The sequence below is a fragment of the Mesorhizobium sp. M0019 genome (assembly GCF_040323975.1).
Lineage (GTDB): Bacteria > Pseudomonadota > Alphaproteobacteria > Rhizobiales > Rhizobiaceae > Mesorhizobium.
In genome coordinates, this window is the sequence record NZ_JAMYVK010000060.1 from 1 (window position 1) to 40,454 (window position 40,454).

The 40,454-nt window shown below is 62.4% G+C and carries 36 protein-coding genes and 1 pseudogene; 16 read left to right on the plus strand and 21 right to left on the minus strand.

Annotated features, from left to right (window positions below):
- On the plus strand, positions 1 to 229 hold a 229-nt coding region (locus NKK47_RS30030), incomplete at its 5' end, for a hypothetical protein (protein WP_352579319.1).
- A 409-nt stretch (positions 230 to 638) separates the two neighbouring features.
- Here NKK47_RS30030 and NKK47_RS30035 read toward each other — a convergent pair.
- On the minus strand, positions 639 to 3,071 hold the full coding sequence (locus NKK47_RS30035) for a PAS domain-containing sensor histidine kinase (RefSeq protein WP_352579320.1): 2,433 nt from the start codon (positions 3,069 to 3,071) through the stop codon (positions 639 to 641).
- Between the two features lie 561 nt (positions 3,072 to 3,632).
- Between NKK47_RS30035 and NKK47_RS30040 the strand changes: the two genes are divergently transcribed.
- Entirely contained in the window at positions 3,633 to 3,995 is a 363-nt protein-coding gene (locus NKK47_RS30040; RefSeq protein ID WP_352579352.1) for a tyrosinase family protein, read from the plus strand.
- Between the two features lie 191 nt (positions 3,996 to 4,186).
- Here NKK47_RS30040 and NKK47_RS30045 read toward each other — a convergent pair whose 3' ends face one another.
- Positions 4,187 to 5,278 (minus strand): Gfo/Idh/MocA family protein, encoded by a 1,092-nt coding sequence (locus NKK47_RS30045; RefSeq protein ID WP_352579321.1) that lies wholly within the window; start codon positions 5,276 to 5,278, stop codon positions 4,187 to 4,189.
- 236 nt (positions 5,279 to 5,514) lie between these two features.
- Here NKK47_RS30045 and NKK47_RS30050 point away from each other — a divergent pair, with 236 nt between their 5' ends.
- Complete coding sequence (locus NKK47_RS30050) at positions 5,515 to 6,432, plus strand: LysR family transcriptional regulator (RefSeq protein ID WP_352579322.1); 918 nt, start codon at positions 5,515 to 5,517, stop codon at positions 6,430 to 6,432.
- Here the strand turns inward: NKK47_RS30050 and NKK47_RS30055 are convergent.
- From NKK47_RS30055 to NKK47_RS30065, 3 genes and pseudogenes are all read right to left on the minus strand, one after another.
- A complete protein-coding gene (locus tag NKK47_RS30055; RefSeq protein ID WP_352579353.1) occupies positions 6,429 to 7,208 on the minus strand; it encodes an alpha/beta fold hydrolase in 780 nt (259 codons plus the stop codon). The genes NKK47_RS30050 and NKK47_RS30055 overlap by 4 nt on opposite strands.
- 584 nt (positions 7,209 to 7,792) lie before the next feature.
- Positions 7,793 to 8,155: pseudogene (locus NKK47_RS30060) on the minus strand (hypothetical protein); the annotation flags it as partial.
- 446 nt (positions 8,156 to 8,601) lie between these two features.
- Positions 8,602 to 9,588 carry an aldo/keto reductase gene (locus tag NKK47_RS30065; protein WP_352579323.1) on the minus strand — a complete coding sequence of 329 codons (987 nt, stop codon included), beginning with the start codon at positions 9,586 to 9,588 and terminating at the stop codon, positions 8,602 to 8,604.
- Between the two features lie 163 nt (positions 9,589 to 9,751).
- Between NKK47_RS30065 and NKK47_RS30070 the strand changes: the two genes are divergently transcribed.
- The 5 genes from NKK47_RS30070 (at position 9,752) to NKK47_RS30090 (ending at position 14,444) form a co-directional block, all read left to right on the plus strand.
- Positions 9,752 to 10,966, plus strand: a complete 1,215-nt coding sequence (locus tag NKK47_RS30070; protein ID WP_352579324.1) for an ABC transporter substrate-binding protein — start codon at positions 9,752 to 9,754, stop codon at positions 10,964 to 10,966.
- A 97-nt stretch (positions 10,967 to 11,063) separates the two neighbouring features.
- Positions 11,064 to 11,945, plus strand: coding sequence for a branched-chain amino acid ABC transporter permease (locus NKK47_RS30075; RefSeq protein WP_352579325.1), 882 nt, complete (start codon positions 11,064 to 11,066; stop codon positions 11,943 to 11,945).
- Entirely contained in the window at positions 11,942 to 12,994 is a 1,053-nt protein-coding gene (locus NKK47_RS30080) for a branched-chain amino acid ABC transporter permease (RefSeq protein WP_352579326.1), read from the plus strand. The genes NKK47_RS30075 and NKK47_RS30080 overlap by 4 nt, the downstream gene beginning before the upstream one ends.
- Positions 12,991 to 13,716 (plus strand): ABC transporter ATP-binding protein, encoded by a 726-nt coding sequence (locus NKK47_RS30085; RefSeq protein ID WP_352579327.1) that lies wholly within the window; start codon positions 12,991 to 12,993, stop codon positions 13,714 to 13,716. Before NKK47_RS30080 ends, NKK47_RS30085 begins: the two co-directional genes overlap by 4 nt.
- The gene (locus NKK47_RS30090; protein ID WP_352579328.1) at positions 13,713 to 14,444 is read left to right on the plus strand and encodes an ABC transporter ATP-binding protein; all 732 of its coding nucleotides are present in this window, start codon (positions 13,713 to 13,715) and stop codon (positions 14,442 to 14,444) included. Before NKK47_RS30085 ends, NKK47_RS30090 begins: the two co-directional genes overlap by 4 nt.
- Before the next feature lie 8 nt (positions 14,445 to 14,452).
- Here NKK47_RS30090 and NKK47_RS30095 read toward each other — a convergent pair whose 3' ends face one another.
- Positions 14,453 to 15,202: a FadR/GntR family transcriptional regulator gene (locus tag NKK47_RS30095; RefSeq protein ID WP_352579329.1), complete on the minus strand. Its 750-nt coding sequence runs from the start codon at positions 15,200 to 15,202 to the stop codon at positions 14,453 to 14,455.
- 114 nt (positions 15,203 to 15,316) lie between these two features.
- On the opposite strand from NKK47_RS30095, the gene NKK47_RS30100 reads away from it, so the two are divergent.
- Positions 15,317 to 16,222 carry an NAD(P)-dependent oxidoreductase gene (locus NKK47_RS30100; protein ID WP_352579330.1) on the plus strand — a complete coding sequence of 302 codons (906 nt, stop codon included), beginning with the start codon at positions 15,317 to 15,319 and terminating at the stop codon, positions 16,220 to 16,222.
- A 16-nt stretch (positions 16,223 to 16,238) separates the two neighbouring features.
- Here NKK47_RS30100 and NKK47_RS30105 read toward each other — a convergent pair whose 3' ends face one another.
- Together NKK47_RS30105 and NKK47_RS30110 are read right to left on the minus strand one after the other, a co-directional pair.
- Positions 16,239 to 17,024, minus strand: coding sequence for a FadR/GntR family transcriptional regulator (locus NKK47_RS30105; RefSeq protein WP_352579331.1), 786 nt, complete (start codon positions 17,022 to 17,024; stop codon positions 16,239 to 16,241).
- 3 nt (positions 17,025 to 17,027) lie between these two features.
- Positions 17,028 to 18,470 carry an FAD-binding oxidoreductase gene (locus NKK47_RS30110; RefSeq protein ID WP_352579332.1) on the minus strand — a complete coding sequence of 481 codons (1,443 nt, stop codon included), beginning with the start codon at positions 18,468 to 18,470 and terminating at the stop codon, positions 17,028 to 17,030.
- 161 nt (positions 18,471 to 18,631) lie between these two features.
- Here NKK47_RS30110 and gloA point away from each other — a divergent pair, with 161 nt between their 5' ends.
- On the plus strand, positions 18,632 to 19,048 hold the full coding sequence (gene gloA, locus NKK47_RS30115) for a lactoylglutathione lyase (protein ID WP_352579333.1): 417 nt from the start codon (positions 18,632 to 18,634) through the stop codon (positions 19,046 to 19,048).
- An 86-nt stretch (positions 19,049 to 19,134) separates the two neighbouring features.
- Here gloA and NKK47_RS30120 read toward each other — a convergent pair whose 3' ends face one another.
- The 4 genes from NKK47_RS30120 to NKK47_RS30135 form a co-directional block, all read right to left on the minus strand.
- A complete protein-coding gene (locus tag NKK47_RS30120) occupies positions 19,135 to 20,103 on the minus strand; it encodes an ABC transporter permease (protein ID WP_352579334.1) in 969 nt (322 codons plus the stop codon).
- 17 nt (positions 20,104 to 20,120) lie between these two features.
- Positions 20,121 to 21,623 (minus strand): sugar ABC transporter ATP-binding protein, encoded by a 1,503-nt coding sequence (locus NKK47_RS30125; RefSeq protein ID WP_352579354.1) that lies wholly within the window; start codon positions 21,621 to 21,623, stop codon positions 20,121 to 20,123.
- A 5-nt stretch (positions 21,624 to 21,628) separates the two neighbouring features.
- A complete protein-coding gene (locus NKK47_RS30130; RefSeq protein ID WP_352579335.1) occupies positions 21,629 to 22,669 on the minus strand; it encodes an ABC transporter permease in 1,041 nt (346 codons plus the stop codon).
- 103 nt (positions 22,670 to 22,772) lie between these two features.
- Complete coding sequence (locus tag NKK47_RS30135) at positions 22,773 to 23,855, minus strand: sugar ABC transporter substrate-binding protein (RefSeq protein ID WP_352579336.1); 1,083 nt, start codon at positions 23,853 to 23,855, stop codon at positions 22,773 to 22,775.
- Positions 23,856 to 24,063: 208 nt separating this feature from the next.
- On the opposite strand from NKK47_RS30135, the gene NKK47_RS30140 reads away from it, so the two are divergent.
- Complete coding sequence (locus NKK47_RS30140; RefSeq protein ID WP_352579337.1) at positions 24,064 to 25,668, plus strand: GMC family oxidoreductase; 1,605 nt, start codon at positions 24,064 to 24,066, stop codon at positions 25,666 to 25,668.
- Here NKK47_RS30140 and NKK47_RS30145 read toward each other — a convergent pair.
- Complete coding sequence (locus NKK47_RS30145) at positions 25,665 to 26,492, minus strand: NAD-dependent epimerase/dehydratase family protein (protein WP_352579338.1); 828 nt, start codon at positions 26,490 to 26,492, stop codon at positions 25,665 to 25,667. The genes NKK47_RS30140 and NKK47_RS30145 overlap by 4 nt on opposite strands.
- A gap of 155 nt (positions 26,493 to 26,647) precedes the next feature.
- On the opposite strand from NKK47_RS30145, the gene NKK47_RS30150 reads away from it, so the two are divergent.
- On the plus strand, positions 26,648 to 27,379 hold the full coding sequence (locus tag NKK47_RS30150; RefSeq protein ID WP_352579339.1) for a FadR/GntR family transcriptional regulator: 732 nt from the start codon (positions 26,648 to 26,650) through the stop codon (positions 27,377 to 27,379).
- A gap of 43 nt (positions 27,380 to 27,422) precedes the next feature.
- Here NKK47_RS30150 and kdgD read toward each other — a convergent pair whose 3' ends face one another.
- The 4 genes from kdgD to NKK47_RS30170 all read right to left on the minus strand — a co-directional run bounded on the left by kdgD (position 27,423) and on the right by NKK47_RS30170 (position 31,580).
- Positions 27,423 to 28,355, minus strand: coding sequence for a 5-dehydro-4-deoxyglucarate dehydratase (gene kdgD / locus NKK47_RS30155; RefSeq protein ID WP_352579340.1), 933 nt, complete (start codon positions 28,353 to 28,355; stop codon positions 27,423 to 27,425).
- Positions 28,356 to 28,446: 91 nt separating this feature from the next.
- Positions 28,447 to 29,274, minus strand: coding sequence for an ATP-binding cassette domain-containing protein (locus NKK47_RS30160; protein ID WP_352579341.1), 828 nt, complete (start codon positions 29,272 to 29,274; stop codon positions 28,447 to 28,449).
- A complete protein-coding gene (locus tag NKK47_RS30165) occupies positions 29,271 to 30,344 on the minus strand; it encodes an ABC transporter permease (RefSeq protein WP_352579342.1) in 1,074 nt (357 codons plus the stop codon). Before NKK47_RS30165 ends, NKK47_RS30160 begins: the two co-directional genes overlap by 4 nt.
- Positions 30,345 to 30,488: 144 nt before the next feature.
- Positions 30,489 to 31,580 carry a sugar ABC transporter substrate-binding protein gene (locus tag NKK47_RS30170; protein ID WP_352579343.1) on the minus strand — a complete coding sequence of 364 codons (1,092 nt, stop codon included), beginning with the start codon at positions 31,578 to 31,580 and terminating at the stop codon, positions 30,489 to 30,491.
- Positions 31,581 to 31,764: 184 nt separating this feature from the next.
- Between NKK47_RS30170 and NKK47_RS30175 the strand changes: the two genes are divergently transcribed.
- Positions 31,765 to 32,799: an aldo/keto reductase gene (locus NKK47_RS30175; RefSeq protein ID WP_352579344.1), complete on the plus strand. Its 1,035-nt coding sequence runs from the start codon at positions 31,765 to 31,767 to the stop codon at positions 32,797 to 32,799.
- 253 nt (positions 32,800 to 33,052) lie between these two features.
- Here the strand turns inward: NKK47_RS30175 and NKK47_RS30185 are convergent, their stop codons facing one another.
- Positions 33,053 to 33,754 (minus strand): alpha/beta hydrolase, encoded by a 702-nt coding sequence (locus NKK47_RS30185; protein WP_352579345.1) that lies wholly within the window; start codon positions 33,752 to 33,754, stop codon positions 33,053 to 33,055.
- Positions 33,755 to 33,942: 188 nt separating this feature from the next.
- On the opposite strand from NKK47_RS30185, the gene NKK47_RS30190 reads away from it, so the two are divergent.
- Both NKK47_RS30190 and NKK47_RS30195 read left to right on the plus strand, forming a co-directional pair.
- Positions 33,943 to 35,487 carry a winged helix-turn-helix domain-containing protein gene (locus NKK47_RS30190; RefSeq protein ID WP_352579346.1) on the plus strand — a complete coding sequence of 515 codons (1,545 nt, stop codon included), beginning with the start codon at positions 33,943 to 33,945 and terminating at the stop codon, positions 35,485 to 35,487.
- A gap of 348 nt (positions 35,488 to 35,835) precedes the next feature.
- Entirely contained in the window at positions 35,836 to 35,994 is a 159-nt protein-coding gene (locus tag NKK47_RS30195; protein WP_352579347.1) for a hypothetical protein, read from the plus strand.
- Positions 35,995 to 36,169: 175 nt separating this feature from the next.
- Here NKK47_RS30195 and NKK47_RS30200 read toward each other — a convergent pair whose 3' ends face one another.
- Together NKK47_RS30200 and NKK47_RS30205 are read right to left on the minus strand one after the other, a co-directional pair.
- Complete coding sequence (locus tag NKK47_RS30200; RefSeq protein ID WP_352579348.1) at positions 36,170 to 37,396, minus strand: pilus assembly protein TadG-related protein; 1,227 nt, start codon at positions 37,394 to 37,396, stop codon at positions 36,170 to 36,172.
- Between the two features lie 1,332 nt (positions 37,397 to 38,728).
- A complete protein-coding gene (locus tag NKK47_RS30205; RefSeq protein WP_352579349.1) occupies positions 38,729 to 38,917 on the minus strand; it encodes a hypothetical protein in 189 nt (62 codons plus the stop codon).
- Between the two features lie 332 nt (positions 38,918 to 39,249).
- On the opposite strand from NKK47_RS30205, the gene NKK47_RS30210 reads away from it, so the two are divergent.
- Positions 39,250 to 39,414, plus strand: a complete 165-nt coding sequence (locus tag NKK47_RS30210; RefSeq protein WP_352579350.1) for a hypothetical protein — start codon at positions 39,250 to 39,252, stop codon at positions 39,412 to 39,414.
- A gap of 41 nt (positions 39,415 to 39,455) precedes the next feature.
- Here NKK47_RS30210 and NKK47_RS30215 read toward each other — a convergent pair whose 3' ends face one another.
- Positions 39,456 to 39,674: a hypothetical protein gene (locus tag NKK47_RS30215; protein ID WP_352579351.1), complete on the minus strand. Its 219-nt coding sequence runs from the start codon at positions 39,672 to 39,674 to the stop codon at positions 39,456 to 39,458.
- Between the last annotated feature and the right edge of the window lie 780 nt (positions 39,675 to 40,454).

A 40,454-nucleotide genomic window follows, 5' to 3' on the forward strand; every position in this document is an offset into this window, starting at 1 on the left:
CCGACCTCTCATGAATCACGCAAAACCGCTCTTGGGAATCCTCGAAACGCTCCCGGAGCTAAAAATCTGCCAAAGTAGTGCTAGGCTAGCTCACCGCCTATGGCGCCACACCGCCGTGATGGTGCCACAGGATTGCCTCTCAATACTGGCCTTCACCGTCGAACCAGAGGGTGTCGATCCGGCAGGCGAAGCGATCACCCAATTACCAGCGCGGCCGTCGATGGGATGACCGCTTAACCCGAGAGAGAAGGACCAGACCACGAACTCCAAAGCCATCAGCCTTGCTGCTGCATTTGCTTTTTCTGCTATTGGCAGCGCCGCACTCGCCGGCGCGCTCGATGAATCTGCCACCACTGCGCCGTTTTACATGATTCGAATCTGAAGACGTTGAGGCCAATGCTTGAATTGAAGGCGGCAAGTCGATGCCCAAGGAAAAGGAGGAGGAAGTGGTCAGGCTTTGCAATGACCCCTCCACGCGTCTCGAAGAGTTCTGCCCGGTCGTGAATGCCCTGCACAAAATGCAATAGTCCTCGATCGGGGCTCAAAGGGGTGGCGGGTTCCAGCCCGCCATCCGATTTTTTGTTTGATATCCCGATGCTTTCTGGGTGCGACCTACCACCCCGAATAAAAGCACGATACTATACGGTGTCCTCGTGCCGCTCTCTTGCCTGCTGAGCTTCCGGAAAAGAATTTGTGACTTCCTGTTCCGCGGTTGGCAAGATGAACTGAAAAACAGCGCCGCGAGGCTCATTCGTATCGGCCCATAGGTGGCCCCTATGGGCATCAATGATCGACCGGCAGATCGACAGCCCCATCCCGACGCCGCTGGACTTCGTGGTGTAGAAAGCCTCGAAAACTCGATCGAGATTATCCGGATCAATGCCCGGACCTGAATCGCGCACAGACACGAGAACGCCACCGGTCTGCGCTTGCTCCGTGCTGATCGACATCTCCCGTGGCCCGGCCTGGAGCGTACTCATGGCTTCGACAGCGTTCAGGATCAGGTTCAGCACGACTTGCTGCAGTTGAACACGATCCCCCTCGACGGGAGACAGCCCCTCCGCGAGGCGGGTTCGGACCGAGACTCCATTCTCGGTGACCGCACTTCCCGCCAACAGAATCAACTCGTTGATCGCTTCATTGAGATCAAAAAGATGCTTTCGCGGAGGCGCTTTCTTGATTTGATCACGGATCCTGTCGACGATGTTTCCCGCTCGATCGGCGTCGCCCACGATAGAGGCGAGCGCTTCCCGGATTTCGCCCAGATCCGGTGGATTTCTGTCCAGAAAGTGCATGGCCGCACGGGCGTTGTTGCGTGCCGCGGCAACCGGCTGCGTGATTTCGTGAGCCAGCGAAGCAGTCAGTTCTCCCATTACGCTCAGGCGGTTCATGTGCGCGAGATCTGACTCCAGCTGACGCAGCCTCTCGCGCTCTGCCTGGGCGCGCATGAGTGCTGTCACGTCGGTGCCGGTGCCGCGATAGCCACGGAATTCTCCCTCGGCGTCAAACACTGGCTTGCCGCTGGCTTTCACATAGATGGGAGAGCCGTTACGGCGAGCGGAGCTATATACGAAGTCGCGGAACGGTTTGCGTGAATCGAGAGTTGCCTGGATAAGCCGCCACTTCTCCGGCTCCGTTTCAAGATCGAGCGCGTGATCCCAGCATCCCGTGCCCATTCGGTCAGCCGCGTACGAACCAAACGCATTCTCGGTCAGCAGCGTGAACTTGTAGTCAGGACCGATTTCCCAAAACCAATCGGAGGCGGTCTCGGCGTAGTCGCGGAACTTCGCCTCGCTCTCCCGCAATCCTTCCTCGGCGCGCATGAGCTCTTCAATATCCAGAGTCGCCCCGACCCAAAGCTGCAGCGTTCCATCGCTGGCCCGAAGGGGTTCGGTGCGAGTGAGCAGCCAGCGGTAGTTTCCTTGAGCGTCGCGGACACGATAGCTGTGCTCATAGCCCTCGCCCGTGCGCAGACTGTTCGACCAATATTTGCGGCCCTTTTCCTGGTCGTCGGGGTGCAAAAACGGGATATGGGCGTCCCACGGTACACCGATGTCGATGCCGAAACGCAAGGGATGATCCTTCGGAAGACCAAGGAAATCCCCTTGTCGTTTACTCACAAAGGTAAGGCCGCCTGATGGAGGCGCGTACCAGGTAAGCGCCGGAAGCACATTTAGGATGGTCCGTAGCTGGGCCTCGAATCTGGGTCGCTCTTCGGCCTTCTTGCCTTCATCGACATCAACCGTCACACCGTACCACTGGACGATGCGGCCTTGCTGATCCCGCAGAGGCTCAATCCTGAATTGATGCCAACGGAACTCGCCGTCCGCTCGGCGTAAGCGCGTCACCCATTGGTTCGGCGTTCCAGCGTGAATGGCTTGATAGAAAGCCCTCGCGGTTTCTGGAAAGTCATCCGGGTGGACAAGCACTTCCCAGCCAAGGCGCTTGAACCCCTCGAACCGCATCCCGCTGTAATCCAGGAGGCGCTGGTTCATGTGCGTCGGTTCGCCGGCGGGATCCGTTGACCAGAGGAAGGCTGGTACCGTTTCGAAGATTTGACGGAGCTTGTATTCGCTCTCCCGCAGTCCATCCTCGGCGCGCTTGAACTCTTCTATATCCAGAGTCGCCCCAAGCCATAGCAGTAGGGCTCCATCGCTTGCCCGGAGCGGTTCGAAGCGAGTGAGGAACCAGCGGTGGTCTCCTTGAGCGCTACGAACTCGATAACTATGCTCACCGCCCTCGCCCGTGTTCAGACAGTTTGACCAGTATTGGCGTGATTCTTCGTGGTCGTCCGGATGCAACAACGGGATCCAGTCGTCCCACTGTGCGCCAGTGTCGATGCCGAAACGTAGGGGATGATCTTGCGGAACACCAAGATAATCCGCAGTTCGTTTGTTCACAAAAGTGAGGGCACCGGACGGAGCCGCGTACCAGGTATATGCCGGAAGCACGTTTAGAATCGCCTGCAGCTGTGCCACGAATCTGGGCCATTCTTCGGCCTTCTTGCCTTCAGCGATGTCAACAGACAGGCCGAAAACTGCCTCCTTAGCTCCGTCACCCTTCTTTGGCATAGATCGCTCCATGGCCGGCCTACAGATTCGGACCTGCCTTTATCGGAGACGCCATGTCGCAGACTATCGCTACGCCTCGGCAAAGGTGGCGGTGATCTTACTCCTTGCGCCAGAGACGGACCATATGATCCTTTCGACCTCGGACGACTGGCGAAGCTTTCCGCGAGACGCGCCTCATAGGCGTTCTGCGGAAAGCAGCCCGCAATGATCGGTCTCCTCCACGATCGGCGGCGTCCATATCGAGGACTTTGGCGCGGGGCAGATCTATATTGTCTGGTGGGATCTCGCGACGAAGACCCCCCAGCTTATGACGGACCATGGGCCATTCGTGCAAATCTAGGCGGAGTTCGATATCCCCTAACGCGCCGGTCGCTGCTGCGGGCTGGTGCTACAGCTGCGGTTCTATCCGGTGTCGCCGGCGCCAAAGCCGCCACGCCCTCGACGAAGGTTCGATACTCCATTCTCGACCGAAATTTTCCAGCAAACATTGTTCAGGCCCTGAAGACGGCAATCACAAAAATGCTGGCTTGGCCACCGTCGGATCCGCAGAACTGGTACCGAATGCCAATTGTTCATGCACTCGATTGCCCCTATGGGAACTGGTGGCTTCTACCTTGGCATTGCGCCTACATCACTTCGTTCGAGGCCATCTGCCGTGAACTGTCGGGACACGCCAATTTGACCCTACCCTGTTGGGATTGGACGACCGATCCGGCCGTCCCTGGGGTCATGTTCGAAGGGGTTTTGAATCCAAACGACAGCTCCTATTTGGAAACGGCTGCGCTGTTCCGTGCGGCGTTCGAGCCAATCGTCAAGGCAACCAACTGGTGGGCGATCAGATGCGGATGGCATGCTCGATGCGGCAAGCCCCTACTATCAGTTGCTGTGACGGGCCGTCGGCGGCAGCCTCCTGCTCTTGGTTGAACAAATCCGAAAGCCCTGGGGTCGCTATATGGCCCGGGCTCAGCATGTTACGGACGATTTCGTCGACGAGCCGCTTGGCGTGCGGTAGTACGCGACGACCGCTGCACGGGCCCCTGGCGATCTCTGCACCGAGGCCTGTGGATGTGGCAGCTCAGGTCACCTCGCGATCCGGCCGGTCAAATCATTCACCGTCATTCCTCCCGATTGGGAATGATTTGCCGCTCGCCCCGGTCGGCGGCGCGCCTTACAGCCTCGATGAGACGGGCGTTGTGAACAGCGTGTCCAAACCCGGGCGTGCTGTAGGTCCCCGCACGCAGATCACGGGCAAGACCAGCGTAGATCTCTCCGACGTTTCCCGCCGCGCCCATCAGCCCACCGGTGACCGTGGCCCGGTCGGGTGCCACGAATGGGATGTTCGAAACGAGCCTGAGGTCCCCCGCCTGGAAGCCATAAGGGTGATCGCTGGTCAGGCTGAGCCATCCCTCCGATCCCCTGATATCGAATGTGAAACGAACTTGCTCCCCCTGGCCCCCGGCGTCGAAATCGGCCGTGAACGCGGTGCCGGAGCGCGTCTTTCCGATAACGCTGACGTAGTCGGCAGTTTCGCGGACGCTCTCTTCGCCGGTGTCTGTCAGTTTGACCATGGGCCAGCGAATCTCGGTCCGGGCGTCAACCTCGACAATCTGTCCTAGGACCGCTTCCACCAAATCGACCGTATGCCCGCCGCAAATGGTTAGCAGGTTGGCGCCAGAAGATGCCTTATTAAAAAAGTCATGCGCCAAGGAGATTTCTGGTCCAAATCCATAGGTTGGCGAGACGATTCTGGCGCTTAGCGGCCGTCCGATTTTTCCAGAGGACACCAACTCGGCTGCGCGTCGTGCGGCGGGATTGTGCCGGCCTTGCAATCCGATCGCCGTGTGGTTTGAACCCACCGCGCGCGCCATCTCCTCAGTCTCTGCGACGCTGCGTCCGAGAGGCGCCTCGCAATAGACCGCCTTGCCGGCATGGAGCGCCGCCAGAACGAGCTCGCGATGGGCGGGCACCTTGACGGCGATCGTGACGAGATCAATTCGGTCATCTCGGATCATCTCGAAGGGATCGGAAAACCAGCGCTCCGCACCGAAGGCCTTAGCCGCCTCGCGTGCACTCTGCTCGTTGCGCGTCGCCACAGCCGCGAGCTTGAGGCCGGGAAGACCATTGATGGCCGGAATGTGCGAGACCTTCGCCCAACTTGATCTGGTGTCCGCACCGATGATTCCGACGCGAATTTCTTCCTGGGTCACTGCTTTACCTTTTCATTCAAGTGATCAATTGAAATGACGTAGCCAGTACTGACGCACTGGGTCTTTCTCGGTTACTCGCGGCCATCCTGGGTGAGGTCGAAAGTGCACATTGCCGAACGCGGACCAGCACCGCTGCCGGTCTTGCATCTCATAACCAAGATATGCGTAGATCATGGCCAGACAATCACGCTCAATCCGAACACGCTGTCCGAAATTTCCTGACAATAGGGAGCCCGATGGACCGATTCGCAAGCATCACGGCATTTGTGCGGGTCGCTGAGAGTGGCGGCTTCTCGGCTGCGGGCCGCCGCCTGAACCGGTCTAAGGCGACGGTCAGCGGACAGGTCCAAGCGCTGGAAAATGCCGTTGGCGTACGGCTGTTGAACCGCACGACCCGGCGGATTAGTCTGACCGAGATTGGCCGTGGCTATTACGAGCGCTGCGTACAGATTCTGCAGGATCTGGAGGAAGCCGACGAAGCGGCTGGCGCACTACAGGCTATCCCACGCGGCCAGCTCCGCGTCTATTGCCACCAGAGCATCGCCCTGTTCGTCGCACCGGTCGTCACCGATTTCCTGACCCGGCATCCTGAGGCGTCGGTGGATATTCGCATCGGCTACGGGATGATCGACCTGGTGCAGGAGGCGTTCGACCTGGGGATCAGCCCGCTCTCGCCGCCTGACTCCACCCTCGTCGGACGACGCCTCGGGAGTTTGAGTCCAATTGTTTGCGGCGCTCCCGCATACCTCGAAAAACATCCGGCACCGCAATCCCCGGCCGATCTGGCCGGCCACAACTGTCTGCGCCACCCATACGCACCACCGTCTCCAGACGAGTGGCATTTCTTGGACGCCGCCGGCAATCCGGTGGTGGCGCGCGTATCGGGAAACCTGATCACCAGCAACCTCGAAACGATGCGCGCCGCCGCTGCGGCCGGGATCGGTCTGGTGTTGACGGTCCCGTATCTGATGGCGGACCTATTGGCCTCGGGAGCGCTAGTGCCGCTGCTACCTGACTACCGAGCGCAAAGTTTTGATATAAAAGCGCTTTACCCCCATCGCCGGCACCTGAGCGCCAAGGTTCGCGTGTTCATCGACATGCTGGTAGACCGGTTCGCCGAGCAAGAGCGCTGGCTCCAGCGAGCCGCCGGCTAACTGAGCTGCCCCGCGGCTTGTGAGATGAGCTGGGTGATCTCGCGCGGGTGAGAGATCAGCGACAAATGGCCTGCCTTGACCTCGATGGTCTTTGCGTTCATGCGCTTTGCCATGAAGCGCTCGAGATCCGGATTGATCGTGCGATCCTCGGTCGAGACGGCATACCAGCTTGGCTTCGAGCGCCAGGCCGCTTGCGTTGTCTTTCCGGTGAAAAGCCTGTCTGAGATCGGCCCCTGGACGGCATAGAGGATGCGCGCCTTCTCGTGAGGAATACCGCCGGCGAAATCCCGCAGGAAAGCCTCCTCGCTGAGCTTGCCATAGCCTTCGGACCAGACAAGGCCGGCGGAGGCGGGCGGCGCCGCAAAAGTCTTGGCGAGCGCCGTGTAGTCTTCTTTCGCATCCGGAGCGCGCGCCGCGACATAGACGAGCGAGGAAACCTTTGGATCCACCCCTGCCTCGCTGACGATCATGCCGGCAAAGGAGTGTCCGACAAGTATCGTCGGTCCATCCTGGAGCGCGATCGCACGGCGTGTTGCCTCGACGCCCGCCTCCAGCGTGGTCAGCGGGTGCTGGACGACGGTTGCCTTGAGGCCGGCCTGCTGCAGGATGCCAATCACCTCTGACCAGCACGAGCCATCCGCATATGCGCCATGGACCAGGACGATATTGCGAGCCTTGGGCCCCGTCTGCGCGCGCGTCTTGTCGGAGCCGGTCAGTATGCTCGTGGCCACCCCGGCGACGAGCGCGGTGGAGAAAGTACGCCGATTTATCATGATCGTGGGTTCCTTGGGAGGTTGGCAGATGGGGATCTAATTCGCGCCGAAACCTCGGCCGAGACGAGCCGCAAGCGCTTTGCGTGGCGCTCACGTCCTGCCTTCGCAGCCCACCCGGCCTTCGTTACGGCCGTCACTGCTTCGTGATCGCGCCTTGGGCCGGAGCGACATGGTCGCGCAGGCAACGGACAACGCGCTGCTACCGGATCACTCCAAGGGAGCGCTACGTCCTTCAGCGTGTGGTTCCCTCGCTCCCATCGCCAGCTTCGCCCGGCTTTTTCGATACCCCCGGCGATCAGTTCGTCCACTCTTGAAAGGAACAGCTTCAGGGTCGGCGATGTGTTTGCCTTGTTGTAGCCGATGACCAGATCGATCGTCGGCGTATCGCCTTCCAGCGGGCGGCTGATCACCGACCATGGCATGAAGTTCTGTGCGTAGACAGGCCGGAATGCCACACCCCAGGTCGAGGCGAACAGCGACATAGCCATGGCAAGATTGTCGACCTCATGATCTGGGCTGATTGCCGAGATTGGATCGCTTCAGATAGTCGTCGATAACGACCCGCAAGGCCGGCGCCGTGTTCGACACCGTAACGGCTTGGGGAAACGGCAGGCCAGCGCTTCGATCAATCGCTTCTCCACCGCGCCGGAGTGAGCGGCGTTGGCGCGAGCAAGCTGGACATGCTCGAAGCAGCGCTTTGTCGCCGCGTTGGCTTCGGCCTCGCCATGTTCCTTCCAGGTCAGATTGTAGAAAGGGCCGGCGGCATAGGCGATGCCCCAATGCACGAAGGCGCAGTCAGGGTCTGTTTCCAGCGCCTTCTCAAAACACTTGATGCCTTCCTCATGGTTGAAGCCGTAGCACCAGTTCAATCCGATATCGAACCAGCGCTGGGTTTCCCCGGAGCGGGTGGAGATGCGGCGCCGATAGACGCCGAGGTTGAAGCGATCCATTCTTGCTTTCTTCTCACACCATGTTTGCGACCCGGCGAGCCAATCCTCGCTTCCGCTTCCGAGGGCCGTCATGCCGTTACGAATGTCGGCGAGAGATTGCATTTACAAGGGCGCGCCTATGTCTGGCCCGAACTATCTCACTCCTGAAGAAGTCGTCGATCGCTACCGCGGACAGCTGAGCGAAGGGACGCTACGCAACTGTGGCGCTATTGATAGCAGGGGTGTGCAACAGCCTGTTGCACATTTCCCTCAGATCAAACTTCGATGAGCCGCACATATAGTAGCCGCTACAGCGCGGCCGAAAAAGCCATTTGTCGATACATGCGGCAAACGGTGGCAACGGCATCCAGCGGCTGTGGGACGTAGCGAAATGTGCACAGTTGCCCAAGGCCGATTGCCAGCCATCGGAGTTCCACGTCCAATCGACTGCGGCCAAGGGTCTTTGATTACCAGCGTTGATGCACGTAGGGCTTGATGTCCTGATCGTAGATATCCCGGATCTTGCCCATCAGTTCGCTGGACAAAGGCGCAAGGTCTGCGGCTTCGGCATTGGACCGAGCCTGCGCCGGATTGCGTGCGCCCGGAATGACCACGGTGACCGCGTCGAACATCAGGATCCAGCGCAAGGCAAATTTCGCCATCGTCGTGTCACCAGAAACCAGTGGTCGGATGCGCTCGACCGCGGCCAGCCCGACCTCATAGGGCACGCCCGAGAAGGTTTCGCCGACGTCGAAGGCCTCGCCGTTGCGGTTGAACAGACGATGATCCGTTGTCTCGAACTTGGTGTCGGCCTTGAACTTGCCCGACAGCAACCCGCTGGCGAGCGGGACGCGGGCGATGATTGCCACATCGTTCTTCTTGGCCAGGTCGAAGAAAAGTTCGGCAGGGCGCTGGCGGAAGGCGTTGAAGATGATCTGCACGCTGATGACACCGGGATATTGCATCGCCTTCAGCGCCTCTTCGACGCGCTCGACGCTGACGCCATAATTGCGGATCTTGCCTTGCTCGACGAGACGGTCGAGCCGCTCGAACGCTTCGGGATGATAGTAGAGGTCGGTCAGCGGGCAATGCAGCTGAACGAGATCGAGCGCGTCGGTCTCGAGATATCTGAGGCTTCGCTCGATCCAGCTAGTCAGGTTCTCCTGGGTAAAGCCTTCGACCGACTGCGACGGCAGCCGCTTTCCGGCCTTGGTGGCGATGAACGGCCGCTCGCCGCCACGCTCCTTCATCACCCTGGCAATGAGTTTTTCGGAGCGGCCATCGCCATAGACATCGGCGGTGTCGATGAAGGTGATGCCGGCATCGAGCGCTGCGTGCAGGGCGGCCACCGCATCGTTGTCATTGACCTCGCCCCAGGCGGCGCCGATCGCCCACGAACCAAATCCGATCTCGCTGAGATCGCGGCCGGTGCGGCCGAATTTCCGTGACTGCATGTCCTGTCCCTCGTTCCGGCTTGCAAGCCGATTCGCATCCTGCTCGCGGAACTTAATCGAATGATGACGCGATTGACATCCGCGTTCGTTGGATTTACCAGATAACAGGGTTGTATGACAACCCGGTAAGACTGCAAAGATTTGGAGTCGGGAGGATCTCAAGTTGAAAACCGTTCTGAAAATGAGCGCGTCGGCGGCACTTTGCCTTACCGCGCTTGCCCATCCTGCGTTCGCCGAGGACAACCTCGTCAAGATTGGCGTCGTCGCGGCGGAATCGGGCTCGTTCGTTTCCGCCGGTCACACTTTGCCCGCGGGCGTCGGGCTTGCCGTCAAGCAGATCAACGACGCCGGCGGCATCAAGGTCGGCGGCAAGACCTACAAGCTGGAAATGGTCAAACGCGATGACCGCACCGATATCGCCACCGCCATCGCCGCCACCCAGGAACTGGTTCGCGACGTGAAGGTGCAGGCGATCTTCGGATCGGAGACGCATGACTTCACGCTGGCGATGGCCAAGATCACGCAGCCGGCCAAGATCATCCATTTCGCCGGCAATTCGACACTGGCGAAAATCCTGACACCCGACTCCGTCAAGCCGGGCGGAGAGGATCACTATCTCTTCCAGTCCGAGCCGCAGGAATTCCAGCGGTCCGGATCGACCGCGCGGGGCGTGTTGACCTTGCTTGAACCACTGCTCGGTTTTAAGCCAAAGAAATCGGTCATGATCGTCGGCAACGACGCCACCGGCCAGTTCCTGTCGTCCTATTACTACAAGGCGCTGAAAGCCGAGGGCCAAGACGTTCCCGACATCATCTTCTATCCGCCAGATACGACCGACTTCTCGCCCTTCCTGACCCGCGCCAAGAGCCTCAATCCGGATATCATCCACTTCTGGTACAATGGCGATTCAACGCTGACGGCACTGCCGCAGGCGCTCGAACTGGGTGCCGCCAAGAGCTATTTCCTGTTCGGCGTCGACCCCGGCATATGGAAGGAAAAGGCGCTGACGGCCGATGTGCCGGTGGCAATGAGCTGCGTGCCGGTCTGCTGGGGCGAGTCGTCCAACCCGAAAGCCAAGGCCTATTTCGACGCTTACTTCGCCGCCGGCGCGCCGCACGGCGTGACCTCGTCGGTGTCGCTGCTCTACCACGACTATGTGCATTTCCTCGCCGAAGCCTGGGAGAAAGCCGGCAGCTTCGATCCGGACAAGACGGTCGAAGCGTTGCTGACGCTGCACCATCAGGGCGTGGTCTCGGATGACCTGACTTTCAATCCAACCCATCAGGTCACCCATGCCACCGAGGTCTGTGCCGCGGCACCTGGCGGCGCCATCTCCTGCTCCATGCAGCAGCCGCCGGCTGAAGCCCCGAAGAGCTGATCTGGGAACTGATCCCTGAGTTGGCGGCGTCACCCGTCACCAACTCATCCTTCTTGAATACAGGCAGGTCTTGATCGCCCGCCTCCATCAACAGCGGATGTCAGCCGTGGATATCTTTATCCAACAGATCCTCAACGGCCTTTCCATCGCCAGCGTGATCACACTCATCGCCATTGGCGTGACCCTGATCTTCGGCCTGACCGGCATCATCAACTTCGCTCATGGCGAATTCCTGATGATCGGCGGCATCGTCACCTGGCTTGCCGTCAGCGCCGGCCTCGGCTTTCCGCTTGCGGTGGTGTTGGCGATCCTGGCGGTCGGGCTGATGGGCTACATTCTCGAGCGCGGCCTTTTCCGCTTCACGCTGGAGCGGCCGACCAATGGCTTCATCGTTTCGCTCGGCCTCATCGTCGTCCTGCAGCACGTCGTCGTGCTGTTCTGGAACCCCAACCAGAAGAGCATCCCGCGCCCGCTGACCACCGTCTGGGACGTCGGCGGCGTGCGCATCGCGTCCGTGCGCGTCATGGTCATCCTGATCACCATCGCCGTGGTGGCGCTCAGCTTCCGGATGATCACGGCAAGCCGCTACGGCCGGGCGTTGCGGGCCAGCGTCGAGGACCGCGACACCGCGGCCCTGATGGGCATTCCGGTGCGCCGCTACATCTCCGGCGTGTTCGTGCTGGGCAGTGCGCTTGCCGGGCTTGGCGGCGCATTGCTGATCGCGCTGTTTCCGATCACGCCGTTCACGGGTGGCGCAATGGTGATGAAGGGGTTCGCCGTTGCGCTGATCGGCGGGCTCGGGAACATCTACGGTGCCGTCGCCGCCGGTCTCATCCTCGGCATCGTCGAAGGCTTCAGCGCCGGCTACGGCTTCTCGCAATGGACCGACGCCTATTCCTTCGCCCTGATGATCCTGGTGCTGATCGTTCGCCCGCACGGCCTGTTCGGCGGCACCAGCGGACCCAGGATGGCATCATGAACGCAGGCCAGGAGTTCCACGGTCGTCGCGCGGCCTCCGCCTTCAAGGCAATGCGGTCCCTGCTTCCGGTGCTGGTCATCCTGGCGCTGATCGCGCTTGTGCCGCTGTTATCGCCGAGCAACCGCTTCCTGTCGCTGGCGATCTCGGCCGGCACCAATGTGATCGCCCTTTACGGGCTGTCGGTGCTGTACGGCCAGACCGGCATCCTGTCGATGGGCCACGCGGCATTGGTCGGCGTCGGCGCCTATGCAGCGGCGATCCTGGCGCGCGATTTCGGCGTCGGCTTTTGGGCAGCGCTGCCGGCGGCCGCCCTTGCGAGCGCCGTATTCGCGATGATTGTCGGCATTCCGTCGCTGCGCGTCGGCGGCCATCACTTCGTCATCATGACTTTCGCCTTCGGGCAGTTGCTCGCCATCGTGCTCACCAATGGCGGCGACTATACGGGTGCGGCGACGGGGCTCGACCTTGCTGGTCCGGTCACCCTGTTCGGCGCCGACATGAGCGACCTGACGCACTACTATTTGATGGTGGTGGCTTTCGTGACTGTCGCGGCGGTGGCGAGCTGGGCGATCATCAACTCGTCCTATGGCCGCACGTTGCGTGCTATCCGGGAGAACGAGAAACTTGCGGCTTCGCTCGGCATCAATGTCGGCCGGCACAAGATCGGCGCTTTCGTCGTCAGCGGTGTCTTTGCCGGCATCTCCGGTGTGCTGCTGGCCTATTTCCTCGGCCACATCTCGCCGACCCAGTTCGCCTCCTTCCCCAGCATCTATCTGGCGCTGATGGTGATGATCGGCGGCGCCCGGCTGATAGCCGGGCCGCTGGCCGGTGGCGTCCTGGTCGCCTTCCTGCCGGAGGTGCTCAATCTCGATCCGGTCCAGTCGCGCATCGTCTACGGCGTCTGCCTGATCGCCGTCATTCTGCTTCTGCCCGACGGACTGATCGCCGGCATCGCCGCGGCCGTGCGCAAAGTCCTTTTGGCGAGGCCGAACGAGCGGCAGGAACTGGAAAACAGTGCCGGCGGCAGTCCCTCCGAGGCGCGGCGATGAGCCCGATCCTGGAGATCTGCGGCTTGAGCAAGCAGTTCGGTGGCGTCACCGCGCTCGCCGGCGTCGATCTCTCTATCGCGGAAGGCGAAATCCTCGGCGTCGTCGGCCCGAACGGCTCGGGCAAGACGACGTTGTTCAACGTCGTCACTGGCGTCCATAAGCCCAGCGCCGGCGGCGTGTCGTTTCGCGGGCGTGATATCACCGGTTTGGCGCCGCACGCCATTTCGAGGGCCGGCATCGGCTACACCTTCCAGCAGGCGATGGCATTCGCCGGCCTCAGCGTGCTGGAGAATGTGCAGATCGCCGGCGAGCATGTGCGAGCCGGAGCAAACGCCAACACCCCTTGGCCGACGCCGCAGGCGCTGCTCGATTTCGTCGGCCTGACGGCGCTCGCGGGCGAGAAGGCCGGCGTGCTGCCGTTCGGCAGCCTGCGCCTGCTCGGCCTGGCGCTGGCACTCGCCACGCAGCCGGCGCTGCTGCTGCTCGACGAGCCGGCCGCCGGTCTCAACGACCGCGAAACCACTGCCCTGGTCGGGCTTGTGCGCCAATTGCCCGGCCACGGCATCACCGTCTGCGTCATCGACCACGACATGAAGCTGATGCAGATGCTGTGCCGGCGCCTTGCTGTGCTCGATTTCGGCTCCAAGATCGCCGACGGGCCGACCGAGGTGGTGCTGGCCGATCCCAAGGTCCTGGAAGTTTATCTGGGAGGCGACCTGTGAGCCTGCTCGCCGTTTCCGATGTCGTCACCGGCTATGGCCCGACCATCGTCAACCGGGGTGTCTCGCTGACTTTGGCCAACGGCGAGATCGTCACCATCCTGGGGCCTAACGGCGCCGGCAAGTCGACACTGCTGAAGGCGATCGCCGGGCTGGTCAGGCCGCGCGCCGGCGGCATCGTTTTCGACGGCGGCGACGTTACCGGCCTGCCCGCCGATATCATGGCAACCCGTGGCGTCGTGCTGGTGCCGGAGGGGCGCAAGATATTCGTCGAGATGACGGTCGAGGAGAATCTTCGGCTCGGCGCCTATTCGCGCAGGGACGAGGCTGCCGTCGAGGCCGATTTTGCGACCATGCTGGCCTTCTTCCCGATCCTCGCCACCAAGCGGCGCGACAAGGGCGGCTCGCTGAGCGGCGGCCAGCAACAGATGCTGGCGATCGCGCGTGGCCTGATGGCGCGACCGCGCGTGCTGTTGCTCGACGAGCCGTCGCTCGGTCTGTCGCCGCTGCTGGTCAAGGAGATCAAGGCAATCATCCTCGACATCGGCGAGCGCTTCGGCGCTTCGGTGCTGCTGGTCGAGCAGAATGCCGGTCTGGCGCTGTCGGTCGCCTCGCGCGGCTACCTGATGCAGAACGGCCGCATCGTCGTCTCGGGGCCGATCGCGGAATTGCGCGACATGTCGCTGATGCGGGATCTCTATCTCGGCGGCGTCGCGGGAGCCGCGTCATGAGCAAGGGCTCAGTCGCCGCATTCGGCCTTGTCGCGCAAGGTCGCGAAACGGGCATAGCTTTTGGTGAGATGGCTGCGCATGGCACGGCGCGCCGCATTGACGTCCCTGGCTTCGATGGCGGCGAGAATGGCGCGATGCTCGCGTTGCATGCGGGCCAGGTATTTTTCCCGTTCGGGAACCGTCATGCGATCGAGCCTGGTCCATTGGCGCGGGATCATGGCGCTGCCGAAAGTGTCGAACAGCCGTGTGAAATTGGCGTTACGCGTCGCCGCGAGAATGGCGCGGTGGAAGCCGAAATCCTCTTCCGAACCCGGCTCGCCGGCGCGCACCGCGGCTTCGAGCGCGTCGAGCCGCGAGCTCATCTGCTCGAGTGCTGCGTCGCTGCGCCGCTCGGCGGCGAGGCCGGTCGCTTCCACCTCGATGCCCATGCGCAGTTCCAGCACGCGCAGCACCTCGTCGATCGATTCGAGATCGTCAGGCAGGATGGAAAAGGTCCGGGGCAGGGGACCCTTGGCGACAAAAGCACCCAGACCCTGGCGGGTGGTGATCAGCCCGCGGGCGCGCAACGCAGCCAGCGCCTCGCGCACGACGGTGCGGCTGACGCCGGTCGCGGCGACGATCTCCTGCTCGGTCGGCAGCCGCTGGCCCGGCGCAAGATCGCCGGATTCGATCTGCGCGATCAGCGTGTTGACGAGCCCGCTTCTGAGATTGGGCGCTTGCGGTATGGCGTCGAAAAGCATGGTCTCGTAATCCGTCATCGGGGGATGCAGCCTCCGGTCCGATTCTCCGGCAAAGGATTGCATCGACACGGGTTCACCGCAAGATGAGGCATTGCAGCTGCTGCCGGGCAGGAGGCGCGATTGGAGAAAAGCATGAAAGAACGCGTAGGCTTCATTGGACTGGGCAGCATGGGCGCCGGTATGGCCGCCAATCTTCTGGCCAAAGGCTGGCCGCTAACGGTCTGGGCGCATCGCAGCCGTGCTGCGGTGGTGCGGCTGGTGGCGGCAGGCGCCACCGAGGCGGACGACCTGCACAAGCTTGCCGCCGCGAGCGACGTTGTTGTGCTTTGCGTTACCGGTTCGCGCGAGGTGGAAGCGCTGGTGATGGGGCCGGGCGGGCTGGCTTCTGCCGGCAAGCCACTGCTGATTATCGACTGCTCGACCTCCAACCCGTCATCGACAACGGCACTGGCGGTCGAACTCGCAACTCAGGGCCTGACGCTGATCGACGCGCCGCTCGCGCGTACACCCAAGGAAGCCGCCGAAGGCAAGCTCGACGTCATGGTGGGTGGCTCGGTTGAAGCCGTTTCGCGGGCGCGGCCGGTACTTGAAGCCTTCGCGGCGCGTGTCGTGCACACCGGACCAACCGGCAGCGGCCACACGATGAAGCTGCTCAACAATTTTATCTCGATGGGGTACTCGGCGATCTACTCGGAGGCGCTGACGCTTGGCGCGAAGGCAGGGCTGACGCCGCAGGTGTTCAACACCGTTATCTCGGGCAGCCGCATGGACTGCGGCTTTTACCAGGCCTTCTTCGACTTCGTGCTGAACCGCAACGAGAACGCGCAGCGTTTTGCCATCGCCAATGCGCTCAAGGACATGACCTATCTCGCTTCTTTTGCGCAGGCTGCGGGCGTCGCCAATCCGATTGGTGCTGCGGTGCGCAACGGCTTCGCCACCGCAGTCACCACCGGTCATGGCGAAAAATTCGTGCCGGCGCTTTCCAATATCATCGCCGGCCTGAACGGCGTCTCGCTGGTTGAGCCCAAAACGAACTGATGTAGAGCGAAGCCCGTTACCCGATGGCTTGCCTGCGAGTGGCCTTCTTTCGCCTCGCCTGTGGCAACTGAAGTGTCACCTCGGCGACCGCATCACTGTCATGCAGCCCGACGCGCAAAGCGGCTCCCGCCAGATGGTCGCGCATGGCCGCTTGTGCCGCCTCGACATCGCCGGCGCGGATGGCCGCAAAAATACGTTCGTGCTCGCCAAGTGTGATGCGGGCCATGTCGTCCGACTTCTGCTGGTTACCGGCGGCGAGAATGCTTTCGCGCACGCGCTCGGAAACGAAGACCAGAAACTGGCCCATATAGGAGTTGCGCGTCGCCTCGGCGACGGTGCGGTGGAACTCAAGGTCGCTGCGCAGCCAGGCGACGCTGCCATAGGGTGCGGCACGCATGCCGGCGAGCGCTTCGCCCATCGCGCCGAGGTCGGCGTCGGTATGGCGTGTTGCGGCGAGGGCCGCCGCCTGCACCTCGAGGATGCCGCGCAGTTCGAACAGGCTGCGGAACGAGTCGGCACGCTGCAGCGCTTCGTAGTCGATGGTCAGCACGGTTGCGTTGCTGGCTTCGACGACGAAGGCACCGCGCCCCTGCTGCGACCAGATGCGGCCTTCCGAGCGCAGCCGCGCGATCGCTTCGCGCACGACGTTGCGGCTGACCCCGAACGTGGTGGCCAGCGCCTGTTCGGTCGGCAGCTGATCGCCGGGCTTCAGCCGTCCCTGCGCGATCTCGCGCGAGATGGAACTCGCGACCAGAGTCGAGAGATGCGGACCACGATTGACCTTGTCGAGTTTCAGCGCCATCGCTCACCTATAGTCGAGGGAGGATTTGGACGCCAGAATGCGGCCGTTGCTCAAGATGCGACGCGGGTCGAACGCTTCCTTGATGCCTGCCGCAAGATCGAGCGCCACGGGATCGATGCGTTCGAGGAACGCCTTTTGCTTGACCCGGCCGATGCCGTGCTCGGCGCTGATCGAACCGCCATAGCGGTCGACAACGGCAAAGATCTGCTCTTCGGCCTCTTCGAACAGTTGCTCGATCGCTTCGGATGCCATTCCTTCCGGCGGAACGACATTGAGGTGAATGTTGCCGTCGCCGACATGGCCATAGGTGACGGCAAGCGCATCCGGGCGAGTTTGCTCCAGCGCGGCCAGCGCTTCAGTGACGAAATCGGCAAGTTTCGAGATCGGCACCGAAACGTCGGTGCGCAGATAGCGGCCGCCACGGCCCTGCCGCTCGACCATGATCTCTCGGTAGCGCCACAGCCGCTCGCCCTGCGCCCGCGTCGATGCCACGACCCCGTCCTCGACGATATCCGAGACGCCGCCGAGAAAACCCAGGAGCATGGCGGACAGGTCGATCAACCCACCGGAGGAAACCTCGATCAGCACATAGGCCGGGTAGGCCCTGGTCAGCGGTTCCGGAAAATCCGCGGCCTCGCGCATGGTGATTTCGATGCCTTGGCGCAGGATCAATTCGAAGGCGGTCAAAAGGTCGCTGCAGTCGCGCCGTGCTCGGGCGTAGAGCGCCATGGCGTCTTCGACCGAGCGCAGCCCGACCAGCGCGGTCTCGACCTGGGTCGGCTTGGGATAGAGTTTCAGCGCCGCGGCGGTGACGATGCCGAGCGTGCCTTCGCTGCCGATGATAACCTGCTTGAGGTCGTAGCCGCGATTGTCCTTGCGCAGCACCTTCAGCCCGTTCCAGATCCGCCCATCGGCCAGCACCACTTCGAGGCCAAGCACCAGATCGCGCGTCATGCCGTAGCGCAGCACGTTGAAGCCGCCGGCATTGGTGGCGACGTTGCCGCCGATGCGGCAGCTTCCCTGCGCCCCGAAGGTGATCGGCAGCAGACAGTCGTGCGCCTCGGCGGCGCGCTTGGCATCCTCGAGGATGCAGCCGGCCTCTACCACCATGGCGAAATCGATCGGACTGACGGAACGGATCGTGTTCAGGCGTTCGAGTGAGATCACCACTTCGCCACTGTCCGCGGCCACCGCCGCGCCGACGAGGCCGGTCAAGCCGCCCTGTGGCACGACGGGAATACGCTCCTCGTGGCAGCGCCGCATCAGCGCCGACATCTCCTCGACCGAGGCCGGGCGCGCCACCGCCAGCGGACGACCGAAGTGATCGCCCGACCAGTCGCGGCTGTAGCGCGCCAGATCAGCATCGGCCGTCAGCAACCCGCCATTCGGCAGCACGCCGGCGAGGGCTGCGATCAGCGATGCGGGGGTGGGCTGCACGACATTCATGACCTGGCTCTGGACCCTCTGCGGAAACGACTGGACAACCACCGTTCTTGTCGTGTTATCATACAACCCTGATTTAGAACATCAAGCGGCGCCGTTTCCCAACCAGCCGTTTGATGTGGATGGTCAGACCAGCAAATCACCGAATTCGGAGGACTTTCCCCATGAGCGACGCCCCAGGCCGCTTCCGCTACATGCATACCATGATCAGGGTGCTCGACCTCGACAGGTCGATTGCCTTCTACACCGAAGTGCTCGGCATGACCTTGCTGCGCCGGGACGACTATCCGGGCGGCAAGTTTACCAACGCCTTCGTCGGCTATGGTCCGGAGGACAAGGAGGCGGTCGTCGAGCTGACGCTGAACTGGGGCCACGAGAAACCCTACGAGATCGGCACCGGCTTCGGCCATCTGGCGCTCGGCGTCAATGACATCTACGCCGTCTGCGCCGAGCTCGAAAAGCGCGGCGCCAAGATTCCGCGCAAGCCCGGGCCGATGCTGCATGGCACCACCCACATTGCTTTCGTCGAGGACCCGGATGGCTACAAGATCGAGTTGATCGGTCTCGACACGATGCAGTGACCTTCTTAGACGGGACCGCATCGGCTTGGTGCCGATGCGGTCCCGTCCGGTCCGCGCTTGCTTGGGAGGCGGTGCGGAGCGATCTGTCACTTGATGACCGCGATCTTGCTGCGGTCGATGGTGATGGCGACAGCGGCGATGAGCACTGCGCCGAACACCATGTTTTCCAGGAAAATGTTGACGCCGACGAAGGTCATGCCGATGCGCACGATCGAGATGATCAGCGCGCCGACCGCCGTGCGCGCCACACCGCCCAGCCCGCCGGTGATGGCGGTGCCGCCGACGATGACGGCGGCAACGGCCGGCAGCAGCAGCTGGTTGGCGAGAACCGGCGAGCCGCTCGATAGCCGCGCCGCCAATACCACGCCGGCGACAGCGGCCAGCATGCCGGAGGCGGCGAAGGCGATGATCTTGGTGCGGTCGACATTGATGCCCGCCGCCCATGCGGCAGGCTCGCCGGCGCCGACGGCGATCGCCTGGCGGCCAAAGCGCGTGTAGCGCAGCGCGAGAAAGCTGGCGATGCCGATGACCGCCGAAATCAGCACCACCACCGGCAGGCCGGCGACCGTGGCGTTGATCCAGGCGGTGTTTTCGCGCCCCGCTTCCTCGATGGTGATGGCGCGGCCGTCGGAAACCCAGAGCGCAATGCCGGTCACCACGCCGCCGGTGGCGAGCGTCGCCACGAAGGACGGGACGCGCAGCTTGACATGGACGATGCCGCTCAACATGCCGAAGGCGAGCCCGGACAGGATCGCCACCGGAAAGGCTGCGAGGCCGAGCGAAGGCAGCAACTGCGCCAGGATCACGCTGCCCAGCGAGGCGACCGCCTGGATCGACAGGTCGATGCCGCCGAGCAGGATGGCGAAGGTGACGCCGGTCGCCAGGATGAACAGCACGGCGGTGTTGGCGAACAAAAGCGCCACGGTCTCGCCGGTCAGAAAGCCGGGCGCCGCGATCTCGATGATCAAAAGCAGAGCGACAAGCAGGACCAGCGGAATTGCGCCTTGCGTCCACTTGCCTTCGAAGATGCGCCTCAGCGAAAAAGCTTCATTCATCGGCCTGCCTCAGTCTCTCACACCATTGCCCGCAACAGTTCGACCTGGTTCGGCTTGTTGCCCGGGCTGGCGTCGAAACGCGCGGTGATCTCGCCGTCGCGCATCACCAGCACCTGGTGCGACAGGCCGATGGTTTCCTCCAGCGTGTCGGAAATCAGCAGGATCGCCACGCCCTGTCCGGAAAGATCGCGGATCAGCTCATAGACCTCCTCCTTGGCGCCGACGTCGAGGCCGCGCGTCGGATGGTCGAGCACGAGGATGCGCGAGCCCGCCGTCATCCAGCGCGCCAGCACCACCTTCTGCTGATTGCCGCCGCTGAGCTTGCGGCAGGCGGCATCAGGGCCGGGCGCCTTGATGCGCAGCCGCTTGATCCAGTCGGCGGCGAGGCGGCGCTCCTTGCCGTAGTCGATCGCGCCATGACGCATGACGCTCGACAGGTCGGCGAGCGAGATGTTTTCGGCGATCGACAGGAACATCACCAGGCCTTCGAGCCGCCGCTCGCGCGGTACATAGCCGATGCCCGTGCGCACCGCCGGCTCGGGCGAGGCGAAGTGCACGGCGTCGCCGGCGATTTTCATTTCACCTTCGCTATGCTGAAGGAAGCCGCCGACCGTGCGTGTGACTTCCTCGCGGCCGGAACCGACGACGCCGGCGATGCCGACGATCTCGCCGGCCCTGATCCTGAGGTCGACGCCATGATAGGCGCCGGCGACGCCGAGCCCCCTGGTTTCGACCATTGTCTCCTCGCGCGGCGCGTGCTGGCGGGCCTCGCGGTAGTATTCGGCCTGCAGCCCGCGGCCGACCATGATCTCGTGCAGGTCCGGCGCGGTGACCTCGGCGGCACGGTGTTCGGCAACCACGGCGCCATCCTTCATCGTGTAGACGCGGTCGGAGATCGCTAGCACCTCGTCGAGACGGTGCGAGACGAAGACGAAGCTGGCGCGGGATTTGAGCGAACGAACCCGGGCGAACAGCACTTCGATGTCGGCGGCGTTGAGCACCGAGGTCGGCTCGTCGAGCAGGATGAGCAATGGCCGCTCGACCATTTCCTCCAGCGTCAGCGCCTTGGCCAGCTCGACCATCTGACGTGCGGCGAAAGTGAGCTCGGAGGTGCGCGCTGTGACGTCGATGTCGATGCCGATCTTGGCCAGCTGTCGGCGCGCCGCCGCGTTCATGGCGCGCCAATTGACGATGCCGAAGCGGGTGAAACGATCTTCCTCGCCGAGATAGATGTTTTCGGCGACCGTCAGGTTGAGCACCAACGACTGTTCCTGGAACACCATGCCGATGCCATGCCGGGCCGCATCGCGCGGACTGCGCATGCGGAGCTGCTCGCCGTCGAGGGTGAGCCAGCCGCCATCCGGCCGGTAGCTGCCGGCCAGCACCCGCATCAGCGTCGACTTGCCGGCGCCGTTTTCGCCGATCAGCCCGACCACTTCGTTTGGCCGGACCTCGATCGAGACGTCGCGCAAGGCCTGGACGCCGGGAAAGTTCTTGATGATGCCGGATGCGCTCAGCATGGCGGTCATTTGACTATTCTGAGACGGACGCGGTCGAGCGACAGCGCCACCGCGGCGATGATCATCAGGCCCTGCACCGTCTGCTGGATGTAGGGCGAGATGCCGAGCAGGATCATGCCGTTGGCGAGCACGGTGACGATCAGCACGCCGATCAGCGTGTTGACGACGCCGCCCTCGCCGCCGGTCAAGGCCGTGCCGCCGACGACGACGGCGGTGACCGCGGCAAACAGCCTGCCGTCGCCGATGACGGCGTGCGACTGGCCGAGTTGAGCCGCGGCAAGCACGCCGGCTATGCCGAAGAAGAAGCCAGCCAGCGCGAAGGCCGTGATGCGCACGCGCACCACGTTGACACCGGAGAGCTTGGTCACGTCCTCGTCACCGCCGATCGCCAGGATGTGGCGCCCGAGCTTGGTGTGATACTGGATGACGGCGGCGAGCAGGAACGCTCCGGTGGCGACCCACACCGCCAGCGGCAGCCCAAGGAAACGGGTCAGCGCCAGATCGCGGATCGAGGCGTCGTTGAGGCGGATCGCCGACCCGCCGAGCATATAGACCGACAGGCCAAGGCCGATGAACCACATGCCAAGCGTCGCCATGAAGGAGGGGATGCGCAGCATGGTCTGAACGAGACCGCTGACGAAACCCATGGCGGTACCGGCGACGACCGCGGCCAGCACCGCCCACCAGCCATAATCGTTGCCGTTGCCGTCATTGGCGGCGAGCAGCACGACCACCATCGCCGCCACCGACACCGTGCCCTCGACCGACAGGTCGATGCTGCCCATCAGGATGATGAAGGTCAGCCCCATGGCCAGCGTTAGCGGCACGGCGGCCGAATTGGCGACGCGCACGAGGTTGCGCAATTCGATGAAATTGGGATTGGCAATGGCGATCAGCACGCAGAGCACGATCAGCACCGCCAGCGGCGCCAGGCTGCGCCAGCGCCTGCCGCCGAACAGGCCGGCGATGCGGCCGGGGATCAGTGTCATAAGCGTCGTCCGCTCGATGTCCGAAACGGACTTCAGGGGTTCTGTATCGATTGTCAAGAAACCGCTTCCCGTTTGCTGATAACAGTCGCCGATGCCGATGCAATGCACGACGACCATAAAGGGAGCGGGCCGCCAGGGAGTCAGCAGCCCGCTCGGGCGGTCAGGTACGGATGGCTCCGGTCACCCGACCCCACAGGTCGTTCCAGTCGATCTCGGGCTTCGCATCGACGTTGGTCTTGTAATACTCCTCGACATTGTCGTGCGAGATCAGCACCGCCTTGCCGTAGAATTCGCGGTGCTCCGGTGGCTCCTTGACCGGATCGAACTTGCCGATCTTGGCGTTGTAGCCGATGGCCAGTCCCATGCCGCCCTGCCAGAACGGATCCGAGGTGACAGTGCAGGCAAATTCGCCCGTGCGCACCGCGTCGACCGCCGTTTTGATGCCGTCGACGCCGACGATCGGCACTTTGCCGGCAAGGTTCTCGGCGCGCAGCGCTTCGAGTGCGCCGGAGCCCATGTCGTCATTGGCGGCCCAGATGCCCTTGATGTCGTCGCCGAAGCGGGTGAGGAGATTGCCCATCAGGTCGAAGGCTTCGGTCGATTTCCAGTTGGCGACCTGGAAGTCGAGCAACTTGATGTCGGGATTGGCGGCGAGTGCCGCGTCGAGGCCCTTCTTGCGTTCGATCGCCGCCGTGGTCGAGATCAGGCCGCCGAGCGCGACGATGCCACCCTTGCCGCCGATCGTCTTGAACAGAATCTCGGCGATGATCTTGCCGCTCGAGATGCCGTCGAACTCGATGTGGGAGACGTAGTTCGGGTTGAAGTCCTTGGGGTGCAGATCCGGCGGCTTGTTCCATTGCGTCACCACATAGGCGCCAGCCTTGGCGCAGGCCTCGACGATGGGGCGCGCATCCGGCGTATCGTTGGGGTCGGAATTGAGCACCATGTTGCCGCCGGTCTTGGCAAGCATGGCCTTGATGTCGGCGATGCCCTTCTCGCTGTTGCCTTCCGAAACCAGCGTGACATGCTCGAGCCCGGCCCATTTGGCATAGGCCTCGGCGCCGGTTTTCCACACCGCATGGTAGGGGTTGGATAGCGAGCGGATCGACGTCACCAGCGTCGGCTTTTCCTGCGCGCGCAGGACCCGTGGCATGGCAAGTGCGGCCACTCCGGCCGTGGCGCCCAGCATCAATGTCCGGCGACTGACTGTGCCGGAAAGCGTCAAACTCTTCCTGTCCTTCATTATCAAACCTCCCGATTGAAATCTGTTTCCCGCCCGGCTGCATGCGCGGGGACGCGGCCGGGCCTCCGATCGAGGGGTTGTCAAGCTCCTCTACTTGTACGACAACCCTTCAACACGATAACCATACCCCTTCTCTTGACGCGACACAAGCGACTTGAGATCGTCACGCGCACGAGGAACGGGCGAAGGTTGTGGCATGGGAGGGACAATGCCGGATTATGTCATCGTCGGCGGCGGCTCGGCCGGTTGCATCCTTGCCGCCAGGCTCAGCGAGAATCCCGACCTGTCGGTCGTCCTGCTTGAGGCCGGACCGCCCGACACGCATCGCTACATCCATCTGCCGGTCGGCTTCTTCAAGATGACGTCGGGGCTACTGATCTGGGGTTACGAGACGGCGCCCGGCAAGGCGATCGACGGCCGTGCCATGGTCTATCCGCAAGCACGCGTTCTCGGTGGCGGCTCATCGATCAACGCGCAGGTGTTCACGCGCGGCTGCCCGCAAGACTATGACGACTGGGCGACTGAGGACGGTTGCGCCGGCTGGAGCTATGCCGACGTGCTGCCGTATTTCCAGCGCTCCGAAGGCAACGACACTTTTGCCGGCCCGCATCACGGCACCCAAGGGCCGCTCGGCGTTTCCAGTGGCGCGCCGCATCCGCTGACACGGGTCTTCGTCAGGGCGGCGCAGCAGGCCGGTCTTCCGTTCCGGGCCGACTTCAACGCCGGTCAGCAGGAAGGGGCGGGGTTTTACCAGACGACGACGCGCAACGGCCGCCGCAGCAGCACGGCCGTCGCATACCTCAAGCCCGCGATGAACCGCAAGAACCTGACGCTGCGCACCGATGCCACGGTCAGCCGCGTCGTCATCGAGAACGGACGCGCCATCGGTGTCGAGATCATCGTCAACGGCCGCTCCGAGCTCCTGCGCGCCGAGCGCGAGGTGATCGTCACCGCCGGCGCCATCGGCTCGCCCAAACTGCTGATGCTGTCGGGCATCGGCCCGGCCGCGCATCTTGGCACGCACGGTATCAAGGTGATCCACGATCTGCCTGGCGTTGGCCAGAACCTGCATGACCACATGGATGTCGACGTCGTCGCCGAACTCAGCGGGCCGCATGGAATCGACCGCTACAAGAAGAAGCGCTGGCAGGCCGTCGCCGGCTTGGAATATGCGCTGTTCGGCAAGGGGCCGGTGGCCTCCAACATCGTCGAAGCCGGCGGTTTCTGGTGGGGCGACCGCACGGAGAAGACACCCGACATTCAGTTCCATTTCCTGCCTGGCGCCGGCGTCGAGGAAGGCATCGGCTCGGTGCCCGGCGGCAATGGCTGCACGCTCAATTCGTACCACGTCCGGCCCCGCTCGCGCGGCAGCGTCACGCTCAAATCGGCGGACCTGCGCGATGCGCCGGTCATCGATCCCAACCCCTTCGCCGAGCGCTACGATCTCGAGCGCGCCATCGACGGCATCGAGATCAGCCGCGAAATCCTGTCTCAACCGGCTTTTTCGAAATACATCAGCCGCGAACATCTGCCGGGCGCGGCCATGCAGGGACGCGCAGCAATAGAAGCCTTCGCCCGCGAACACGGGCGCAGCGCCTACCACCCGGTCGGCTCGTGCCGGATGGGCGGCGATGCGCAGAGTGTCGTCGATCCCGAGCTTCGCGTGCGCGGACTTCAAGGCCTGCGCGTCTGCGACAGTTCGGTCATGCCGCGCATCGTGTCCTCAAACACCAACGCCGCCGTCATCATGATCGCCGAGAAGGCTGCGGATTTGATCGCCGGGCGGGGCCAGTTGTCTGCGGTGACGGTCTAGTCGTCCGGGAACATCGAACGTGGTGGAAAGTCGGTGCGGCTGTAGTCAACGACGATGAACTTGCCACCCTGGTATCGCTCGACCACCGGGTTGTCCGTCACCTTGCCGCGGACGCGCTCTGCCTGGCCGTCGGAACTGTCCAGCGGTTTCCAGCCGATCTTGTCCCTGGCATCGTGCCGCCAGAAGCCGCGGCTGTTGTTGGACTGGCCCCAGATGACGGAGCAATCGACCCGCTCCGCCTTGGCGCAGCGTTCGATCAGGCGGACAAAGTCATCGTGCGATATCCAGGTCGACAGGATCCGTTCGTCCGGAACCTCAGGCAGCACCGAGCCGATGCGGATCAGCACGCTTTCCACCGCATGCTTGTCGAAGTAGAGGCGCGCCAGCATCTCGCCATAGGCCTTCGACAGGCCGTAATAGCCGTCCGGGCGCAACAGGCAGTCCTGGTCGAGAATCTCCGTCCGCTCGTACAGGCCGACTGCGTGCACGGAGGACGGAAAAACCACTCGCGCCTTCTGGCCGCGCGCCGCCTCATAGATATGAAAACTGCCGCGCAGATTGGGGCCAAGCACGGTTTCGAAGGATTGCTCCGTGGAGATGCCCCCAAAATGCAGGATCAGCCCGCAGCCTTCGGCGAGATCGTTCACCGCCTGCTGGTCCTCGAGATCGGCGATGGTGAAGCTTGCGTTTGGCGGCAGCGGGATCGGCAACGGCACGACATCGGTGAGCCGTAAGGTCCAGCCCAGCGCCGCCAGCCTGGCTGAGAGCAGGCGCCCGATCGTGCCGGAGGCTCCGGTCAACAGCACCGGTTTTTCGGGGATCATCACACCCTGTCCTTTCGCTGATACCGCGGACATGTTCGCGCGGAGCTGGCAAGGCGAACGAAGACTGGTCGCGGCGGGCGCGCCGCAAATGTCATCATATCACCGTATAAATAAAGGGTTGCCAAGGACAGCGGTTCGTTTATTGCTTGGTGGCGATGAAACGTTCCTTTGGCCTTCCCCCGCAGATCAGCCGCACGGCACAGGTTGCCGACTGGTTTGCGCGCGAAATACGCGCCGGCCATATGACGAGTGGCGAGAAACTGCCGACCGAGCAGGAACTGATCACGCAGTTCGGCGTCAGCCGCACGGTGATCCGCGAAGCCATGGCTTCTCTTCGATCGGAGGGCCTTGTCGTCAGCCGCCAGGGCTCCGGCGTGTTCGTCGCCGACCATCAGGCCAACACCACATTTCGCATCGTCTCCGACGAGCTTCATTCGCTGACCGAAGTCCAGAACGTGCTGCAGCTTCGGCTTGCTGTCGAGCAGGAAGCCGCCGGCATCGCCGCTGAGAAGCGCGGCGACGACGACCTTGCCCGCATGCGCGACTGTCTCGACGCGATCGATGCGTCGATCGCGGCCGGCGAGAGCGCGATCGAGCCGGACTTTGCCTTTCACCGGGCGATCGCATCGGCCACCGGCAATCCCTATTTCGAGCGCTTCATGCATTTTCTCGGACCCGTCGTCATTCCGCGCCAGTCGATCCGCCCGCGGGACGAAACGCCGGAGCAGCGGCGTCATTATCTGGAGCAGGTCCAGATGGAGCACCGCCGTATCTATCAGGCGATCGAGCGGCAGAATGTCGAAGCCGCCCGCTTCACCTTGCGCGAGCATCTCGAAGCCGGTCGGGAACGCTATCGCCGTATGGTCGATGGTCACGCCAGATCGTAGCAAGCCGTCAAACCCAATCTTCGATCCGTTCCCCATCCGATCCTCACACCAACTCCCCGACAGGCATGTTGCAGGACTGCATGAGATCAGCGAGCTGCCGTTGCTCATCCGCCGTCAGGTCGAGCAACGGCGACCGGACCGGGCCGCAGTCGATCCCGGCAATACGCGCGCCGGCCTTGACGATCGACACGGCATAGCCGGCGCGCCGGTTGCGGATGGCGAGGTAGGGCAGGAAGAACGAGCGGATGAGATCGCCGACCTCGGCCGTGCGCCCGGCGTGCAGCGCATTGAAGAAACGCAGCGCGATCTCGGGTGCGAAATTGTAGATCGCCGACGAATAGGTCGTCATGCCTATTGCCGCGGCGGCACTGGCATGGACTTCGGCCGTCGGCATGCCGCCGATGAAGATCAGGCGATCATCCATGCGATAGCGCAGCGCGGTGAGAAGCTCGATGTCGCCGACGCCGTCCTTGAGCCCGATCAGGTTCGGGCAGTCCTGTGCCACGCGCTCGAGGGTCTCGGGCGTCAGCACCGCATTGTCCCTGTTATAGGCGATCACGCCGATGCCGACCGAACGGCAGATAGCGGTCAGATGCCGGCGCAGGCCGTCCTGCTCGGACTTGACCAGATAGGGCGGCAGCACCAGCAAGCCGTCGGCGCCATTGGCCTCGGCGGCCTTGGCGAACTCCACCGCCATATGGGTGCCGTAGCCGACGCCGGCCAGCAGCGGCATGGTATCGGGCACCTCGTCCGAAGCCGCCCGCACGACGCGCTTGTACTCTTCCAACGTCAGCGAGAAGAACTCGCCGGTTCCGCCGGCGGCAAAAAGCCCGCTCGCGCCGGCAGCGCCCTGGCTGGCGACATGGGCACGATAGCCGTCTTCGTTGAAGCCGCCGTCATCATCGAAAAAGGTCAGCGGAAAGGAAAGCAGCCCGCGGCCAAGGGATCTGGTCAGTTCAGTGGGTGAAAACGTCAAAACGAGTACTCCGTGTATGGGGCCGGCAGATCGGGTTGGATGGTCGGGCCGGCAAAGGTTCTTGTGGCTGTGGCGTCCGGGGGCGGAAGGGTCATACGATGCCTGGCCGGACTTTGGCCGCGGCGGCGTCGATCGCCTTGCGGCCAAGGCCCGACTTGACGATGCGGATCAATTCCTCCTCGCTGGTGTCGGCCGTGGACGCGTCCAGCGCGACCTCGCCCGAATGCAGGAAGTTGATGCGGTCGCAGACTTCGAAGATCTGGTTGTAATTATGGACGATAAGGATCACCGACACCTGGCGCTGCTGGCGCAGGTTCTGGATCAGCCCTAGGACATGCGCGCTCTCGCGCACGCCGAGTGCTGCCAGCGGTTCGTCGAGGACCAGGATCTTGGGCGACGAATAGATCGAGCGGGCGACGGCGATACACTGGCGCTGTCCGCCTGACAGAAGGTCGACCGTGCTGTTGACGCTGGGAATCGAGATGCCCAGCGTGTCCAGGTAGACCTGCGCCTGCTCGCGCATTCTCCTGTTGTCCAGAAGGTTCATGCCCAGGATGCGCTTGTGGTATTCGCGACCCAGGAACATGTTATGGAAGACGCTGAGGTCGCCGATCAGCGCGAGGTCCTGATAGACGGTCTCAATGCCTTGGGCGCGCGCATCGCGCGGCGAGGCGAAATGAACCTCCTTGCCTTGCGAGACGATCGTTCCGGTGTCGGGCTGGTGAAAACCGGACAGGATCTTGATCAGCGTCGATTTGCCCGCGCCATTATCGCCGACCAGCGCCAGAACCTCGCCCTGGCGCAGCTTGATCGAGACATCGACCAGCGCGGTGACGGCGCCGAAGCTCTTGGAGATGTTGGACATTTCCAGAACGACCGGTGCATCGGGCGCGAGCGGCGGAATGCGCTGCGTGTTCATAGGCGCCTCCTTGTGCGCAGCCGATCGACCTGGATGCTCAGGATCATCGCCGCGATGATGGCGGCGCCGAGATAAATGTCGGAAACGGTGGCTTGGGCGCCGATCATCACCAGGCCGTTGTTGAGCGACGCGACCACGAACGCACCGATCAGCGCGCCGATGACGGTACCGGAGCCGCCCAGCAGCGAGGTGCCGCCGATGACCGCGGCCGCGATCGCCTGCAAGGTGAGAAACGGGCTGCCGGCCTGCGGGTCGGCTGACGTGAACTGGGCAGTGTTGATGATGCCGGCGAACGCCGCGCAGCCGCCGGCGATCATGAAATTGTAGATCTTCATCCGGTCGGTGCGCACGCCGATCTCGCGGGCGCCGATGATGTTGCTGCCGGTGGCGATCGTGTGCAGGCCGAAGGTGGTGCGGTTCAGCGCCAGCGCCAGCGCCAGCACGATCAGCACCGTCCACAGGAAGGGTGTGAAGGCCGTCACGCCGTGCCAGGACAACAGGCCATCCGACGGCTGGTAGAGGCTTTGTCCAAAGATGGCGTTGAAGGGCTGTTCGACTGGCGCCACGATTGGCTGGCTATTGTAGACCGAGACGACGATGCCTTGCAGGAAGAACAGCATGCCGACGGTGGTGATCAGCGACGGCACGTGGAAACGCACGGTGATGATGCCGTTGATGGCGCCGACCAGCACCCCGATCAAAACGCCGACGACGGCGCCGACGGCCAGCGGCACGCCCCAGGTGACCGACATCAGCGCCATGACATAGGGCGCGATCGAGAAGATCGCGCTCAGCGAAAGATCGATCTCGCCGGTGATCATCAGCATGACCTCGGCGGCGGCGATCAGGCCGAGCCGGCCGGTGTCGCGCAGCACGACGCTCATGAATTGCGGCGACAGGAATCCGCCATCGCTGCCGACCTGGAAATAGATGACCAGCACGATGGCGACGACGGCGATGCTTGCCTCGCGATAGCGGGAAAGCAGGATGAGCAGCCTTTCCGTCATCGTATGCGGGACCTTGACGCCAACGACGTTCTTCCCGGCTTTTGCGGTTTCGATTGGCAGCACTCTTGTCTTCCTGATTTCGAATTCTAGGCGCAAAGGTGGGTCGGCAAAAAGCGCGACGACTGCCTTGCGGCAGCCGGCGGTGCCCTCGCTACGTCATGTGAAGTCGACGCGGCGAGGGCAGGGGTTTTCGCCTGCTGGACAGTGTCAGGTTGGCTCGACGTCGCTGCGACCCTCGAAGCGCGACTTGCCGACATAGGCGTCGACATTGTCCTTGGTCACATAGGCCTGGCTGGTGTCGCTGTTGGCCGGACCGACGAGGCCGCCCGACAGCTTGTAGAGATACATCTGCTGGACTGGCAGGAAACCCTGCAGATAGGCCTGCTGGTCGGTGGTGAAGTTGACGTCGCCCGACTTGATGAAGTCCAGCGTCTGCGGGAACAGGTCGAAGCCGGCCACGGCGCCGCCGGCTTTCACTAGGCCGTATTTGTTGGAGATGAAACCGCAGGCATAGGTGTCGGAACCGCCGGTGCCGAACATGCCCTTCACGTCCTTGTGGCTGAGATAGTAGCTCTCGACGCGCGAGATTTCCGTTGCCGGATCCGGGCCGGTGTTGACGACATCGTAGGTGACGCCGCTGCCGCTGTCCTTGATCGCCTGGATGTAGCCGTCAAGACGCGGCTGCGTGTTGAGCGAGCCGGGAACGCCGATCGACAGCATGACGTGACCGCCCGTGGGGATCAGCTTCAGCCATTTCAGCGCCGAGTTGTAACCCGACTGATAGAGCGGCTGGCCGACATAGGACAGCCGCTTGTTGGGGCTGCCGACCGGCACGTCGGCGTTGAAGGCGACGACTGGAATGCCGGCCTGCGCGGCCATGTCGGTGGCGGCGTCGAAGGCCGTCGGATCGACCAGGCAGACGGCGATACCGTCCGACTTCTGCGCAATCGCGGTCTGCATGGCGCTGACCATTTCGGAGACGACGTTCTTCTGCGAACCCGTCCACTGGTAGCTGCACCCGAAGGCGGCGCAGGCGTCCTGGATGCCATAGACCGTCGGTGTGAAGAACTGGTCCAGCGTCACATGGCAGACGAAGTGGAACTTGTAAGGCTTCTTCGGCAGGCCGGCCGACGAATCCGCCGCGTTTGCCGCGCTGATGCCACCGGCGAGACCCGCACCTGCCAGTCCGCTGGCCAGGCCGGCGGCACCGAGACCGAGTTTCCCGGCCAGTGCGAAAGCACTTCGCCGGCTGATGGCGGCATTCACCATCTCCATCTGATTTTTCGTTTCGTCGTCCACTTGGTTCCTCCCTCTTCGTTTTGCGGGCTCGCCCACATTTGTCGTCTGGTTACATTGTTATATGACAACTTTTGTGTCAATGCTTTTTCGACACCGGTTTCACGACGGGCTTTTTGCGATCGCAAGACGATGCGGGAAGGCCGCCGCTTGATCGGCACGACGGACAGGATCACAGGAAGAGAAAATGGCTGAAATTGAATTCAGGGCTGTCAGCAAGGGCGGTCTGAAGGTGACCACGATCGGGCTCGGCGGCACCGGGCTGGGCAACATGTACCGAGCTGTCGACACCGACGCGGCGGTCAAGACGGTGCACGCGGCCTATGACAACGGCATCCGCTATTTCGACACAGCACCTGTCTATGGTTTTGGCGTCAGCGAGACCCGGCTTGGGCTGGCGGTCAAGTCGCTGCCGCGCGCCGACATCGTCATCTCGTCGAAGATCGGTTACGACCTCGTCCCGATCCCGCCCGAGGACCTGCAGCCAGCGCTGTGGGACCAGCCCGGCTCATTCCGTGCCGAGTTCGACTATTCGCGCGATGCGGTGATGCGCTCGCTCGAAGCAACGCTGAAGCGCCTCGACACCGACTATGTCGACATGGTCTCGATCCATGATCCGGACGAGGCCATTCATTTCGGCCCCGGCGAGGACCCCTATGCCAGAAGCCGCTTCCGGGAAGCCATGGACGGCGCCTATCCGGCGCTCGACGAACTGCGTTCGCAAGGCGTCATCAAGGCTGTCGGCGTGGGCATCAACCAATGGCAGATGCTGTCCGACTTTGTCGTGGCGGGGGAGTTCGACTATTTCCTGCTCGCCGGCCGCTATACGCTGCTCGAGCAGGAACCGCTGGCGACCTTGCTGCCACTGTGCGAGCAGCGCGGCACTAGGATCATCATCGGCGGGCCCTACAATTCGGGCATCCTGGCCACGGGCGCAGTCAAGGGCGCGACATTCAACACCAGGCCGGCGCTGGGGCCGGTGCTTGAGCGCGTTCGCCGCATCGAGGCGATCTGCGCCCGCTATCGTGTGTCGCTGCCGGCCGCGGCCCTTCAGTTTCCGCTCGGCCATCCGCTGGTCGCGAGCGTCATCCCGGGCGCGCGCTCAGCCGAGGAATTGAAGCAGAATCTGGGCTACCTGCGCGAGGATATTCCTCCGGCCCTGTGGGCCGATCTCAAGGACGCCCAACTGATTGAAATCGATGCACCTGTACCTGGAGCGTGACAGACAATCGGAATCTTGGCTGCCCGAGTGACGACTTACAGCGAGGACGCGCTCTCCGCCTCCATTTCCGCAGCATCCTGAAAGCGATGCGCGATCCGTGCGTTCACCCGTCCACCATTGGTGGCTCCGATGGCGACCAGCACTTCGTCGGCGCCTGTGATGAGTTCGGAAGCGTGTGCAGACGGATAGTCCTGGAAGCAAAAAAGCCTGGGCGCCACCAGGCGCCCAGGCTGTCCATGAAGTGGATGCGGGTTCAGTTCTTGACGACGCTGGTGGCCGCCTGTTCGATGAGTTTGGCGACAGCTGCGGGGTTGGAGACATAGACAGCGTGGCTGCCGACAACCTCCACCGTCGTCGCCCCTGCCCGGTTCGCCATGTTGCGCTGCGCCGGCGGCGGGATCATCTTGTCGTCGGTGGCAACGAGGTACCAGCTGGGCTTCACCTTCCAGGCCGGAGCGCTGACCTTGCCTTCGAGCGCCGCCACACCCCACGGCACCTGCGAATCGGCCATGAAGGAGGCGAGCGAGGGACGGACATCGGCGGCGAACGAAGCGGCGAACTTGGCCTTGTCGAGCATCAGGAAGCCGTCGACGGGCGGCAGGATCGGCGGCACCGACGCTCCGGGCGGCGGGTTGGCGATCAGGGTCGAAACCGACTCGCCTGCATCCGGTGCGAAGGCTGCGATATAGACGACACCTGCCACCTTCGGATCGGTGCCGGCTTCCGACACCACGACGCCGCCATAAGAGTGGCCGACCAGGATGACGTTGCCGGGAGCGGCGGCGATGGCGCGCCTGGTGACAGTGACATCATGGGCGAGCGAGGTCGTCGGGTTCTGGACGATGGTCACGTCATAGCCGTCTTTCTTGAGGATCTGGTAGACCCCGTCCCAGCCGGAGCCATCGACGAAGCCGCCATGTACGAGGACGACGGACTTTGCGGCAGTGTTCGACATTTGAGTTCTCCTTTGCAAAGTGTTGTTTGCGTTGGTTGCAGGAGGACTATGCGGCAGGGCCGACGGACGCGCTTTGAGGCGACATTCGGGCCGCCTTGATTTTGCATTCAGATCGCTTTGATTTTGCGCCCACGACGCGGCTACAGTGTTGAGAGTCGCTATTTCCCGCGCGATCTGGAGCCAGCAAGTTGCCGTATCTCTTCGAGGATTTTGCCCTGGACGGCGATCGGCGCGAACTGCGTCGCGGCAACGACCTGATTTCCATCGAGCCGCAGGTGTTCGACCTGCTGCAATATCTGATCCGCAATCGCGAGCGGGTGGTCAGCAAGGACGATTTGATCGATGCGGTCTGGCAGGGCCGCATCGTCTCGGACGCCACGCTCGCCAGCCGCATCAACGCAGCGCGCAATGCGCTGCACGACAGTGGCGAGGAGCAGCGCCTCATCCGCACCATCCTGCGCAGGGGCCTTCGCTTCGTCGGCACCGTGCGCGAGGAGGCCGAGGCTACGGCACCGGTGGAGCAACCGAAGCCTGGCCTGGGCATTCCCGCCCGTCCTTCCATCGCCGTGCTTCCCTTCGTGAACCTGAGCGGCGATCCGGATCAGGACTATTTTGCCGACGGCATGGTCGAGGACATCATCACCGGTCTGTCGCGCATAAGGTGGCTGTTCGTCATCGCGCGAAATTCCTCCTTCACCTACAAGGGCCGCGCGATGGATGTGAAGCAGATCGGACACGAGCTCGGCGTGCGCTACGTGCTGGAAGGCAGCGTGCGCAAGGTGGGAAGTCGCGTGCGCATCACCGGCCAGCTCATCGATGCGGAGAACGGCAGCCATCTGTGGGCCGAACGCTACGACCGCGAACTGACCGATGTGTTCGCGCTGCAGGACGAGATCACCATCAGCGTGGTCGCGGCAATAGAGCCCAATCTGCGCCGGGCCGAGATCGAACGCGTCCGACGCAAGCGCCCCGACAGTCTCGACGCCTACGATCTTCTGCTTCGGGCGCTGCCCGATGTCTACACCTTCATGCCGCAGGGTGCAGCCAAGGGCCTGCCGCTGCTGGAGCAGTCTTTAGCCATCGAGCCGACTTACGCCCTTGCCCATGGCTTTGCCGCCTGGGCGCATCAGTCACTATTCGTGCGCGGCGGCATGAAACCGGACAATCAGGAAAGATCGATCCGCCATGCCCATGCAGCGATCGAGCACGGCTCGGGCGACGCCACGGCGCTCGCTCTGGCCGGGTTCACCATCGGCATCGTGGAGCACGATCGCAGACTGGCCGACGAGGCGTTTGCAGAGGCGCTGGCGCTCAGCGCCTCCTGCGCCTTCATCTTTGCCTTCGGCTGCGTGCCGGTAGCGTATGGCGGCGACGCTGCCCGGGCGATCGCCTGGGGCGAGCAAGCGTTACGGCTGAACCCCCTCGACGCCATGAGCTGCGTGCCGCAAGGCATGATCGGATTCGGCAACTTCCTGTCCGGCCGGCACGAGCAGGCGATCGCGGCCGGCCGGCGCGCGGTAGAACTGAACCCCGGATTCAGCATGCTGCACGGATGGCTGGCCGCACCGCTGGCCAGGCTCGGGCGGCTCGACGAGGCCAAAGTATCGGCCACGCGGCTTTTGTCGCTCGACCCGCACTTCACCATCGGCCGCTGGTCTGCCGCAGTGGGACTTGCACCTGATATCGTCGATGACGTCACCGACGCCATGCGGATAGCCGGCCTGCCGGCATAACCGATAAAGGCGCATGCCGCGTCGCGGGACGAACGCTCCCCATGCAAGCAGCGTAAGCTCAGGCTACCCAAAGCCATCTTCTATCTCGCCGACAATGCGGGGCTAGAAGGGATTGTCTCCAAGCGCGCCGACAGCCCGTATTGAAGTGGCCCGACATCGAATCATCGAATTGGCTGAAGACGAAGAGCTTCACGGTCCAGGAATACGAACTGCTGGGCGTCGAGCGTGAGCCCGGCAAGGCGGCATTCGCCTTACTGGCCGAGCCAGGCACCGGGAAGTATGTCGGTTCGGCGTTCATCAGTCTGGGCCGCGACATGAAGGAACGGCTGTGGAAGCGGGTCAAGGAACATGCCGGCCCGCCTGGGCGGCATCAAGAAGCGACCGGCGACGCAGTGGGTGGAGCCAGGCGTGAAGCTGCGGATCAAGCACCTCCGCGGCGAGCACAAATATATACGCCATGCCTCGCTGCTTGGCTTCGGCGACGATCCGGAGCGTCCCGGAAAATAATGACGAGCCGCTTCGCTGCGGGTCAATCAAGTAACCGATACAATCCGCTGATTGATTTAATTCGTTGTCACGAGAGGCCAAGCGTTGCCTTCGATATCGGCTCTCAGTCCAACACGGAAGCAAGCGAACCTCAAATGCAGTCTGTCTCACAACACTGCGCTGGCTACAGCCAAGTTCAATTCATCAGTCTCGTTGCAGAATTCGTTGTCAATAAGTCACTTGCGCCAGCAAGATAAATTGAGCCATTGCCGTTCATCTCGATGCGGTTGACCACAAAGATGCGAGGCTTAATGTCGGTCGACAATGCACCGCCACCTGTAAGAAAAAGCTTTTGTGACGGCAGATAGACTATACCGCCTAGATCTGTATCGCCACCGCCAATGAGCGTGGAGGTTCTCTCCACGCCTTGGGGTTTTTGAGCTAGCGCGATCCCCATCCACGGGCCGCTGGTCGGCGCCGTCAGGCGTAGCTTGGCGCCGGCCTGCATTGTGATGGTGGCCTGATCGTCGAGTAGAACGATGGTGGTACCGTCAGCGGCATCGAGAACCGCGCCGGAGGAGAGCGAAAGCCCTCCCGTCCTGATAACATACGTTCCCGCGGCAAGATTGACCACCGCTCCGACCGATAGAATCAGCCCTCCACAAAAAGTGCCGGGAACGAGATTTGCGGTGGCGTTTTTGATCACCAGGTTATTGTAGGTGCAGACATTGTCTGTTGGCCAGACCAGTCGAGAGATAATGGGATCTGCCAGCTCTTTCTGATTGAAAAGCGGTTGAGGGTTGAAGCCGGCAGACGGCCCGGAGGGGCCGACGACTGACGTCACCAATGTCCTGATGGACGATGAGCCATTCGTGGCTAGCGCAGTCCCCGATCTTGAATTCACCTGCGCAACGCATTTCTGGCCATTTATCGACGAAGACCCCGAATTCGACCATGCGTTCGAGGCGGACCGATCTAACACGAGAAGACAGACTGGGTATCGCGGATAGGCAATCGCGGTTGCGCTTCGGCTAATATCAAGTTTATCGACGCCAAGGATTGCCGAGAAGGCCAATTCCTGCGGTTGGTGCAATACGACCGTCACGATTGTGGGATTGGTTGATCCAACCGTCTGGTGGGCGTCACCACTATAGGGACTTCGCGTGGCCACAAAGGTGGGGCTGGCGAAAGTATCAACGTTCTCCTGACGCTGTTCCGACGTCATATCGCTGCTGTTCGCGCTTGCCACCGCCAACTGAAGGGCCGTGGAGTCGGCTCCCTCCTGCAACTGTTGGGCAGTTCGGCTCACGCGCGCAAAGTCTATCGCCACTCCGACGCCCAAAAGCACGACCGGCAAGACCAACGCAAACACCACGGCGAGGTTGCCGCGTCCTGAACGCCAAAATCGTTCGGTCACCCGCATGGAAGCCCCCTTCATTTAGGTGGGACTAACCTAGAGGCAGCATGTTGAGGGTCCGTTTCGCGAGCCGGTAAAGTTGTCTCGATCGCAAATCAGCTTGCGGGGAGCAGCTGAATCAGCGTCTCAAATTCACCACGATGACGCCGCCGAGCGCCAGTGCGCCGCCGTCTGGCGCCGGTCTGGCGATCGTCAAGGCCGGCCGGCACGCATCATCGCGCGGGCGCGATGGCGAGCTGCGCTTCGACCTTGGCATTTTCCTTGCGTCATGTTGTCGACTGCGATCAGGCGACGGAGCGACCGCATCACCTCGCCGTGCCGCCAGCCGGCTTCCATGGATGCAGGTCATTTCACGATTTGCTGAAACGCGCTGTTTCCGCCCGGGTGGAGCTAGCCTGTCAGTTTAGTGAAGTCGTGGCGCCGCGCGCGAACATGTGCCAGCAAATTCGTTTCGTTTACGACCCCTGATTGAAAGAGATTCAGCGTGGTCGAGGCCAGAATCTGACCGTCTATCGAAGTGCTGTACCATTTAGCGTCGGCGGTTATCTGGGCGACAACCCGCTGGCAAATCGCCCGATCTTTAGGTCTAAGGAACTGACTTTTCAGCGCTCGTAGCATCTCGATGCCTTTAAAGGGGAGTCACTTGTCTCCCACGCGACACCCATGCGTAGGTCTCCCGAGAATGGATACTAAACGCATCCAGACAGAAAATTGCCATTCGTTTGAGCGGTACCGATCCGGGGTATTGGCATCGGTGACGTGGTTGCGATCACGGCCGCGGTACGGAGGCGGGTCACCAACGACCGCATCAGCGATACACGCACTTCCTTAGCGGGCGGCCCAGCAGCTTGGGTTAGGGGGGAGGCCGCTGGGCCTGACCAGCGAGCCTTCGGGAATGCTCGACTGGCTGGTCAGTATATTAGATAAATCTAATGTGATCGAACCATGCGAACGAAGTACGCGGCGGTAAGAAAGTGGCTGGCACGATTCACTTACCGCGCGCTTTTGCCTTGGGTTCTGGCGAGCTTTCGGACGGGCTTGCAGCCAATTTTGCAGATCGCCGATCTGTTACCCACAGGGACTTTTTCCTCGCCACCAAATCGTCACAATCGCCCTCAGCGGTCGCTCGGCTATGCATGGCAGCTATGGCGTAGTCGGCTCTGTTGGTTCGATAGTCTTCTTTTTGGACAGTCATCGTTTGCTCCCAGTTTCATAGCCCCTCTTTTGCCCTGGCGGGGAGATTAACTGCCGGTGCAGTACGCGAGTCAATCGATTAAACGACCACTCCGCAGTCGCGAGGGGCGGGAAGCAAGCCGACAATTTTAACGTTGAAACGGCTTACAGAGTGCCGGCAACACAGCCGCCCTTTCGTCGGGCTGCGTTGATCGCGTCCATGTTGCCCTTCAACTCGCCGATCTTGGCTTCACCTGCCTTGATGTCTGTGTCGTCCATCATGCTGCCAACCGGCAAGCCAAGCCAAAACACGCCATCCACGTCATGGCGGGCCGTCCTGTGTTGTACGGCCATTATCGGCACCAGGTCGGAACTCGTTCGGAAAAGTTCGGCTTCCAAATGGCTGCAGGACTTGCCCGCGTATACGCTGGACGAAACCAGCGTGGGCTTGATGTCGGAGGGGCGAGTAGCGCAGCCCGACAAAACGCTGATGGCTACAAACGCACATAACTTGATTCATGCTTCCCCCCAAAATGCCCGCGGCGAGCAGGCGCTGAGGGCAGGACGAAGTCTACGTGCCTTGACGGCATGCGGAATATATTCCTATTCTGCGGGATGCCGCACCGTCGCCGCCATGGACGATTTCCGAGTACCATCTTGCCAAGATCGAGCGGCAGGCTTGGCTTTTGACGGTAGAACTGCGTGATGCACAGTTGGCGCTAAAGCCATTTCATGAGCCTTGGGACGTGATCGACCGGCTGCACGGAGATATAAAGCGGGCGATCAATCTGCTGAACGGCAGGCCGGCCGACTACGAGCGGCCGCATGCGGCGCCGATGTCGGGTAGGTAGAACACCTACAGCGAGGCAAAGGACGGCACCCAAACGCAGCGCTAAGGCCGCACAATATCAGCGAGTTTCAGGCGCATCCTCTGGCCCTCCGCGAAGGCTAGGGCGAAGGATTCCAGCACGAATGCGTAGATGCGTTCTTCGTCTTCCTCGACTACGTGCACCGACCACTCGCCGTGGACTTCTACCACTTCAATTCGGGTTTCCAAAAGGCCGTCATAGCCCTCTGGATTATCACAGGCAGCGCGTTGGGGTCTGGGCACCGCTTTCCTCCATGTTGCGAACTATGACACAGCGGCCCGCGTCGTGGGGGCTCGGCCGCCGGGCCTAACCGGCGAGAAAATGGTGGACTGGCCGGCTGACGAATACATGCGCTCAAGTCAATTCGAAGCGAAACATGCGAACGAATGGGCGAGCTTTTGTGCTTGGATCTACATTAGCCGCATAGCAAATTGGCTGGACGGGCGATAAACGACAAGCCTGCGACGACGTACATCGTTAGCGTTTTCGAGAAGCCGTACTGGCGCACTGTGCTGACCACGAAGGACAAGGCCAAAGCAGAGGCTATGTACGCAGCCAGGTCTCAAGCTGCCAAGTTTGGAAACACTGGTGCCCAAGCGATCTCCCTTTTCGTGGCGAAGAAGTATAGCAGGAGCGAACCCTCGACGTGTCTACGAAATCTATGTTGATCGGGGATAAGACCGAAGAGGAATGCTTTTTTCTGCGCTGGAGAGGCGATCTGCACTCAAGTCCTTTAACAATTTCCTGTATTGGCCCGCAGAATTCACTTTGAGCCGCCGTAGAACACGCGGGCGCGATAACGCATTCGAGAGAACCGTGAGATCCCTACTATACGCCGCGACTGAGCCGGTTGGCCCTTAGGTTCCGATTATACCGTGATGCTGCGTTCTACGTCCCAATCGGGTCATTCGTGCCGGTTCCAGTGAAGGTCTGCTTTCCTGAAGGTTTTTCGATGCGGGCCGCAGCGCGACGTTTGCCGCTGGCATTGGCGGCCCGCGTTGACAAACCTTGGAAGGAGGAAG

Excerpts from the sequence above, each read along its gene's own strand:
- NKK47_RS30035 (WP_352579320.1), bottom strand. The coding sequence starts at position 3,071 with ATGCCAAAGAAGGGTGACGGAGCTAAGGAGGCAGTTTTCGGCCTGTCT.
- NKK47_RS30040 (WP_352579352.1), top strand. The coding sequence starts at position 3,633 with ATGCCAATTGTTCATGCACTCGATTGCCCCTATGGGAACTGGTGGCTT.
- NKK47_RS30050 (WP_352579322.1), top strand. The coding sequence starts at position 5,515 with ATGGACCGATTCGCAAGCATCACGGCATTTGTGCGGGTCGCTGAGAGT.
- NKK47_RS30065 (WP_352579323.1), bottom strand. The coding sequence starts at position 9,588 with ATGCAGTCACGGAAATTCGGCCGCACCGGCCGCGATCTCAGCGAGATC.
- NKK47_RS30075 (WP_352579325.1), top strand. The coding sequence starts at position 11,064 with ATGTCAGCCGTGGATATCTTTATCCAACAGATCCTCAACGGCCTTTCC.
- NKK47_RS30080 (WP_352579326.1), top strand. The coding sequence starts at position 11,942 with ATGAACGCAGGCCAGGAGTTCCACGGTCGTCGCGCGGCCTCCGCCTTC.
- NKK47_RS30085 (WP_352579327.1), top strand. The coding sequence starts at position 12,991 with ATGAGCCCGATCCTGGAGATCTGCGGCTTGAGCAAGCAGTTCGGTGGC.
- NKK47_RS30095 (WP_352579329.1), bottom strand. The coding sequence starts at position 15,202 with ATGACGGATTACGAGACCATGCTTTTCGACGCCATACCGCAAGCGCCC.
- NKK47_RS30100 (WP_352579330.1), top strand. The coding sequence starts at position 15,317 with ATGAAAGAACGCGTAGGCTTCATTGGACTGGGCAGCATGGGCGCCGGT.
- NKK47_RS30105 (WP_352579331.1), bottom strand. The coding sequence starts at position 17,024 with ATGGCGCTGAAACTCGACAAGGTCAATCGTGGTCCGCATCTCTCGACT.
- NKK47_RS30110 (WP_352579332.1), bottom strand. The coding sequence starts at position 18,470 with ATGAATGTCGTGCAGCCCACCCCCGCATCGCTGATCGCAGCCCTCGCC.
- gloA (WP_352579333.1), top strand. The coding sequence starts at position 18,632 with ATGAGCGACGCCCCAGGCCGCTTCCGCTACATGCATACCATGATCAGG.
- NKK47_RS30120 (WP_352579334.1), bottom strand. The coding sequence starts at position 20,103 with ATGAATGAAGCTTTTTCGCTGAGGCGCATCTTCGAAGGCAAGTGGACG.
- NKK47_RS30125 (WP_352579354.1), bottom strand. The coding sequence starts at position 21,623 with ATGCTGAGCGCATCCGGCATCATCAAGAACTTTCCCGGCGTCCAGGCC.
- NKK47_RS30135 (WP_352579336.1), bottom strand. The coding sequence starts at position 23,855 with ATGAAGGACAGGAAGAGTTTGACGCTTTCCGGCACAGTCAGTCGCCGG.
- NKK47_RS30140 (WP_352579337.1), top strand. The coding sequence starts at position 24,064 with ATGCCGGATTATGTCATCGTCGGCGGCGGCTCGGCCGGTTGCATCCTT.
- NKK47_RS30145 (WP_352579338.1), bottom strand. The coding sequence starts at position 26,492 with ATGATCCCCGAAAAACCGGTGCTGTTGACCGGAGCCTCCGGCACGATC.
- NKK47_RS30150 (WP_352579339.1), top strand. The coding sequence starts at position 26,648 with ATGAAACGTTCCTTTGGCCTTCCCCCGCAGATCAGCCGCACGGCACAG.
- NKK47_RS30160 (WP_352579341.1), bottom strand. The coding sequence starts at position 29,274 with ATGAACACGCAGCGCATTCCGCCGCTCGCGCCCGATGCACCGGTCGTT.
- NKK47_RS30175 (WP_352579344.1), top strand. The coding sequence starts at position 31,765 with ATGGCTGAAATTGAATTCAGGGCTGTCAGCAAGGGCGGTCTGAAGGTG.
- NKK47_RS30185 (WP_352579345.1), bottom strand. The coding sequence starts at position 33,754 with ATGTCGAACACTGCCGCAAAGTCCGTCGTCCTCGTACATGGCGGCTTC.
- NKK47_RS30195 (WP_352579347.1), top strand. The coding sequence starts at position 35,836 with ATGCCGGCCCGCCTGGGCGGCATCAAGAAGCGACCGGCGACGCAGTGG.
- NKK47_RS30200 (WP_352579348.1), bottom strand. The coding sequence starts at position 37,396 with ATGCGGGTGACCGAACGATTTTGGCGTTCAGGACGCGGCAACCTCGCC.
- NKK47_RS30205 (WP_352579349.1), bottom strand. The coding sequence starts at position 38,917 with ATGGCCGTACAACACAGGACGGCCCGCCATGACGTGGATGGCGTGTTT.